Origin of the sequence: Aquirhabdus parva (assembly GCF_003351745.1) — a bacterium.
GTDB classification, from domain to species: domain Bacteria; phylum Pseudomonadota; class Gammaproteobacteria; order Pseudomonadales; family Moraxellaceae; genus Aquirhabdus; species Aquirhabdus parva.
Map to the genome: position 1 here is coordinate 115,343 of NZ_CP031222.1, position 56,866 is coordinate 172,208.

General features: G+C 47.7%; 59 protein-coding genes (2 of these 59 cut by a window edge). 33 read left to right on the forward strand and 26 right to left on the reverse strand.

Annotated features, from left to right (window positions below; genetic code table 11):
- Positions 1-178, forward strand: the 3' portion of a protein-coding gene (locus tag HYN46_RS00525) for a DUF3443 family protein (RefSeq protein ID WP_114897624.1). It extends 1,085 nt beyond the left edge of the window; the window shows 178 of its 1,263 coding nt (coding positions 1,086-1,263); its start codon lies off the left edge, out of view; the stop codon is at positions 176-178.
- 106 nt (positions 179-284) lie between these two features.
- On the forward strand, positions 285-536 hold the full coding sequence (locus HYN46_RS00530; RefSeq protein ID WP_114897625.1) for a hypothetical protein: 252 nt from the start codon (positions 285-287) through the stop codon (positions 534-536).
- A 78-nt stretch (positions 537-614) separates the two neighbouring features.
- On the opposite strand, the gene HYN46_RS00535 is transcribed toward HYN46_RS00530, so the two are convergent.
- The gene (locus HYN46_RS00535; protein ID WP_114897626.1) at positions 615-1,832 is read right to left on the reverse strand and encodes a hypothetical protein; all 1,218 of its coding nucleotides are present in this window, start codon (positions 1,830-1,832) and stop codon (positions 615-617) included.
- A 75-nt stretch (positions 1,833-1,907) separates the two neighbouring features.
- Between HYN46_RS00535 and serB the strand changes: the two genes are divergently transcribed.
- From serB to HYN46_RS00600, 13 genes are all read left to right on the forward strand, one after another.
- Positions 1,908-3,128: a phosphoserine phosphatase SerB gene (gene serB, locus HYN46_RS00540; protein WP_114900491.1), complete on the forward strand. Its 1,221-nt coding sequence runs from the start codon at positions 1,908-1,910 to the stop codon at positions 3,126-3,128.
- A gap of 413 nt (positions 3,129-3,541) precedes the next feature.
- Positions 3,542-4,177: a pilus assembly FimT family protein gene (locus tag HYN46_RS00545; protein ID WP_114897627.1), complete on the forward strand. Its 636-nt coding sequence runs from the start codon at positions 3,542-3,544 to the stop codon at positions 4,175-4,177.
- Positions 4,174-4,782: a type IV pilus modification protein PilV gene (gene pilV / locus HYN46_RS00550; protein WP_114897628.1), complete on the forward strand. Its 609-nt coding sequence runs from the start codon at positions 4,174-4,176 to the stop codon at positions 4,780-4,782. Before HYN46_RS00545 ends, pilV begins: the two co-directional genes overlap by 4 nt.
- Positions 4,783-5,823, forward strand: coding sequence for a PilW family protein (locus tag HYN46_RS00555; RefSeq protein ID WP_114897629.1), 1,041 nt, complete (start codon positions 4,783-4,785; stop codon positions 5,821-5,823).
- Positions 5,820-6,632: a hypothetical protein gene (locus tag HYN46_RS00560; protein ID WP_114897630.1), complete on the forward strand. Its 813-nt coding sequence runs from the start codon at positions 5,820-5,822 to the stop codon at positions 6,630-6,632. Before HYN46_RS00555 ends, HYN46_RS00560 begins: the two co-directional genes overlap by 4 nt.
- Before the next feature lie 13 nt (positions 6,633-6,645).
- Positions 6,646-10,602 (forward strand): pilus assembly protein, encoded by a 3,957-nt coding sequence (locus HYN46_RS00565; protein WP_114897631.1) that lies wholly within the window; start codon positions 6,646-6,648, stop codon positions 10,600-10,602.
- Position 10,603: 1 nt separating this feature from the next.
- Positions 10,604-11,182 carry a type IV pilin protein gene (locus HYN46_RS00570; protein ID WP_114900492.1) on the forward strand — a complete coding sequence of 193 codons (579 nt, stop codon included), beginning with the start codon at positions 10,604-10,606 and terminating at the stop codon, positions 11,180-11,182.
- Positions 11,183-11,219: 37 nt separating this feature from the next.
- A complete protein-coding gene (locus HYN46_RS00575; protein ID WP_114897632.1) occupies positions 11,220-11,669 on the forward strand; it encodes a type IV pilin protein in 450 nt (149 codons plus the stop codon).
- Positions 11,670-11,853: 184 nt separating this feature from the next.
- Positions 11,854-12,120, forward strand: coding sequence for a 30S ribosomal protein S16 (rpsP, locus tag HYN46_RS00580; protein WP_114897633.1), 267 nt, complete (start codon positions 11,854-11,856; stop codon positions 12,118-12,120).
- A 95-nt stretch (positions 12,121-12,215) separates the two neighbouring features.
- Positions 12,216-12,791, forward strand: coding sequence for a ribosome maturation factor RimM (rimM, locus tag HYN46_RS00585; protein ID WP_114897634.1), 576 nt, complete (start codon positions 12,216-12,218; stop codon positions 12,789-12,791).
- A gap of 65 nt (positions 12,792-12,856) precedes the next feature.
- Complete coding sequence (gene trmD, locus HYN46_RS00590; protein ID WP_114897635.1) at positions 12,857-13,642, forward strand: tRNA (guanosine(37)-N1)-methyltransferase TrmD; 786 nt, start codon at positions 12,857-12,859, stop codon at positions 13,640-13,642.
- Positions 13,643-13,898: 256 nt separating this feature from the next.
- Positions 13,899-14,294 (forward strand): 50S ribosomal protein L19, encoded by a 396-nt coding sequence (gene rplS / locus HYN46_RS00595; protein WP_114897636.1) that lies wholly within the window; start codon positions 13,899-13,901, stop codon positions 14,292-14,294.
- Positions 14,295-14,480: 186 nt separating this feature from the next.
- The gene (locus tag HYN46_RS00600) at positions 14,481-15,434 is read left to right on the forward strand and encodes a polyprenyl synthetase family protein (RefSeq protein ID WP_114897637.1); all 954 of its coding nucleotides are present in this window, start codon (positions 14,481-14,483) and stop codon (positions 15,432-15,434) included.
- Between the two features lie 38 nt (positions 15,435-15,472).
- Here the strand turns inward: HYN46_RS00600 and HYN46_RS00605 are convergent, their stop codons facing one another.
- Together HYN46_RS00605 and HYN46_RS00610 are read right to left on the reverse strand one after the other, a co-directional pair.
- Positions 15,473-16,174, reverse strand: a complete 702-nt coding sequence (locus tag HYN46_RS00605) for a PepSY-associated TM helix domain-containing protein (RefSeq protein WP_114897638.1) — start codon at positions 16,172-16,174, stop codon at positions 15,473-15,475.
- A complete protein-coding gene (locus HYN46_RS00610; protein WP_114897639.1) occupies positions 16,174-17,775 on the reverse strand; it encodes a DUF2271 domain-containing protein in 1,602 nt (533 codons plus the stop codon). Before HYN46_RS00610 ends, HYN46_RS00605 begins: the two co-directional genes overlap by 1 nt.
- Positions 17,776-17,987: 212 nt before the next feature.
- Here HYN46_RS00610 and HYN46_RS00615 point away from each other — a divergent pair, with 212 nt between their 5' ends.
- From HYN46_RS00615 to HYN46_RS00625, 3 genes are all read left to right on the forward strand, one after another.
- Positions 17,988-18,923: a DUF4198 domain-containing protein gene (locus tag HYN46_RS00615; protein WP_114897640.1), complete on the forward strand. Its 936-nt coding sequence runs from the start codon at positions 17,988-17,990 to the stop codon at positions 18,921-18,923.
- A gap of 122 nt (positions 18,924-19,045) precedes the next feature.
- Positions 19,046-19,657, forward strand: coding sequence for a 1-acyl-sn-glycerol-3-phosphate acyltransferase (locus tag HYN46_RS00620; protein ID WP_162818044.1), 612 nt, complete (start codon positions 19,046-19,048; stop codon positions 19,655-19,657).
- Positions 19,658-19,724: 67 nt separating this feature from the next.
- Entirely contained in the window at positions 19,725-20,654 is a 930-nt protein-coding gene (locus HYN46_RS00625) for a patatin-like phospholipase family protein (RefSeq protein ID WP_114897642.1), read from the forward strand.
- Positions 20,655-20,708: 54 nt separating this feature from the next.
- Here HYN46_RS00625 and HYN46_RS00630 read toward each other — a convergent pair whose 3' ends face one another.
- The gene (locus tag HYN46_RS00630) at positions 20,709-22,841 is read right to left on the reverse strand and encodes a TonB-dependent receptor plug domain-containing protein (protein ID WP_162818045.1); all 2,133 of its coding nucleotides are present in this window, start codon (positions 22,839-22,841) and stop codon (positions 20,709-20,711) included.
- Positions 22,842-23,154: 313 nt separating this feature from the next.
- On the opposite strand from HYN46_RS00630, the gene HYN46_RS00635 reads away from it, so the two are divergent.
- From HYN46_RS00635 to HYN46_RS00645, 3 genes are read left to right on the forward strand one after another with little or no spacing between them, the layout of a single operon-like run.
- Entirely contained in the window at positions 23,155-23,889 is a 735-nt protein-coding gene (locus HYN46_RS00635) for an energy transducer TonB (protein ID WP_114897644.1), read from the forward strand.
- Positions 23,890-23,948: 59 nt separating this feature from the next.
- Positions 23,949-24,548, forward strand: coding sequence for a MotA/TolQ/ExbB proton channel family protein (locus HYN46_RS00640; protein ID WP_114897645.1), 600 nt, complete (start codon positions 23,949-23,951; stop codon positions 24,546-24,548).
- Positions 24,548-24,958, forward strand: coding sequence for an ExbD/TolR family protein (locus HYN46_RS00645; protein ID WP_114897646.1), 411 nt, complete (start codon positions 24,548-24,550; stop codon positions 24,956-24,958). Before HYN46_RS00640 ends, HYN46_RS00645 begins: the two co-directional genes overlap by 1 nt.
- Before the next feature lie 22 nt (positions 24,959-24,980).
- On the opposite strand, the gene HYN46_RS00650 is transcribed toward HYN46_RS00645, so the two are convergent.
- The 6 genes from HYN46_RS00650 to lgt all read right to left on the reverse strand — a co-directional run bounded on the left by HYN46_RS00650 (position 24,981) and on the right by lgt (position 28,857).
- Positions 24,981-25,184 (reverse strand): hypothetical protein, encoded by a 204-nt coding sequence (locus HYN46_RS00650; protein ID WP_114897647.1) that lies wholly within the window; start codon positions 25,182-25,184, stop codon positions 24,981-24,983.
- A 33-nt stretch (positions 25,185-25,217) separates the two neighbouring features.
- Entirely contained in the window at positions 25,218-25,814 is a 597-nt protein-coding gene (locus HYN46_RS00655) for an LOG family protein (RefSeq protein WP_114897648.1), read from the reverse strand.
- 63 nt (positions 25,815-25,877) lie between these two features.
- Positions 25,878-26,423 (reverse strand): peptide-methionine (S)-S-oxide reductase MsrA, encoded by a 546-nt coding sequence (gene msrA, locus HYN46_RS00660; RefSeq protein WP_114897649.1) that lies wholly within the window; start codon positions 26,421-26,423, stop codon positions 25,878-25,880.
- A 121-nt stretch (positions 26,424-26,544) separates the two neighbouring features.
- On the reverse strand, positions 26,545-27,078 hold the full coding sequence (locus HYN46_RS00665; protein WP_114900493.1) for a dihydrofolate reductase: 534 nt from the start codon (positions 27,076-27,078) through the stop codon (positions 26,545-26,547).
- A gap of 83 nt (positions 27,079-27,161) precedes the next feature.
- Positions 27,162-28,004, reverse strand: a complete 843-nt coding sequence (locus HYN46_RS00670; protein WP_114897650.1) for a thymidylate synthase — start codon at positions 28,002-28,004, stop codon at positions 27,162-27,164.
- A 25-nt stretch (positions 28,005-28,029) separates the two neighbouring features.
- A complete protein-coding gene (lgt, locus tag HYN46_RS00675; RefSeq protein WP_114897651.1) occupies positions 28,030-28,857 on the reverse strand; it encodes a prolipoprotein diacylglyceryl transferase in 828 nt (275 codons plus the stop codon).
- Between the two features lie 77 nt (positions 28,858-28,934).
- Here lgt and HYN46_RS00680 point away from each other — a divergent pair, with 77 nt between their 5' ends.
- A complete protein-coding gene (locus HYN46_RS00680) occupies positions 28,935-29,693 on the forward strand; it encodes an NRDE family protein (RefSeq protein ID WP_114897652.1) in 759 nt (252 codons plus the stop codon).
- Between the two features lie 4 nt (positions 29,694-29,697).
- Here HYN46_RS00680 and rdgB read toward each other — a convergent pair whose 3' ends face one another.
- The 8 genes from rdgB to HYN46_RS00720 all read right to left on the reverse strand — a co-directional run bounded on the left by rdgB (position 29,698) and on the right by HYN46_RS00720 (position 37,056).
- Positions 29,698-30,318 (reverse strand): RdgB/HAM1 family non-canonical purine NTP pyrophosphatase, encoded by a 621-nt coding sequence (rdgB, locus tag HYN46_RS00685; protein WP_114900494.1) that lies wholly within the window; start codon positions 30,316-30,318, stop codon positions 29,698-29,700.
- Positions 30,319-30,445: 127 nt separating this feature from the next.
- Positions 30,446-31,066, reverse strand: a complete 621-nt coding sequence (locus HYN46_RS00690) for a tetratricopeptide repeat protein (protein ID WP_114897653.1) — start codon at positions 31,064-31,066, stop codon at positions 30,446-30,448.
- Positions 31,063-31,656: a methionine biosynthesis protein MetW gene (gene metW, locus HYN46_RS00695; protein WP_114897654.1), complete on the reverse strand. Its 594-nt coding sequence runs from the start codon at positions 31,654-31,656 to the stop codon at positions 31,063-31,065. The genes HYN46_RS00690 and metW overlap by 4 nt, the downstream gene beginning before the upstream one ends.
- The gene (gene metX, locus HYN46_RS00700; RefSeq protein WP_114900495.1) at positions 31,653-32,867 is read right to left on the reverse strand and encodes a homoserine O-succinyltransferase MetX; all 1,215 of its coding nucleotides are present in this window, start codon (positions 32,865-32,867) and stop codon (positions 31,653-31,655) included. Before metX ends, metW begins: the two co-directional genes overlap by 4 nt.
- Positions 32,868-33,086: 219 nt before the next feature.
- Entirely contained in the window at positions 33,087-33,902 is an 816-nt protein-coding gene (locus HYN46_RS00705) for a carbon-nitrogen hydrolase family protein (protein WP_114897655.1), read from the reverse strand.
- Positions 33,903-34,060: 158 nt separating this feature from the next.
- Entirely contained in the window at positions 34,061-34,594 is a 534-nt protein-coding gene (locus HYN46_RS00710; RefSeq protein WP_114897656.1) for an STAS domain-containing protein, read from the reverse strand.
- A 209-nt stretch (positions 34,595-34,803) separates the two neighbouring features.
- Positions 34,804-35,772, reverse strand: a complete 969-nt coding sequence (locus HYN46_RS00715; RefSeq protein ID WP_114897657.1) for a PP2C family protein-serine/threonine phosphatase — start codon at positions 35,770-35,772, stop codon at positions 34,804-34,806.
- 9 nt (positions 35,773-35,781) lie between these two features.
- The gene (locus tag HYN46_RS00720; protein WP_114897658.1) at positions 35,782-37,056 is read right to left on the reverse strand and encodes an MlaA family lipoprotein; all 1,275 of its coding nucleotides are present in this window, start codon (positions 37,054-37,056) and stop codon (positions 35,782-35,784) included.
- Between the two features lie 351 nt (positions 37,057-37,407).
- On the opposite strand from HYN46_RS00720, the gene HYN46_RS00725 reads away from it, so the two are divergent.
- The 3 genes from HYN46_RS00725 to HYN46_RS00735 all read left to right on the forward strand — a co-directional run bounded on the left by HYN46_RS00725 (position 37,408) and on the right by HYN46_RS00735 (position 40,766).
- The gene (locus tag HYN46_RS00725; RefSeq protein WP_114897659.1) at positions 37,408-38,943 is read left to right on the forward strand and encodes an RNA polymerase factor sigma-54; all 1,536 of its coding nucleotides are present in this window, start codon (positions 37,408-37,410) and stop codon (positions 38,941-38,943) included.
- 344 nt (positions 38,944-39,287) lie between these two features.
- On the forward strand, positions 39,288-39,650 hold the full coding sequence (hpf, locus tag HYN46_RS00730; RefSeq protein WP_114897660.1) for a ribosome hibernation-promoting factor, HPF/YfiA family: 363 nt from the start codon (positions 39,288-39,290) through the stop codon (positions 39,648-39,650).
- A 156-nt stretch (positions 39,651-39,806) separates the two neighbouring features.
- A complete protein-coding gene (locus HYN46_RS00735) occupies positions 39,807-40,766 on the forward strand; it encodes a transglutaminase-like domain-containing protein (RefSeq protein WP_322887812.1) in 960 nt (319 codons plus the stop codon).
- 19 nt (positions 40,767-40,785) lie between these two features.
- On the opposite strand, the gene HYN46_RS00740 is transcribed toward HYN46_RS00735, so the two are convergent.
- Positions 40,786-41,493 (reverse strand): DoxX-like family protein, encoded by a 708-nt coding sequence (locus tag HYN46_RS00740; protein WP_114897661.1) that lies wholly within the window; start codon positions 41,491-41,493, stop codon positions 40,786-40,788.
- A gap of 167 nt (positions 41,494-41,660) precedes the next feature.
- On the opposite strand from HYN46_RS00740, the gene ibaG reads away from it, so the two are divergent.
- The 3 genes from ibaG (at position 41,661) to hisG (ending at position 44,079) form a co-directional block, all read left to right on the forward strand.
- Positions 41,661-41,909: a BolA family iron metabolism protein IbaG gene (ibaG, locus tag HYN46_RS00745; RefSeq protein WP_114897662.1), complete on the forward strand. Its 249-nt coding sequence runs from the start codon at positions 41,661-41,663 to the stop codon at positions 41,907-41,909.
- A 202-nt stretch (positions 41,910-42,111) separates the two neighbouring features.
- Positions 42,112-43,374, forward strand: a complete 1,263-nt coding sequence (gene murA, locus HYN46_RS00750; RefSeq protein WP_114897663.1) for a UDP-N-acetylglucosamine 1-carboxyvinyltransferase — start codon at positions 42,112-42,114, stop codon at positions 43,372-43,374.
- Complete coding sequence (gene hisG / locus HYN46_RS00755; RefSeq protein WP_114897664.1) at positions 43,375-44,079, forward strand: ATP phosphoribosyltransferase; 705 nt, start codon at positions 43,375-43,377, stop codon at positions 44,077-44,079.
- Positions 44,080-44,141: 62 nt separating this feature from the next.
- Here the strand turns inward: hisG and HYN46_RS00760 are convergent, their stop codons facing one another.
- On the reverse strand, positions 44,142-44,567 hold the full coding sequence (locus HYN46_RS00760) for an HIT family protein (protein WP_114897665.1): 426 nt from the start codon (positions 44,565-44,567) through the stop codon (positions 44,142-44,144).
- A gap of 171 nt (positions 44,568-44,738) precedes the next feature.
- Positions 44,739-45,494, reverse strand: a complete 756-nt coding sequence (locus HYN46_RS00765; RefSeq protein WP_162818046.1) for a DUF481 domain-containing protein — start codon at positions 45,492-45,494, stop codon at positions 44,739-44,741.
- A gap of 272 nt (positions 45,495-45,766) precedes the next feature.
- Between HYN46_RS00765 and hisD the strand changes: the two genes are divergently transcribed.
- Together hisD and hisC are read left to right on the forward strand one after the other, a co-directional pair.
- On the forward strand, positions 45,767-47,065 hold the full coding sequence (gene hisD, locus HYN46_RS00770; protein ID WP_114900497.1) for a histidinol dehydrogenase: 1,299 nt from the start codon (positions 45,767-45,769) through the stop codon (positions 47,063-47,065).
- On the forward strand, positions 47,062-48,150 hold the full coding sequence (gene hisC, locus HYN46_RS00775; protein ID WP_114897667.1) for a histidinol-phosphate transaminase: 1,089 nt from the start codon (positions 47,062-47,064) through the stop codon (positions 48,148-48,150). The genes hisD and hisC overlap by 4 nt, the downstream gene beginning before the upstream one ends.
- 76 nt (positions 48,151-48,226) lie before the next feature.
- Here the strand turns inward: hisC and HYN46_RS00780 are convergent, their stop codons facing one another.
- From HYN46_RS00780 to HYN46_RS00800, 5 genes are all read right to left on the reverse strand, one after another.
- Positions 48,227-49,012: a hydroxypyruvate isomerase family protein gene (locus HYN46_RS00780; protein WP_114897668.1), complete on the reverse strand. Its 786-nt coding sequence runs from the start codon at positions 49,010-49,012 to the stop codon at positions 48,227-48,229.
- A 21-nt stretch (positions 49,013-49,033) separates the two neighbouring features.
- A complete protein-coding gene (locus HYN46_RS00785; protein ID WP_114897669.1) occupies positions 49,034-49,903 on the reverse strand; it encodes an NAD(P)-dependent oxidoreductase in 870 nt (289 codons plus the stop codon).
- A 15-nt stretch (positions 49,904-49,918) separates the two neighbouring features.
- Positions 49,919-50,707 carry a crotonase/enoyl-CoA hydratase family protein gene (locus HYN46_RS00790; protein WP_114897670.1) on the reverse strand — a complete coding sequence of 263 codons (789 nt, stop codon included), beginning with the start codon at positions 50,705-50,707 and terminating at the stop codon, positions 49,919-49,921.
- An 85-nt stretch (positions 50,708-50,792) separates the two neighbouring features.
- Entirely contained in the window at positions 50,793-51,296 is a 504-nt protein-coding gene (locus tag HYN46_RS00795; RefSeq protein WP_114897671.1) for a hypothetical protein, read from the reverse strand.
- A gap of 69 nt (positions 51,297-51,365) precedes the next feature.
- Entirely contained in the window at positions 51,366-54,218 is a 2,853-nt protein-coding gene (locus HYN46_RS00800) for an ATP-binding protein (RefSeq protein ID WP_114897672.1), read from the reverse strand.
- Between the two features lie 245 nt (positions 54,219-54,463).
- On the opposite strand from HYN46_RS00800, the gene cysM reads away from it, so the two are divergent.
- From cysM to HYN46_RS00815, 3 genes are all read left to right on the forward strand, one after another.
- A complete protein-coding gene (cysM, locus tag HYN46_RS00805; protein WP_114900498.1) occupies positions 54,464-55,429 on the forward strand; it encodes a cysteine synthase CysM in 966 nt (321 codons plus the stop codon).
- A 49-nt stretch (positions 55,430-55,478) separates the two neighbouring features.
- On the forward strand, positions 55,479-56,264 hold the full coding sequence (locus HYN46_RS00810; RefSeq protein WP_114900499.1) for a 3'-5' exonuclease: 786 nt from the start codon (positions 55,479-55,481) through the stop codon (positions 56,262-56,264).
- 161 nt (positions 56,265-56,425) lie between these two features.
- A protein-coding gene (locus HYN46_RS00815; RefSeq protein WP_114897673.1) for a D-alanyl-D-alanine carboxypeptidase family protein crosses the window boundary here: on the forward strand, positions 56,426-56,866 show its beginning. It continues 717 nt past the right edge of the window; 441 of the gene's 1,158 nt are visible here — the first part of the coding sequence; its start codon is at positions 56,426-56,428; its stop codon lies beyond the right edge, outside the window.

Genomic DNA, 56,866 nt, shown 5'->3' on the forward strand with positions numbered 1-56,866 from the left:
GCAAAATCCATCATTTGCAGTCTTTAATAATATCGCAACGGCGAGTTCAAAGAGCACCAGTTTAGAGACCAGTAGTTTTGTCTTTGGGCTGCCCTTTTTTCTTGGTAAAACCGTGTTTACCGCGATTGAAGGCAAAACAACCCCCAGTAGTACCCCAACCCCTTATGTGGCATTCTAGGGGCTCAAAAATCGGAGAGACTATCGATTCTTTGCAATAGATAGTCCCTTTTGTTTGGGGCAAGTAATAAAAATGCGAAAAAATTTGAAAACAAAGGAGTTGTTTAATGAACAGGGCATCTAAGACGTTATTGATGGGGTCACTTGCTGCGGGTTTAATTCTCATACAGGCATCGTGTAGCAAAGAACCTTCACCGCCTAAACCTGCAGTTGTTGATAATGGTCGACCTGAGACACGGAGCATAGAAGCGGCGGATAGCATCGGTTATAACGGCAAGGAAATCCGGCATAAGTTAGACAAGGCACTGGATGCGAATGATGCGACGAGCAAGCAAATGGATCAGGCTGCTAATCAATAAATGAGTTAAAGAAAAACCCCGCTTTATAGTCGGGGTTTTTTGTGCATTCGACAGGATGTTGTAGGGGTTTTTTAGTCGTTATGCAGTTGAGCGACCTAAAATTTGCTCGCGTGCGCGTTCGATCAGTTGTGCTTGATCGCTGCGCAGTCCACTCAAGCGCATGACTTCTCCGAGAGATTCAACCGGTTTTTCTAAAGCACTTAAGCTAAATTGGATCATCAGTCTGGACAAGTTCGTATCAGACACGTGTATCAGTACATCGCTGGCATTGGCATGTTGAATCAGTTCAGCACTTTGTTGTGTTGAGTTTGGTGTAGATTCATCTGCCGTATCAACTTCCGTAATCGCGGCACAGGTATGTAGTGCAAAGCGTTTTTCGACCCGATTGCGGCGGTAGACCGCATCACTGAGCAGATTGAGCAATTGGGCTAATAACAATAAGTGACCCAATGCCGGTGCTGAGTTTTGATTAATCCCCACTAATGCACCATTAGCACCAAATGACTCCACTATACTGATTTTGGTCGGTGTGCCTTCATTGGGCATGTTGTTGCCCAGCACCCGAATGGCTTCTTCCAGAATTTTTTGGCAGAGAGAGAAATATTTTTCAGATGTGCTGGGAGTCAGGGTGTCGAGTAGCCCGCGAGGATCACTATACGCAATTCGCAGTACGACGGGATAAGCGGTTTGCGTTTCAGCATCCGCAGTTTTGATTTGTAAAATGGGCTCTGGCGCGTTTTTAGTAGGGATGTTTAGTGCTGCTGCTTGAGTAGGGCTTGCATCACTCAACGTCTCATTGCTTATTTCCTCTTGCGCGCTGCGTTTAGGTCGTGCAACCACGCGATAGAGCAGCCAGAGGAAGATATGAATCAGCAAGGATAATAACAGCGGAAGCCACTGCAAACGAACCACCTCACCTAGGCTCGCTTCAGCGAGGGTGAGCTCAACTTGACCATTCTGGGTGCGATCTTGTAAGAGAATTTGCTGAAAGAGTTGCCCGTCGCGTGAAGGTGCATTTCCGCCCGTTGCAAGCACATGGCCATCCGCAGCCAGAATACGCATTGAAACTACCCCGGCACGCTGGCTATAGCGATTGGCGAGCAAGGCGAGTGATACGGTATCTTGCCTTGCAACTCCGAGCGTTGCATCTTCGGCCAACTGCCGAATTAACAATTGTCCTTGAGCATCGCGAGTTGTTGCTAATTGGTGAGCAGTCCCCTCAACGATCAATGTGGTATGCAAAGCATAACTAATGGCTAATAAAGTGGCATATAGCCCTTGACGAGGTGCGTTCACACGAGCTCCGAGGCGTTAGCGAGATAAATGTATTATGATTCACGGTATATTGTCACTCAAGTACGGCGCTTTGCAATGCACGAAATCATTTTAATGTCTTTTTTAGGACCGGATCAGCCCAACCAGTTTGCCAGACTTATGGCGGTTTTGGCAAAGTATGATCTGGATATTCTCGATATTGGTCAAGCCGTCATTCATGATCAATTGTCACTGGCGTTGGTGGTTGCCAGTCGAGACGTGACGGAAACAGCGTTAGCGATGAAAGAAATTTTATTGGTTTCTCATGAGCTTGGGTTGGCTGTGCGCTTCAAACCAATCACGGGTACCGAGTATGAGAACTGGGTTAAAGAAGGTGGGCGGACGCGCCACATCGTCACGGTCTTAGCACGCCACTTGACACCTGAGCATCTTGCGGCTGTAGCCGCTGTCATTGCCCGCCACGGTTTTAATATTGATCGCCTGCAACGCTTGTCGGGACGAATCGCGCTTGAAAAGCTCCCAGAGGCTGAGTTCCAAGGGCGTGCTTGTGTCGAAATCAGTGTGCGTGGACGTCTGACGGATGCTCAGAGTTTACGTGCGGACTGCCTCAAGCTGTCGGCAAATTTATCGATTGATATTGCCGTGCAAGAAGACAACGTTTATCGCCGCAATCGACGTTTGGTCTGTTTTGACATGGATTCCACGCTGATTGAGCAGGAAGTGATCGATGAGTTGGCGATTGCAGCCGGTGTGGGTGCACAAGTGGCAGAGATAACCGAGCGGGCTATGCAAGGCGAACTTGATTTCGCACAAAGCTTTAAAGCGCGTGTGGCATTGTTGGAAGGTCTGGATAGCGCGGTATTGGCAGGGATAGCCAGTAACCTGCGCGTCACGGAAGGTGCAGCCCGTTTGATCTCAACGCTCAAATCACTCGGTTATCGCACAGCGATTCTATCGGGCGGCTTTACTTATTTTGCGGAATATTTACAGCAGAAACTGGGCATTGATGAAGTTCACGCCAATCAGTTGGATATTAAGGATGGTAAAGTTACTGGGCAGGTTACCGGACGCATTGTCGATGGTGCGCGCAAAGCCGAGCTTTTGACCGAGCTTGCCGCGCGTGAGGGAATTCGTCTTGAGCAGGTCATTGCGGTGGGTGACGGCGCAAATGACCTACCCATGTTGTCTATAGCGGGGCTTGGCGTTGCGTTTCGCGCCAAGCCATTGGTGAGACAAAATGCAGATCAGGCCATCTCAAGTGTCGGACTTGATGGCATTTTGTATTTACTTGGCGTGCGTGACTACGACGTGCTATAACGCCGCACTAGCATACGACTGGGCAATATCCAGTCGTTCATTTGATTTTAATAAATTACAAACGGCGACGACTGAAAATAGGGCGAGATCGAGAGGCTTGTGCGAAGAAGTGTATTGGAACGTTAAATTTTGTTGAAAAATGTACAGCTTTTCTTCATTTCATAAAAATATAGAAATTGACTGAATTTTAGAGGCTTAGTCTAGGTTATGCTTGGCGAGCATCAGGCAGTGTATCTAATTGCAGATGCGATAATGAGACGTGTAGCACGTTATTGAAAGTCATAATGTTGCTTGTCTGTTGTTTAGGGGTTTTTGTCGTAACTGTATTGGTTAAGTACTGTAATTAGGTATATTTTAGGTTAGTAGTTCGTGCAGCTCAGGATAGAGCGTTTGCTCACACAAAAGGGTTAGTTATGTTTTCTTTCAGCTCGGATCGGCGATCTTCGCGCGGCTTTACGTTGGTTGAGCTGATCGTGACGATTGCAATTGTGGCAATTTTGGCAGCGATCGCTGCACCTTCGTTTACACAGATTATTGCCAACCAACGGATTAAAAGTGCCGCATACGAGCTTGCGCAAACCTTGCAATATGCTAGAAGTCAAGCTGTTCTGAGCCGGCGTTCAGTTGATCTGCGTGCAAGCTACCCGACGACTGGAAATAATTGGAATGGTACAGTCGTAGCGGCCAACCTTTCTGCGGCAGATGTCACTGCCGCTGATCAGGCGAAAATCGCAAATTCAAGTTTTTATGTTTTGGAAAGTGGCTCTGCGAAAGCAGATGGTACGGCTACGGTCAGTAGTGTTGGTGCAGTTGATAATCGCGTCAGTAAAATTTCAAGTCTGAATTCCAATGTGAAGATCAATGGCACTCCGGTCATTGTGCGCTTTACATCTGACCCTGGGGCACTGATCTCAACGGCAGTTACAACCGCACCCGCCGCAGTGGCAACCGATCAAACGTTTGTGGTGACGTATACGGGTTCGACCAATAGCGGTTATACCGTCACGCTCAATCGTTTTGGCGCAACAAAAGTGCAGAAAAACCCATGAATACTAATCTAATAAATCTAAATAAGAACCCGTTTGGAAAAGCTCAACGTGGTGTCGGGATGGTCGAAGTACTGGTTGCGATGCTTCTTTTGGCTATAGGCGTGCTCGGTTATGCGGCATTGCAGGTTCGTGCTGTGGAGGCGACGAGCGAGGCTTTAAATCGATCGCAGGCGATGACAATTTTGCGCGGGTTGGCAGAGAATATTCGGGCCAATAGTGCCGCTCAAGGTCAATACCCAGCAAAGGTCCACGCTTATGCATCGTTAACGTCCTCATCATCGGCACCCACAAGTTGTGTTGCGCCAGCGTCGTCGACAACAACATGTACTGCAACCCAGCTTGCGGACTACGATGCTTTTCAGGCGGCGAGCACTGCGCTTAAGTTTGGGATGCATATAGATATGTTTGCCTGTCCTCTGACCCCCGCGATACCTGCAAGTCCTAGTGCTTCAGCGGTGGCTGCAACAGACGCAGGTCGTCAGTGTTTGGTTGCTGCTTGGGGGGTAACGACACCGACCAGTGGTACAAACACGGCAACAGACTGTATGACCCAGACGGGAAGTTATCAAACGGTCGCACGCTGCAGCATATTGGAGGTGTATTAAATGAAGCGCCCATCCAATCATCGCCTTACCCCATTTCCTCGTGAGGCTGGTTTTACACTTATTGAATTGATGATTTCGATCACTCTGGGGTTGTTGATCGTTGCGGCTGCGGCGCAGCTTTTTATCGGAGGCGGCATCAGTATGCGGTTGCAGCAAAGTGCAGCGGATACCCAAGATAATGGATTATTTGGGTTGGACTACATTGCAAAAGACATTCGATTGGCCAATTACGGCAACATACAGAATTTAGTCATGACCGATACCACGAAAGATGGCGGTATTGTATTGACTGCGGATTCGGCAGCAATAACAACGTCAAATTTGACGGGAGTTCGGACCAGTAACTTAGATTCAGATTATGTATCTGCAGCTTTAGTGACATTAGGCAATGGCGATACGGTGGGTACTGGAAATGCTTGGACCGGCGTGACCAAAATAACGAGTCCTGCAGGTGTAAAAAGTGATCAGTTGACCATCCAGTTTCTTGCACCTATGGCAATGAATGATTGTGAAGGGAATGCCATAACTCAAGGTACGCGAGTGATTGAGCGTTATTTTTTGCGTGCGGATACAACCGATGCGACAGCATTGGTATTGGCTTGTGATGCTGGAACGATTTCAGCAAAAGTCGATGCGGTGGATGCCGTTGCCGCGGCTCCTGGACAAGCGGCGATTCCTGCAATTGCCTATGTCCCACCGATTGTTAGTAACTTTGGTGATGCAGGACAAGTGTTGATTAATCGTGTTGAGCATCTTCATATTTTGCTGGGTACGCAGAAAGCAGATGGAACGTTGATGTATTACAACATTCATGATTATAAAGCGTTGGCGGTGAAACCTCAGATTAAGTCTATTCAATTTGCTGTTTTGGTGCGATCTACGGATAACACGGCGAGTGCAATTGTTGATCCAACTCAATCCTTTAAAATGTTGGACCAGACTGTTAATGTGGCTGCAACGAATACAACTGCAAATCGCTATGTGCGCCGCGTTTACAGTACGACCATGGCCCTGCGAAATGGTTTTGGGAGTGTATCATGAGCAATGTTCCTTCCGGTTCTTTGGTAAAAACACAGCGCGGTGCAACACTCATTACGGTGCTTTTATTGCTGATCGTGATTACGGTTGTGGGATTAATTGCGATGCGTCAGGGTCTGACGAGTTTAAATATTGCCACCAACTCACAAATTCAAACCGTACTCGCGTCGTCTTCAGATACGGTTTTGAATAATTTTGCGAGAGCTGACGTAAAGCAAATTACCAGCATTGCGGGTGTGATTGGTGCGGCGCTGAACAATTCAACACCAAATCCAAATCAAGAATATGTATTTTGTTATCGTCCGACCAGTAGCGATCCATTTGGGCTATCGATTAATGCCAATATTATCCAAGGTAATACCGATGGGACGGTGAAAAACGTCGATACTGGTGGTGGTGGATTTTGTGATTTGTCTAATACAACCACGGACTTTGGTAGCGGCCGCAAGGCTGTGGTTACACAGGTTGCGGTTACTGTTCCAACAGATGCCAGTCCTTTGCCGCCCTTGTCGAACTTGTCTCATGATGGGACCAATGTGAGTCAGGGTTCGGCGCTGCCACAGAATTTTGTGACCCAACAGCGTGTCCGAGTGACGGCGACGGCGCTTTTACCAGCGTTTTCTACGAGCCCGTTAACGGGTGACGGTTCTGTTCAAAGTGATTGCCTGCGGGGTCGAATCAGCGATAACACGGATCAAAGTCTTGCGAGTGTCGAGACAGTTACGGATTGTTTGGCAAGAAAAGGCGTGCCTGCCAATACTCAAATTCAAGAGTACAGCTTACGCACTGCACTGACTCAGCCAGCATCATAAGGGGTAAAGGATTATGTCTAATCAAGTCAAACGTGTCATTTCTCGCGAAAAATATTTGAAAGTATGTGCTGCGCTAATCAGTTATCTGTTGGCGACACTGATCTCAACAGCCGCCTCGGCGAGTGATCTTGAGATCTATCAGAAACCCACCGCAGGGAAAAAAACCCTGATTATGATGCTGGATACCTCAGGCAGTATGTCGAGTTATGATGATGGCACTGCTTGTGCCGTTGATCGTTATAACAATGAGATTGGCTATACTGACTCAACAGGAGACTATCCGCGCTATTATTGTTCTACAGGGTCAAATGGGACTGGGACAAAATATTATCAGCGCATCACGCGGTTACAAGATGGTATGTATGCGGTTTTAAATAGTACAGACCCCAAACTGAATAACGTTGTAATGGGGGTTGGTAATTTTTCTGATAACTACAACACGAATTACGGAAAAATCTTGGTTAAGTCCGATACGCTGGGTCCGGTCGGGTCTGCCCAAAGGACGGCGTTAAAAAGTGCAATCGCGGGTTTGGTGGCAAATAGTTATACCCCAACTGCACATGCCTATGCAGAAGCAGCCGCATACTTGATGGGTACCACAACCTATTCAGAAACCTTGAGTTATCCGACAATCGCGGTACAGAGGTATAAGCTTGTCAGAAGTTATACAGTCGGCTCAGCAACTGGTAGTTTTGGTAATAGAAGATATCCCTATACTTATAGCTACAGTTTTTATACCTGCGCGACACCCGCCCCGACGAACTTTAGTAATAACACACAGTCCTGTAGTGACTGGGGTAATCCAACCAATACGACTGGGACCAGTAGCGAGACCTCGAATTCAAGTCCGACATGGGCAAATTCTCCGACAATTCCAACTAACGATGGCAGAAGTGGTAGCGGGACTTCTTCTAGTCCATATATTTATATTGTCAATGGAACTCAAACTCGCGCAACGCCAAATCCTGACAGTGGCGTACCTTACTCGGTATCAAGCGCCAAAAGCGGCAATAACTATATTTCACCGCTACCAGCTTCCACGGCACGTGCATCATGTGATGGTCAGGGAATCTATATTCTTTCAGATGGTGTGCCCAATAATTCAAGCAGCGATGAGGCTGCTGCAGTGATGAACCCTGCATTGACTTCGACATATAGTGATTCAACAGCTAATCTGTGTCCATCAACGGGTGGCTTACCCTTGACCTCTAGTGACTCAACTTGGAATTGTATTGGTGAGTTTTCCAAACGACTCTATGACCCCACAAAAAATCCTTCAGGCGTGTCGATTAAAACAGCGTTTGTAGGCTTTGGTACTGATTTTGGTAGTATTGCGACTGCGAGTCCTCCTTCTGATGTTCTCAATGCGTGTCATTTGGGCTCTAATCTCAAAGGAGATGCCTGTTCGCCTCAAGTTGCGACAGCAGCGACTAATCCCAATGCGAATCCAGCCAGTGGCTATGGTAATGGTGGTTTTTACTTAGCCACGACGCCAGACAATGTCACCGGAAGCGTGCTGAATTTTATTGATAACCTTGGAACCGATGCCATCAATCCGTTGGTGACGGGTGCTCCAACGGTACCTATTGATAGTTTGAATCCCAATGGATTTCAGCCTTATGGTTATTTACGGTTATTAGAACCAAATCCCGCTAAAACCTCTCTGGTGCTTTGGCGCGGGAATGTGAAAAAATATAATGTTTCGGGTGGAACATTGACTGACGCAAGTGGTACGACTGTACTCACAGCTTCTGGAACGTCGGTCAGTGGCACGAAAGATCTTTGGAATTCAACGTCCACAGCCGATGGCGGTATTATCAATACGGGTGGTGCCTATGCAAAAGTACCGATGCCGCTGTCAGGTACGCCAAATAAGATCCGAGCATTGTTTACCGATGTAGCTAGTGCGGCATCGGGAGTCTTAACCGGAATTGTAGGCAATGGATCAGATGTTGGGGTCGCCCTTACACCTGTTCCTGGCGTGACTCCAACCGCATTAACAGATATACCTTCAAAATTTATTGGTAGTGGAGCAGCTTCGCCGCTGAAGGATCTATCAACTTTGCAACAAAAAGTACTCATCAACTATCTGGGATATAACCTTCCTCTAGATAGCACAGCAATTCCCGCGTCATTACCAACACCGGGTACGTCGGCATCATTAGCTATGGGTGGGTCTATTCATGCTCAACCCATTCAATTGACCTACGCCAGTACGTTGAATGCTGACGGGTCGCTCAGTGCCCGGACAGAATCCGTGCTCTATGGCTCGATGGAAGGTGCTCTTCATCTTGTTGATGCAGGAACTGGCGCCGAACAAATGGCTTTTGTGCCTATGGAAATATTAGCTAATTCGCCACAGTTGACTGCGCTCAGTGTCGGGGCAACCGATCAATCGGCAACGCCAAATACCCCTGCGCAAGGTGTCGATGGCCCTTGGGTCGCTGATCCGGCATATACAACCAGTAAAGGCAGCACGATTGGGTCATCATCACTCACAGCATCACAAATGAATGTGTATGGTGGCCTACGGATGGGCGGTAATAGCTATTACGGTTTGAATTTGAAAGACTTTGCTAAAGCCGCTTCTACGACGTTTACGCCGACGCCTAGGCTTTTATTCAGAATAGATAAAAATAGCAGCGGATTTGGCAGAATGGGGCAGACTTGGTCTAAACCAGTGTTGGCTAATATACGTTACAACAACGCTATCACTCGAGTCATGATAGTCGGTGGGGGTTACGACCCTCAGTATGAGTCGCCATCTTATGTCCCGACTGCATCCGCCCCTGCTCAAGGGAATACGGTCTATATGGTTAATGCGAAGACAGGTGCTTTGATTTGGTCTGCTGTGGACGCGACTAATACCAATAGTAATTTAATTCACAGCATTGTTGGTCGCGTCAGTGCTATAGACCGTGATGCAGATGGATTGGTTGACAGCATCTATTTTGCGGATTTGGGTGGTCAGCTCTTCCGTGCCGATTTTAATAATACCTATGGGACCAGTACAAGCAAGTTTGGCGTCCGAGTAACGCGGTTGGCTGATTTAGCAACCAGTACTCAAAAGACGAATGGCACCAATCCACGCTTCTATGCTCCTGTCACAGTGACGATTCATGATCAAGGCGTCAATACCTTTGCTTTGATTGGTCTGGCATCGGGTAATCGCAGTTCGCCGCTTGATGTGATTGATGTCAGCTTAGGCGGGAGAGGTTTGCGTAGTCTTCCTGTGAATAATGTGTACGGTATTATAGACCGTGATCTTGCACGCAGAGATCTGATCAAATTAAGCTCAGACGGTTCGAAATATATCAATACCAATGGGACGACTTTCTCTTCAGCGACTGTAGATAAAACGCTCAGTAATTTGCAGCAGAATCCGCAAAGCTTGACGGGCGATATCCCTAGTACCTTCTTCCCAGCAAATTCATCGACTACTGCAAAAGATGGCTGGTACCGTTCATTGTCAAGTACTTCAAATGGGACAGAAAAAGCGGATGGTTCATTTAGGTATCCGGGCGGTATTAAGGCATTTGAAGATGAACCCATCGCGATTACGGGCCTACTAAAAATCCCCGTTTATGATCCACAAGGAACAGGTGTCCCTGCAGGAAACCCCTGTGATCCGCGTGTGGTCGGTGAAACGGATGCACAAACGTACTGTTTACCTTATGGTGTGTGTTTGACCAGTACAGGTGCCATAGATACGACTAAACAGTCGAGTACCGGTTTTCAATTGGTTGCAAAGAGCTCTACGGATGCGACCCTCGTGAATGGTAATGTATTGGGTGCTGGGATCAGGGGCTTTGTATTGGGAGATGGTGGCGCATCTACGGATCCGAATGCAACATGCCGGAATATCACTTTGATCGGTAATACCGCTGGAGCAGGGACTTGGAACTGTGCACGTAAACTGGTTCCGACCATGTGGTATGAGAAAAAACCTAATATAAGTAAGGTGCAGTAATATGGACACTGCAATGCGTAGCAAAGGGTTTACGCTGATCGAGTTGATGATTGCTTTGGTAATAGTGGTGGTGCTGACCATCATGGCTTTACCATCGTATAACCGCTATATCCGCTCATCAGCACGTGCCGATGCGCAAAGTCAAATGGTTAAGATTGCAGGTGATCTTGAGCGTTGGCGGGCGAAAAATTTAAGCTATGCGAATTTTACGCCTGAGATTGCCTTTGCATCCACGCCTGGGAGTATTGTGGATTCTACGACCACCAATGCGACGATTTATTTACCAAAAGGCAGTACGAGTGCAAACTATAAGTATCAACTCGCGCTGCTTGATGGGAGTACAAGAACATCGTCGTTAACGTCTTCTGGGCTCACAGCAGGACAGCGCTGGATTCTGGTCGCACAACCGAACACGGCTAATTCAACACTCAGCTTGGCTTCAAGACTGGTGCTGAGCAGTCAGGGTGTACGCTGTATGACAGACTCCGCGCTGACGGATGCGACTATGAAAAGTAATATCAAGGATACGACCAATACTAGTGACTCTGCATTGTGTGCGGGAACATCGAAACCGTGGTGATGCCCTCTTAAATTTCAGCTCGAAATGGACTTTGGCGATGAGTAAAAAAAAGAATGGTTTTACCTTAATCGAGCTTATGCTTGTTGTTGCCGTCATTGGTGTGCTTGCGGCTATAGCTCTGCCTATGTATCAACAATATGTCATTCGTGAGAATCGTACCGAAACTCAAGCGGCAATGATTCAGATTGCACAACGTTTGGCGGCCTATAAGCTGGTTAATAACGACTATAATACCACCTTGTCAAATAGTGCGATCTATGGCTTTAGTGGATATCCAGCGACAAGCCGACCTTATTATACTTTCACACTGGATACGACGACGGTCGTAGGTGGATGGACGTTAACGGCAACTCCCGTGGCAGGCACGCGGCAATCGGGTGACGGTGCGATTCTATTAAATGATCAGGGGCAGCGCTGTTGGACCAAAACAGCAACGCCTTGTACGCTGAGCGCCACTTCAGGATGGGATATTGGCTCTACGACTTAAAATTTCCTTCACATTTCAGAAAAAATAACGTAGAATAGCCCCCTTTTTGGAAGAACTGCGTCTGTGCCTAGTGTTTGACCTCTTTATAAGGTTTTGGTATGGGCGGTGCTCATTAACATGAGCGGTTGTTATTAGATTTTGATATCAGTTCTATTGTTATTTTCAGTTTAAGTGAGTGTCGTACATGGTCGTTATTCGTCTTGCCCGTGGTGGTGCCAAAAAGCGTCCGTTCTATCAAGTTATTGTGACTGATAGCCGTAATCCACGCGATGGCCGTTTCATCGAACGCATTGGTTTTTTCAACCCAACCGCTAAAGGCCAAGCTGAAAAGCTGCGTCTGAATGCAGAACGTTATGCATACTGGATTTCAAACGGTGCACAACCTTCTGATCGCGTTGCATCTTTAGCATCAACTGCTAAAAAAGAAGCTGCTGCGGTAACTGCTGCTTAATCGCATCTTTTGAAGATGGACACTTGTTGTCGCTGCACATGCGTTGCGGCAACATCCAATAGTGCAAATGCGCCAAAGGCTGCATAGGTGAAACGATGCATTTAGACGCTGTGCCTTTAGACGTGCTCCCCACTGATCGAATCAAAGTGGGTGAGTTACGTGCAGCATATGGCTTGCAAGGTTGGTTATGGTTGTATTCCGATACGGATCCAATCAGTAATATCTTTGGCTATCAGCCATGGTGGGTGGAAACACGCACGGGCTGGAAGCAAATGGAAGTCAAACGTTGGCGAACACAAGGCAAGGGTCTGGTGGTTTCGCTGGTGGGTGTCTTAGATCGTACCGCAGCAGATTTGCTGATGGGCGCTACCATTTGGGTGAACCGTGCAGCATTGCCTGCAGCACCAGCCAATGAATATTACTGGTCAGATTTGGTGGGGCTACACGTGTATGCCTATGATATTCAAGATTCAGCAGTTGAGCCGGCTCCAGTCTTCCTCGGTGCGATTCATGAGTTGTTTGAAACGGGAGCGAATGATGTCATCGTTGTTCGTCCTGTGGCTGGCAGTGTGGACCAAGTTGAACGACTGATTCCATGGCACAAAGATATCATCCGCAACATTGATATGACTGCAAAGCGTATGGATGTGAACTGGGGCGTTGACTACTAAGCAATTAAGGTTAACGGTCTGATTGATATCCAGTGTAGATCGTTGACTTGAAGCAAGGTGGGTTTATGTGGTTTGCGATCATTACCCTATTTCCCGACATGTTTGCTGCTGTGCGCGACTTTGGGATTACAGGACGGGCGATTGCACGGGGTCAAGTCAGTGTGACTTGTCTTAATCCACGGGATTACACACACGATGCGTATCGCCGTGTTGATGAGCGTCCCTTTGGCGGTGGTCCCGGTATGGTGATGTTGGCAGAGCCTCTGGCAGATGCCATTAACCATGCAAAAGCACTGGCTGCCGAGCAAGGCCTTATGAATGTGCCGGTGGTGTATTTGTCACCGCAAGGTCGCAAACTGGATGAAACAGGCGTAAAAGCCTTACAGCATTACGATGGTATGATTTTGCTGTGTGGTCGCTATGAAGGGATTGATGAGCGTTTGATCCAGCTCTATGTGGACCAAGAATGGTCTATCGGTGACTATGTGCTTACAGGCGGTGAATTGCCTGCCATGGTGCTGATGGATAGTATGATCCGTCGTATCCCTGATGTGATGGGGGATAATGCGTCAGCTGAACAAGACTCTTTTGTCGATGGTTTACTGGATTGTCCGCACTACACGCGTCCAGATACCTTTCAAGGGTTGGATGTGCCGGATGTGCTGAAAAGCGGCCACCATCTTGAGATTGAAAAGTGGCGCTTTTTGCAAAGCGTGACGCGAACCAAAGCTCGGCGTCCTGAACTATTCAAGGATGTCACACTGTCGAAGCAGCAACAAAAATGGCTGAATGAGGCAGAAAAGAAAGCGCGTATACCTGCGCAACAGATTCAAACGAAATCCCCAGACTAAAAGGGATGATGTTTTTAAAGCATGATTCTTTGGAATCGATTTAAAAAGTCAAATTTTAGTCCATGATGGTTGTTTTTAAGCCATTAGGTTTTATCAAATGTTGTACCTACTTAAAAAGTAGTTAATTTAACGAGTGATATGCGCCAGTTTGATGGGTTGTGACTCATGGTGAGTGATAACACGCAAACGATAGCCTCTTTCCTCAGTTGCTTGATTCATTATTGATTGAATCAGTGACATTTATGGAGTATCCACAATGAGTGGCAAGCACCCTTTAGTACAAATCGTTGAAACAGCTCAGCTTAAACAAAATATCCCTGCGTTTGCACCAGGTGATACTGTTGTTGTTCAAGTTAAAGTAAAAGAAGGTGATCGTGAACGTACACAGGCTTATGAAGGCATTGTGATTGCGATCAAAAACCGCGGTATCAACTCTGCGTTCACCGTACGTAAAATTTCTAACGGTGTTGGTGTTGAGCGTGTGTTCCAAACTCACTCACCAATCATCGCTGGTATCGAAGTGAAACGCCGTGGTGCGGTTCGTCGTGCTAAGTTGTACTACCTCCGTGACTTGGCTGGTAAAGCTGCACGTATCCGCGAAAAATTGCCACAACGTAAAGTTGTTGCAAAAGCTGCTCCTGCCGCTAAATAAGCTGCAGATGATGGCAAAAAACGCACATTTTTGTGCGTTTTTTTATGCCTGTGTTTTGAGCTGTGACAAGATTTGACTGAAGAAATTGCAAAGACGGCACGTAATTTAAGGCACCTGTCTTCATTCTCTTGGTAGAATTACTGGAGGCCAACCAATGGGTTGGTCGATCAATCATAAGGTGTGTTGATGACGTTCATTCCTGGTTTATCACAAGCAGAAGCGATCGCTGTAGGTCACTCTGTAGCGTTGCCTCAGCTGTTGATTGATGCGCAGACTCAGGTCAAGGCGGATTTACTGCATGTGATTGATCAGCAGGACTGGCCGGAAATTTTGCACAAGGCCGTTCGCCATGCGGCCTTGCAAGGTGGCAAGCGTGTCCGACCTGCGTTGGTTTATATGGCTTGTGCGGCATGTGCATTGGATGATGTTTTATATCCGGCTGCTGCAAGACGGGCTGCGGTTGCGATAGAGCTGATCCATTGCTATTCGTTGGTGCATGATGATTTACCCTGTATGGATGATGATGAACTGCGCCGAGGTCAACCGACCGTGCATGTCGTGTATGGCGAAGCCAACGCACTGCTGGCAGGTGATGTTTTACAGTCTTTAGCTTTTGAGGTGTTATCCGGCTCTTGGTTTTCTGATCAAACGCTTTCTGCATCCGTTCAACTGGCTCAGATGCAGAGCTTGTCGCAAGCGGCCAGTCAGATGGTAAAGGGGCAGTTATTGGATCTTGCTGCGGAAACCAAGCAGGTGGGGGAGCAAGAGCTGGAAACGATTCATGTGAATAAAACGGGTGCGCTGATCCGTTCTGCGGTACGGATGGGTGCCTATGCCGCTGGGATGATGACTCCGGCAGTACTCAATGATCTGGATCGTTTTGCCTATGCCTTAGGCTTAGCATTTCAAGTGCAGGATGACGTATTGGATGTGACCTCCACGACCGAAACTTTAGGCAAACCTGCGGGTTCTGATGAGAAGCTGCAAAAGTCGACCTATCCCTCATTGCTTGGACTTACTGCTGCACAGCAACGTGCCATTGATCTGCATCATGAAGCCATTCAAGCATTGGCAGGCTTTGATCAACGTGCTGATGGCTTGCGAGCGTTAGCAGATTTCTTGTTAAAGCGAACGGCGTAAATAAACCTGACCAGTACTTAACTCAAAAGCGCCTTGTTTTAAGGCACTCCCCAGATAAAGATACTAAGCATCGTCACTAAACACGTTGCGGTGAGCCAAAGACTCATGGCTTTACGCTTGCGCAAGCTGAAAAACAAGATATAACCCGCAAGTGATAAAATCAGAATCACTACCGCACTGATATCAATAACCCATTGCCACAAGACTCCTGCATTCTTGCCGCGATGTAGATTATTGAGCGTATCGATGGTTGTTGCAGGGGTAATTTTGATTTCGGTGTGCCCCGTATCCAGCATTACGGCAATATCGCTATGGCCCTTAACACCTTCCAGACGCATATCAAGTTCACCATCGACCACGTCACTGCTTTTAAAGGCACCTAATAAGGGCTGAGTCAGTGGTTGTTTACGAATGCTATCCAGCAACAAGGCAGCAGGGTTTTCTAGAGTTTTTGCTTGGGTGATTACCGCTGTTGGTAGGGTAGTCGTTAGCGTGACTTCTTTAGATTCACTGGCAAACCAATCAGGATGATTGAGAAGTAGTCCGGTGGCCGAAAAGAAAATTAACGATAAAAAAGCAAAGGCAGATAGCCATGCATGAACATGTCGTGCATGGCGATAGAAGTCAGATTTACGATAACTCAAACGACCCGATAAACGATGCAAGATCGTCTGTGTCGAGGCTTTTTTTAGTCGATTTTCCTCAGCATGGATCGAGTGTTCACTGCGTTTTCGCGTCATTAAATTGCTCGATCAAAACGAAGTTTCAGATCACCCAATTCATCTTTGGCGGGTAGTGATTTACTGCTGGCTTTCGGCCCGGCATCAAGATCGAAGGTCTGATAGCTATGGGCACCATGTTCACGTGCAGCTTCAATATGTACGGTGTATTTGCCTTGTGGCACCAGTTGCCCAGCATCATCTTTACCATCCCAGATGGCGGTGTAGTGTCCAGGCGCACGGGAAGGCTTGGCAATGGTATCGAGATTCGGTGTGGTGCGACCATAACGCTTCCACCAAATATAGTTGGAATCAATCCACTTCTCTTTAGAGCCCCAAACATGGAGCGTACGGATCAATTTACGATCCGCATTGGTGACCCAAATCACCACGTATGGTGCTTTGTAGTTAGAGGATTCGATCTTGGGAATATCGTAGTCGAGCACAGCACTATAGCCTGCTGGCCATGTGCTGCTTGTCGCAGCGGTGGTTGTATTCGCAACACGTTGCAAGGTGCCATAGTGCTGCTCTGTGGCAACCAGCTCATGCCAGCCGCTTGAATTAAAGGTTTCCCCATTGGTGAGCGTCAGTTGCGCTTCAACGTGTTGAAGCTGTTCAATCAGAGCCATTGCGTCTTGCGGCGTCATCGCGGCAAGCGCCGTCGCCAAAGCATCTGCATCCGCGGCATGCGGGGCAACGACAATGCTTTGCTCGACATGATTGAGTGCAGCGCCAGAGACTGGCGAGATCAAATGAGAGTCAAGTATATTGTTGCGACCAACCTGATCACGGGCTCCTTGACCACTGAAAGCAACGGCCGCTGATTTTGTGAGCTGTAGTGCTTGAGCTGGTACTAGGTTATCTGCACGTTGACCTGCATCTCTTAAACCAATCTGCCAACCTGAAGCGCGCGGAGCTTGTCCCCAGACTTTGACATCCCCGCCAATATCGACCATCAACCCAGACAACTCGGGTACGGCTTGGCGTGCAGCACTGATCGCCCGGTCAATAATATAGCCCTTGGCCAGTGCATCCGTAGCAAATTGCACGCCTTGGGGACGGGTAACGCGCTGGCTTTGAGGATTGAGAAGCACTTCGGCTTGATGGGCTTGTTCAACAAGGTCAGAGACATTATCAGCACCCTGAGCTTTGGCTTGAATCACACCACCCATGCGTGCGCTAAAGGCACCGCAAGTTTGATTGCGCCAGTTTTCACAAGCTTGGAGCACTGCAAATAAATCATCAGATACGGCGACAGATTGGCCATTCTGTATGGCTTGATTGAGGGCACTGATTTCGCTGTCGCTGCGGTAGGTACTGAGAATTTGATCAAGGCGCTGAATTTCAGCTGTTGCTGCCGCAAAGGCACGTTGGGTTTGTTCAGCGGTCGCACTGATGGCGAGGACATCCAGTGAGGTCCCCAGAATATGATCTTGATGAAAACGCGCTTGATGCTTTGGCTTGACGTTGCTACTGGATTGAACGGAGGTCGTGGTGTCATCTTTCAGGATGGCTTGTGCAGACACGAGAGTCGGCATGCAGATTGATAAACCAAATCCTGCCACGGTCAATAATTGAAGCACAAGGGGACGGAGTACGAATTGACGAGTGGTTGACGACATGAAGGCGTTCTCCAAAATGCAAAGCGAGATCAATCATCGTGAGAACAAGTCACTGAATGATGATAAAAGAAGTGAAAAGTGATCGGCAGTTGCCTATCTGAGAATAATATTGCAATTGAGATCGATTATCAACTATTGATTATCAAGGGTAGTTTCTATACGCTGAATGTCATTCAAAAATAGATGATGAATAGCTTATTAAGGAACCGTCCATGCTGCAATCGTTTACACCCTATCCCGAAAAAATTCGTCAGCAGATGATGATCTTAGCGTTGATTTCGATGACGAATAGCGCTTTTGCGGCGCCCTTTTTGTTGCCAGAGCAGTTTGATGTGGATGCCAGAACAACCAGCATTACGGTGCAAAGTGGACTTACGGGCGATAGTTTTTTTGTTCCGAATCGTAACTTTAAAACAGAATTTAGCATCACTACGCCTGATGGACAAAGCAAAATCGTGCCTGCCAACGTCGAGCTTAAAAAATTTAGTCTGATTGAGACTGATGTGAGCCAGAGTGGCACCTATCTGATTCAAACCGTCAATACGCTAGTCATTCCTACTCGTTATGTTTTATCCGATGGACAATGGCTCCGTGTGGTCCCAACTAGACCGCCGATGGCAGGTATGAAAGACATGCCTAAAAAAGAAGGTGGGGATAAACCCGGGGCTGACAAAGGAGACATTGCTAAGGCAACCCCGGCCAAAGCAACCTCAATTGGCGAAGATAAACTGCCTGCAGGCGCGCAGCTCTTTACCAGTAATGCGCTGAACAAAGCAGTGACCTATGTGACCAAAGGTATCCCTGCGCCGCTTGCCGCATTCACCAATAAAGGTTTTGAAGTCCGACCTGTCACGCATCCGAGTGAAGCGTATGTGACGGATGGTTTTGAGTTTGAAGCGCGCTTTGATGGCAAACCGGCTGCAGGATTAACGTTTAGTGTGGCTCGCGGTGTGAGTCAATACGACAAGGAGGGCAAGCGTGAGCGCCCTGATGTGGTGACGGATCAGCAAGGGCATGGCAAAGTCACTTTTGATCTGCCCGGTGTTTACTTGATTTCAACGACATATCCCGCGCTAATGTCCGATCGTAGCGTCCAACCTCCCGCACAAACGGTTAATTTTGGATTAACGATTGAAGTAGCGCCTTAGTGAGATGCGTTAGGATCTTTAACTCACTCTAAGCATCGATAGCTTGGCATTTTAAAGTGCCATTTTGGTCTATAATCATGAAATAAGCTTGGATCAAGCATATAAAAATGAAGGAGATCAGAATGACACAAATCGTCCCCGTGCTCGGTGAAAATATTCCGCAAAGAGGTACGGTATGGAGTCGCCAGTTTTGGACAAATCTGGTTCGACTGCAAGGATGGAAAGTGCTTGGCGAAGTGCCTAATATCCCAAAAGCAGTGATGATTGGTGCGCCTCATACCTCGAATCAAGATGGTGTTATTGGATTACAGATGGTTTTGGCCATGGGCTTAGAAATACATCTGATGGCTAAAAACAGCCTCTACAGACCGCCTTTTCGTGCCGCAATGGATTGGTTGAAGATGATGCCGATTGATCGTACTTCATCCCATGGTCTGGTCGAGCAAATGTGCCATGCGTTTGATTCACATGATAAGTTCTGGTTGGGACTTGCACCTGAAGGCACTCGAGATTCATCTGAAACCTGGAAAAGTGGTTTTTATCGAATTGCTTATGCTGCGAAAGTCCCGATTGTGATGGTGGGATTCGATTTTAAAAATAAAAATGTGAAATTCTTAGGGTGCTTTGAAGCGAGCGGTAATTTTGATGCTGATTTACCAAAAATTCTCGCATTCTACAAAAACACTTCACCTGCCAACCCAGAACGCCTTTCCAAGCCGCTGCGCATGCTCTAGAGTACGCGCAGGCGAGTTTGTTTCATCAAACATCCCGAACCCCTAAGAATTGAACGAGAGTGAAGTAATGCGTTTTCATCAACAAATGAAGTCATTAGGATTGTGGGCAGGGATTGGTTTAAGTATTGCGGTAATCAATGGGTGTACGACGACACCTCCACCAGCACCCGTTGTACAGCCCCGTCAACCAATTATTGCTTTGGCACTGGGTGGTGGTGGGGCAAAAGGGTTTGCGCATATTGGTATTATCAAGGTATTGGAGTCGCATGGCATCCACCCGCAAATCGTAACGGGCACTAGTGCCGGTAGTTTTGTCGGCAGTTTATATGCCAGCGGCATGAGCCCGTACCAATTACAAGAAACGGCGCTGGCACTGAAAGAGTCCGATATTCGTGATATGACGCTGAGCAGTCAAGGTTTTATCATTGGTCAAAAACTGCAAGATTATGTCAATCTTAAAGTGAATCAGAAACCGATGGAGCAATTTCCGATTCGCTTTGCTGCGGTGGCAACACAACTGGATACAGGCGCACGCACCGTTTTTACCCGTGGTAATACTGGGCAAGCGGTACGCGCATCATGCAGTATCCCCAATGTCTTTATTCCCGCCACGATTGCAGGTAAGAAGTATGTCGATGGGGGATTGGTGAGCCCGATTCCTGTGGCGGCTGCACGGGATATGGGAGCCGACATCGTGATTGCGGTGGATATCTCAGCACGTCCAAAGCCAGGGCAGTCTTCTAATGTGCTGGGTGTGCTTGACCAAACGCTGAATATCATGGGACAGCAGGGGATTGATAAGGAGTTGGCACAGGCTAATGTGATTATTAAACCGAACGTCGGCAATGTCGGCGTGCTTGATTTGACTACTCGTCAGCAAAGTATTTTGGAAGGGGAGCGTGCAGCACAGGCGCAGCTCAGTGCGATTGATCGCGTGCTGACCCAATTTAAGGCTTCGGCTGCAGCTCGTCAGCCTGCTAATAAGCCTCGGCTATAATCGCGTTTAAACGAAAAAAAAACGCGTTTTTCATCAGAAGAACGCGGTTTTTTATTAAAAACGCTTTTCAACCGTTAAAAGTACATTGGGTACGGTTTCGGCTTTACGGCTTTGATAGAAGGCCCCATCGAGATTATCTAGTTCAGAGTATTGATCGGTACTGAGCAAATTACGCGCTGCAAATGTGACCGCCCAGCCATCATCAAAGCGCTTGGTGGTGCTGATGTCGAGGCTGGTGCGCGCATTTAAGCGGCTGACATAAGACTGTCCTTGTACAGGACTTTCATAAGCGGGGGTATAGCCGAGATTGATATTGCTGAGCCAACGCCATGGTTTGTATTGATAAGAAACTCCGACACTGGCGGTATAAGGGGCAACGCCGCTGGCATGTTGATCCGCTTGGCCATCATTTTGCAGGATTGCGCGGATGGTCGAGACTTGTCCGCTGATCAAGAGTTTATGGGCTTTACCTACGGGGATGTTCCAGCGACCATCCAGCTCCATACCCGTTGCTACGGCATCGCCCTGATTCTGTGGGCTTTGGATATAGCGACCATTGGCAAGGGTAATGACGTTGCCGATATAGTTATTGATATCGCGATAAAAGCCCGTCAGATTAAATCCACCATCTGGTGAGTTATAGGTCAAGGTACTTTCGAACGAATGAATTTCTTGAGGCTTGAGATGGGGGTTACCGCTGCTATCTGGGTTATTCAGCGAGCCTGCGTCTGCCCCTGTAGCCTGCGTCACGACTGGGGACAATTGTTGTGGCTGCGGAGTCTGACTACTTTGGTTGTAGCCTGCTTGCAGTGACCATTCTTTGTCGAATTGATATTTATAAAAAATAGCCGGATTGAGTGCTTGCTGGTCATAATCAACCAGTCCACTGCGTTGTAACCATTCCTGACGCAGACCGGCGGTCAGAATTTGATGTTCAGTGATTTTCCAATTTTCTTCACCATACACTGCGTACTTATTCTCTTGGATACTGGCGGTTTGGCTACTGTCTATGGTTGCCCAAGAGTTCTGGAATCCATACTTGATTTCTTGATTGGTCAAATCTTTAATAATGCCATCAAAACCAGCAGAGTAGGTTTGACGACCATCACTGACTTGGCGAATGCCGTTGGGGCGAAAGTCAGTTTCATCTTCATTTTGCCACTGTCCTGATAGCCTAAAGGTTTGTTTATTCACACCCGGCGTGCGTTCAAGACGCAGAGCTACCCGAGTGTTGTCGCCGTTGACTTGGGATTGATCCGTATTGGTGGAGCTGGTATTGGCTTGTTGGCTGTACATCAGGTCAGAGAAGACTTTGGTGATCTCGTCCCACTTGTAGGTCATACGGGTTGAGAACATTTCAAAATCATTGGCACTGGAACTGTTTTGCGTAGTGGTATTGAGTCCAGTGGGCGTAACATTGGTCAATAAGGTTTGACTGTCGCCGCTGTTACGATTGTAAATCGCAGAGGTGCTATAACTGAAATTGCCTTCTTTACCATCCAGTTGTAAGTTGAGCTGGCGTTTATTGTTGCCTAGCGTGTCATCGCCATAGGTGCCATAACCTGCTTTTACCACACCCGTGATGGGCGCGCTGGCACTTTGCCCGTCTTTTAAAATGATATTGATGACACCGCCAGAAGCACCAGAAGCCTGAGTGACGCTGGCTTGTTTGGTGACTTCAATGCGATCAATCATATCAACACTGATGGTATCGACCAGTGAGGTGCCGACACGTTTGCCGCCTTGTATTGCCTCACCGTTGATTTGGATCACAGGCGGTACAGACAGACCGCGAAATGATGAACGACCCACACCACCACTGCCCATTTGAATCCCTGCTGCACGGCGTAAGGCATCCGTCACAGAGATATCGCCATAATTGATCATTTCTGCTTGGGTGATGACGGTTTTGCGGATGGCACTGATTTCTGTCGGGTCCTCAGTTTCTAATTTTCCCGTAACGACGATGGTTGCTAGAACTTGATCATTTGCAGCCGTTTTATTGGGGGTGTCTGATGTGTTTGCATCAGTTGAGTTGCGGGGCGAATTCGCTCCTGTTTGGTTGCTATTGGATTGTACGGTTGTATCTGTCGCTGGAGATAATGCAGGATTGCTGTCTGCATAGACCGTACTGCCCAAGCTGGCAGGAAAGAGTCCAATAAACAATAAGCGGTGCAGCCTAGTCATGGTAAATGTCTCAAAAAACAGCATTAAATAATAAAATATAGAATTGATTTGACCCTAGCATAAGGATGAAAAGTGCAGAGAGCATGAATTTTTTAAGGAGAAAAATATAAATTTTAAATCTTAACTTAGGGGCTGTATCAATATTAAGATTGCTATTGAGATTGGTTATCATTTATTATAACGCAAGCTTTATGACTGATCATCGGGTGATGAGCATGTTTTTAAGCCTAAAAAGATTTTCAATATGATCACCACCCGCGATCAGTACTTGAGTGTGCGGATTGTTGGTGGATAACGGTCTTGAGGTAAAATTATGTCTTCCGCCATATTCAGTGCAGAGATTCATCCAGTAGAATCGCAGCAGATACAGGCGATACATCCGCAGTCTAGTAAACGTACTATGGTGATTGTCGCACTGGTTGTGGTGGCACATGGTTTGATTTTACTCGGATTGGCACTCGTCCGATCTACCATCAACGTGGTTCCTGCACAAACCATTGCCGTACGTATGGTAGCGATTGTGCCTGAGCAGCCTAAACCGGTGCCACCAAAACCTGTAGTGAAACCTAAAGAAGTCCCCATCGTTAAGGCCTTGCCAAAACCAAAGCCCTTACCGATCTTGGTTGCCCCGAAAACCGCGAAGAGTCCTGTATCGGTGCCTCCGGTAGAAAAAGCGATTGAAAAGCCTATGGATAACCCTCCTCCTGTTGTGGCCGCGCCGCCAGTGCCTGCTGCGCCACCGCAAAAAGAGGAGCCAGCACCGCCTAAAATGGTTGAAGGGGTGGCTTATCTCAAACAACCCGAGCCGATTTATCCTGATGCAGCGCGTGCTTCTGGGGACACGGGTAAAACGATTGTGCGGGCGTTGATCAACGTCAACGGCTTGGTTGATGATGTCTCTGTGAAGAAAACATCTGGCAGCGCACTTTTAGATCGTGCGGCAATGCAAGCTGTTAAAAAAGCACGCTTTAAACCGTATCGTGAAAATGGTGTAGCACAAGCGGTCTATACATTAATACCGATAGAGTTCAATCTAGGCCAAGATTAGAATGACATATTTAAAGTCATGATCTATTTTACGCAAGAATACCAATAAGGGTTGTGGTTATGAGTTTTATCGATTTTTGGACACATGCAGATTTCTTGAGTAAATCACTGTCTTTTGTTTTGCTCATCATGTCGATTGCAACATGGACCATCGTGATTCTTCGTGTGCTGGCCACGCGTCAAGCGACGGCAAGCTCGGCAAAGGAGCTCAACCAATCGATTGCAGAACTTGCGATCCGCAGTGCTAATTTATCGACTGAAAATCGACGGGATGTGGCTGAGCAAGTCTTGCTCCAGCAATTAGCACGCACACGGAATGATGTCGAGCGAGGAGTTTCGATTTTAGGAACGATCGCATCGGTCTCTCCGTTCGTCGGTTTGTTTGGAACGGTTTGGGGTATTTTTCACGCCCTTGCTGCGATTGGACAATCTGGACAGGCTGGCCTTGCGCAAGTGGCGGGTCCTGTGGGTGAGGCTTTGATTATGACGGGTATGGGGTTGGCTGTTGCGATACCCGCAGTACTGGCCTACAACTTGTGTGTGCGTCTGAATCGTGTGCTGCTGAATAAGCTTCATGATCAAGCGCATAGCTTGCTGGTTGAAGAATTATTGACCCTCAGCCCAGCGCAAGTTAAGCCTCAGCTTGGAGGTCAGGTCTGATGGGTTTCCATTTGGGTGATGACACCGATCAAGGAATGAGTGAGATCAACCTCATTCCACTGATTGATATTATGCTCGTGCTGATGATCATTTTTTTGGTGACAGCGACGATCGTGAATCCTGCGGTGAAGCTCAATCTGCCTAAAGCAGACGCTGCGGTTGTGCCTGATCAACCGGAAGTCGTGACCTTGAGCATTGATGCGGCAGGCGTGATTCATTGGAATCAGGATGTGGTGAGCTTGGATGAGGTCGCGAAGCGAATGAATGCCGCGGCACAGTCACCGACCAAGCCGTCTTTGCATTTACGGACAGATCGTGAGGCCAAGTACGATACGCTGGCACAAGTGCTGGCACGGGCCAATCAGGCTGGTTTAACCGATTTGGCCTTTGTGAGTGAAGCAACGCATTAAGAGCGTTAGTGCCAAAGCGGCATCAGCGCCGAATAAAATAAGGGATTGCCACCAATACGGTGCCAATCCCAACGATCAGATAGCTATTAGAAATAAAATACGGAAAGACCATCAATAAGATGCCGCAAATCAGTGGAATAACGGCACTTTGCTTACGACCATAGACAAAGAACCCTAACCCAATCGCACCGAATAACACACCCCATAATAAAGTTGCGGTATCCATGAGATATCCTTATCCAAAGTGCGCGCAACGTCTTTAGGTCGCTGCAAGATCCAATTTGACTGCGAGGGGAGAGGTTGTCGGTGGGGTATACAGTGCCATGCGATCCAGAATTTTTGCAGGATCTTGTTCCACCATCAGGAGCTCACGATGCGGTGGCTTAACGAAGCCTTCATCGGCTGCATGGTCCAAGAATGCAATCAGTTGATCATAGTAGCCTGCGATATTGAGCAAACCGCAGGGTTTATGGTGAAAACCCAACTGGGCCCATGTCCAAACTTCAAATAACTCTTCAAAGGTGCCGATGCCACCGGGCAAAGCGATAAAACCTTCTGAATGCTCAGCCATCAGTGCTTTACGTTCATGCATCGACTTGGTGACGTGCAGTTCGGTGAGCCCCTGATGTGCGACTTCCTTGAGCAATAACCCTTCTGGGATGACCCCGATTACCCGTCCACCTTGCTCAAGCATACGATTGGCCACTGCACCCATGACGCCGATCTGTGCGCCACCATAAACCAGTCCGATATTGCGCTCAACAAGCACGTCTGCAAGTTGCTTGGCGCTCTCGACGTAGGCGGGGTTTTTTCCACTGTTTGAACCGCAGTACACGCAAATATTTTTTAGCTTCATAACTGACCTCGATTCAATGAAGGCTTGGCGCTAGTAATATCTTTTGCAAGCAATAGGATGTCATTAGATCGTTTCTTCAGAGAAGTATTGCTTGAGTTTAGCCAGCTTAGGTGGAATCGCAAAGGTGCAATACCCTTGTTCAGGATTCTTCTCATAGAAATTCTGATGGTACTCTTCAGCGCGATAAAAAGTTGGGGCCGGCGACAGTTCGGTGACGACATTCACCCCATTGGCTTTCAGTTCAGCGATTTTCGCAGCAGCAATGTCTTTCTGAGCGTCGTTCTCATAGAAAATTACGGAACGATATTGCGTACCGATGTCATTGCCCTGACGGTTTAAGCTGGTTGGATCATGGGTGGCAAAGAAAATATCAAGGATGCGTTCATAGGAGATCTGGGTTGGGTCAAAATCAATAGCAATGACTTCCGCATGTCCTGTCGCGCCCGTGCAGACTTGCTCATAGCTGGGATTAGGACGTGCACCGCCTGCATAGCCACTGACCACAGCATGTACGCCGCGTACGGCGCGAAAGACGGATTCACTACACCAGAAACAGCCGCCACCCACGATCGCACGTGAAAGTGCATCGGATGGATTTGCAAGTGTCATGATCATGCTCCTAATTTGGGGGGGTCTATATCGGGTTATCTCTATGCTTTGACGTTAGCACATTGCGGATAATGCTGGGCATCTATTGCGTTGGGGCAATGTTAAAACGGGTATTTATTCATCAACCAATTGTTTTACGGTAAGTTTCAAAACGAAACGAGATGCCGCTTTTCTCATCAATCAAAGTGCTGCGATCAAAGAATGGGTCTGGATCGAGCGTCCAATCATTGGGAATTTCTGGGTAATGGGCTTCGCCTCGCACATCCAGATCGACATGGGTAATCTCTAAACGGTCAGCAAACGGTAAAGTTAAATGAAATAACTCGCCGCCTCCAATCACATATACGGAAGATTGTCCGCGGGCTATCGCATCTTGTGCGGCATCCGTCAGCAGATCTTCGACATTTTGCCTAACGTGCACCCCATCGTGTTGCCAGTCGGTTTGACGGGTGAGGACCCAATGGCTGCGATTGGGCAGCAAGCGTCCAAGCGAGTCAAAGGTCTTGCGACCCATGACGATGACCCCACCTTGAGTAATCTGTTTAAAATGTTGTAAATCGGCAGGAATATGCCAGGGTAATTGATTGTCTACGCCGATACAGTGCTGATTATCCATCGCAACAACATGGACAATTTCAATCGGGTTTCCAGCGATATTCCAACTCATGAACGATCCTTATTTCTCTGATGTAGTAGGGTGCGCAAACATGCGTATCGCGACCCTAGGAGATCAGTGTATTAAACAGCAACTGCCGCTTTAATTGCAGGGTGGTGTTCGTAATTGACTAACTCTAAATCTGCATATTCAAATGCAAAGAGATCTTTGATCTCCGGATTGATTTTTAGGGTGGGCAGCGCCATAGGCTCACGGCTTAGCTGCAGTTTAGTCTGTTCAAAATGATTGCTGTACAAATGGCTATCGCCACCGGTCCAGACAAACTCACCGACATCAAGATCCGTGACCTGCGCAATTAAATGGGTGAGCAATGCATAACTGGCAATGTTGAAGGGCACACCTAAGAAAATATCGGCACTGCGTTGATACAGCTGGCAGGAGAGTTTGCCATTGGCCACATAGAACTGGAACATGGTATGGCAAGGAGGCAAGGCCACTTGTCCCGCTTCAGCGGGATTCCATCCAGAGATAATCAGGCGACGCGAATCAGGATTGGTTTTGATTTCATTGACTAGCCAAGCGATCTGATCAAAACCATCTTTGGCATAGCTGCCATCGGGATTTTTTGTTGCGCCGAAGTTACGCCATTGATGACCATAAACTGGTCCTAAATCATCTTCATCTCGACCAAAACGCGCACATTGCTCAGCGGTCGCCCATTCGTTCCAGATGGTTACGCCATTGTCCTTGAGGTACTGGACATTAGTGTCGCCTTTCAAGAACCAGAGCAGTTCAACAGCCACGGACTTAAAGTGCACGCGTTTGGTGGTCAGGATTGGAAAGCCTTTTTGCAGGTCAAAACGCATTTGATAGCCAAAAACAGAGCGCGTACCCGTGCCAGTACGGTCGGTTTTATCCACACCATGCTCAAGCACATGGCGCATCAGATCAAGATAATTTTTCATGCACGGTTCCTCTTGTTACGGGCTATTACTGACTTTTTTGTTGGGTTGCACGCGGGCCCCAATCATACACATTACGGCGATAAGCATACCAGAATAGCCACACACCAATCACGATCATTGGCACGGTGAGTAGCTGTCCTTTGCTCATCCAGCCAAACCATAAGTGCTGATCAAAATCAGGCTGACGGAAGAATTCAATGCCAAAACGGGCAATGCCATAACCCAGCAAGAATAAGGCGGAAACCGCCATACGTGGACGAGGTTTCGACGAGAACCACCATAAGACGAGGAACAGTACTAAGCCTTCAAATGTCGCTTCATATAGCTGAGATGGATGGCGCAACACATCACCCCCAGTTGGGAATTTCATGGCCAGCGCATAGGTCTGGTCGACCACTGGGCGTCCCCAAAGCTCACCATTGATGAAATTGCCAAGACGGCCAAACATTAAGCCTGTGGGTACACAAGGGGCAATAAAATCAAGCGTTTGAAAGGCTGTTTTGCCGTATTTACGTGCAAATAAAACCATGGCGAGCATCACACCAATGAAGCCGCCATGAAAGCTCATGCCGCCTTCCCACACTCTAAATAGGGACAATGGATTGCTAAACAAGGTGTCTGCTTGATAAAACAGCATATAGCCTATACGGCCACCCAGAATGACCCCAAGGGCACCATAGAAAACGAGATCGGAGACATGTTCGGCTGTCCAACCCCGCTCTGCTTCACGCGCACGCCACAGTGCCAGACCATAGGCACCAGCAAAGGCCAGTAAATACATGATCCCGTACCAATGAATCTTCAACGGACCGATGGCTAAAGCAATTGGATCAATTTGCGGGTAAGTCAGCATTATGAACGTCTCATTGTATCTGTTTCAAAGTTACGGCATTCTACCCCATTGTTGTGACGATTTTCTTGTGAGTCTCTATGTGTATTGTTGCGTTAGCGTGGCAGGTTTTGCCAAATAAGCCGTTGGTCTTGATTGGAAATCGGGATGAATTCTATGCCAGAGACGCCTCACCTTTAAATCGATGGTCGGATCACGCCATAATTGCCGGACAGGATCTACAGTCTGGTGGAACCTGGCTTGGCATATCACCCGCAGGTCGTTGGGCGGTGATCACCAATTATCGTGAAAAAAACAGCCTCCCAGAACATGTCGTCTCCCGAGGTAGTTTAATCACCGAGTATTTGAAATCTGATCAGCCCCCCCTTGCGTTCTTGGCATCGGTGGATCAGGCCGCTTATGCGGGCTTTAATCTGATTGTAGGAACGTTGACAGAAGCGGCGGTATTAGGGAATCGGGGTACGCCGCCGCAACCTTTAACACCGGGTATCCATGGGCTGAGTAATGCGCTCTTAGATACGGTATGGCCGAAAACCGCGCGTTTACTGGAGGGCTTTAAATCTCTGGATTTGAGCAGTGATGATGATCTACTGGTGAGTCAGGGCCTTACTTTACTCAATGATCAGACCCCCGCACCTGATGAGCAGCTACCCCAGACTGGAGTCGGGCCGATGATGGAGAAAGTCCTCTCACCGATCCGTATCGAAAGCCCGATTTATGGGACTCGAGTTTCCAGCGTGCTGATCCTGAAAAGTGGCGGCTATACGTTTGTAGAGAAGACACTCAGACCCATTGAAGGCAACGTTGTACGTTTGCACGGTGCATGGGATCAGGTCTGAACCTTCACATACTCGCTAGCATTACCTGTTTAAATTGCGCCATGGCGAGTCCGCGATGGCTAATTTTGTTTTTCTCCGCACGTTCAAGCTCTGCACTGGTCTTGCCGAGTTCAGGCAACCAGAACAAGGGATCATAGCCAAATCCCCCCGCACCGCGAACCTCATCTAAAATTTCCCCTTGCCAGACTCCCTGACAAATCAGCGGTAAAGGGTCTTCAGCGTGGCGTACCAGTGCCAAAACACAGACAAACATCGCGGAGATAGGCAGTCCGTTACGCAGCGGTCTTAGCTTTTCAAGTAAGGTCTGATTGTTGAGTGCGTCATTGCCATGTTCACCGCCAAATCGTGCTGAATAAATGCCAGGGGCACCGCCCAAGAGAGGTACACACAGGCCAGAATCATCGGCAAGTGATGCAAAGCCAGATTGTTTGGCGGCATGACGCGCTTTGATCAATGCATTTTCAATAAAACTCAAGCCATCTTCGATAGCATCCGCAATCCCGAGCTCACCTTGGGCAATAACCTGTATTGGGAGTGCGGCAGAGTCAAACAGCGTATTGAATTCTTTGATTTTTCCAGAATTATTGCTGGCAAGGACCAGTGTGTTTTGGGGTAAATGCAGCATATGACGTGCTTCTAAAGTGGTTATAACCATCATGATAGCAAAATAGACGGGAGAGCTTGAAGCACAGCGCATGGCACCATAAAAAAAGCCCGATGGAATCGGGCTTATAAAACAGTGTAATCAACAATTATTTATTGCTGCTGTTTCCAGTGCTATTGGCATCGTCGGTTTGAATCCAGCGATCAGCACGGTTTTTGGCGTCTTGAATATCTTGTGGTGACAAGTTTGCCGCCAATGTCCGGATTTTGCCTTGTGCTTTGTCTTTGATACGCGCATCAAGCATGCCATCGCGTGCGGACAAATCGTACCATTGGTAAGCATCAGCCAGATTCTGGTCACGTTCTTCAATCAAAGCCAAGTTATAGCTGGCGCGGTTATCGCCTTGTTTGGCAGCTTTACCAAACCAGACTTTGGCTTGATCGATGTTTTGCGCTACGCCTTTGCCTTGCGCATACATTTGACCGATATTCAATTGTGCAGGAGCTGCACCTTGATCTGCGGCCTTCTTGTACCATGCAAACGCTTGTTGCATATCTTGTGGAACGCCTTGACCTAACTTATAACGGGTCGCGAGGAAAAACTGCGCGCGCACATCGCCAGCTTGTGCAGCCGCTTGAAGATCAGTCAGTGACATGGTGGCAAAGCTAGGCTTTGGTACTTCGGGTGTTAATGACGTCAAGTCGGCCCAAGCAGGAATGCTTGCAGTCAAACCTAAGGACAGTGCTAGGGCGGTCAGTGTGTGCTTCATGATCGGCTCACTCTATATATCGCAATTTCACCAAAAAAGTTGGGAAAGTGCTTCATGAAAAAATTACCTTGCTGATCGCCGTCGACAGCAAGTCGATTGATGATTTTAATGCCATTTGCTTGGCAAAGGGCTTCAAAATCACGAAATGTACACAAATGGATGTTCGGGGTATTGTACCACATGTAAGGTAAAGCCTCTGAAACCGGCATTTTTCCTCGAAATCCAAGATAACTACGCGTCTTCCAGTGAGCGAAGTTAGGAAAGGTGATGATGGCTTCCCGACCGACTCGCACCATATCCAGTAAAATTTGATCTGGTGCTTTAACTGCTTGCAAAGCTTGTGCCATAACAACAGCATCAAAGCTTTGATCGGCAAAACGCCCTAAGCCGTCATTTAAATCCTGCTCAATGATATTCAGTCCTCTACCGATGGCTGAGGTGATTTTATCTTCATCAATTTCAAGACCATAACAGTCTATATCGAGACGTTTTGCCATATGAGCCAGCAGCTCACCATCGCCACAACCGAGGTCGAGGACGCGTGATCCCGGTTTAATCCATCGTTCAGCGAGTTGTTGATCGAGTCTCATCGTGCGGCTCCTGCAACAGTCGCTGTTTGATTTTGGTCAATTGTGCCTAATTCTGGTGCATTTTTAGTCACATTCTGCCCTAAATTATGACCTGAAGGTTGACCGAGAAAGCCGCGCAGTGTGTTGACGTAGCGCGGGATTGGGAACAAAAAGGAGTCGTGACCCTGTGGGGCATCCACATCAATATAACTGACGGGTTGACGGTTGGTAATCAAGGCATCGACGATTTCTTGCGAGCGACTTGGCGCAAAGCGCCAATCAGTCGTAAAGGAGACGATTAAAAAGCGACAAGTTGCCGGTGCTAATGCCTGATTCAGCTTGCTGTCATGATCACGGGCCGGGTCAAAATAATCCAAAGCCTTGGTCATGATCAAGTAGGTATTCGCGTCGAAGTTACGGCTGAACTGCTCACCTTGATAGCGCAAATAGCTTTCGACCTGAAACTCAACATCATAGCCATAGAGAAAGTTGCCAGATTTCAGGTCACGGCCAAATTTTTCTTTCATGGCTTCTTCGGACAAATAGGTGATATGACCCACCATCCGCGCCAGAATTAGCCCACGTTTCGGGAACGTCTGTTGTTCGAGATAGCGTCCCGCATGAAAATCAGGATCAGACAGAATCGACTGGCGAGCAACTTCGTTAAAAGCGATATTCTGCGCGGAAAGTTTTGGCGTACTGGCGATAATCGCACAGTTTTTCAGGCGCTGTGGATAGTCTACGGCCCATTGTAATGCTTGCATGCCACCCAGTGAGCCACCCACTACGGCATGCCAGATACCAATACCCAAACGATCAGCTAGACGGGCTTGGACATTAACCCAATCGCGCACGGTGACCAATGGGAAGTCAGGCCCATAGGGCTTGTTATCATTTTCAGGATTAGGGGATGTTGGGCCCGTCGAGCCATTGCAGCCGCCAATATTATTGAGGGCAACCACAAAGAATAGATTGGTATCAATAGCTTTATTGGGGCCGATACAGCTGTCCCACCAGCCGGCTTTCGTCTCACCTGCATAGTATCCAGCCGCATGATGATGACCAGAGAGGGCATGACAGATCAAAATAGCATTAGATGCATCGGCATTGAGCGTGCCATACGTTTCGATCATCAAGTCGAATCGTGGCAGGATACGACCCGTCTCCAAGATCAAAGGATCTTCAAAGGATTCCAAACGCGGTGCGACGATTCCCACAGAATCCGCAGCCATCGCAGGGCTCTGTTCGCTACCGCGATGCAGGGTTTCAGAAGGTGCGTGAGCAGCTTGTTGAGGATCAGTTTGGCTTAGATCAGTTGAGGAGACCACGTTATACTTTCCAGCTTATATCTAGCCAGCAAGTGTAAGGTTCGATGCCATCTCGATCAATAGCTTGAGCGGTTTTAGATGCTAACTCCATCACGTTACTTTGGATTGTGACTCCAGATTTTCTTAGCGATGTTCCATCAGAGGCATCGCGGTGCGTCTGGAGGCTTGCACCTCTGCATCATAATCGGCACTGATGGTGGTGGGGATCTCATCCGCGCTTGAGGCTAAAACTTCTCCCCAACTATTTACGATCGTGCTGTGTCCCCACGTTTGCCGAGAACCATGCCAGCCACCTTGTCCCGCACCAATGATATGACATTGACTGTCTATGGCACGTGCCCGTAAGAGCAGCTCCCAGTGCGCTTGACCCGTCAGATGTGTAAAGGCGGAGGGTGCAGTCAGAATTTCTGCACCTTCTTGACGTAATGCGATGGATAATTCTGGAAAGCGTAAGTCGTAGCAAATCATCAGACCCAGTCTGCCGAATGGCGTACTGGCGGAAATGATTTGATTGCCCGGCTCAAAAGTCGCAGATTCTTGATATAGGCCGATGCCATCGGCAACTTTAACGTCAAATAAATGGATTTTGTCATAACGAGCAACCACTTGACCGCTTGGATCAATCAGGAGGCAGGTCGAACGCACTCGTCCATCTTGAATGACTTGGCCATCGGGGCGATAAGCGCAGGGGATCGATCCTGCAACAATCCAAAGATTGAGTTGCTCAGCCCAGCGTTTCAGGGATGTCGCAATTTCATCAAAGCGTTCGGCTGTGATGCGTTGTTGACCAGGTGCAAAACAAGCAAAATTCTCCGGCAAAACCGCCAGCACACTGCCCTGATGCGCAGCCTGTTTCAAAAGCTCATACGCTTGCGTCAAATTTTCCTCAATCTGATCTTGCGAGTTCATTTGGATGGCGGTAAAGCGAGTAGACGTCATGGACGGACTCTTTGGCTATGTTATGAGATCATCAGAGAAAAACGAGTCAGGAGATACACTACACATTTGGTAATGTATCGTCTCGTTATTTCAATATAGGAGCAAGCTGGGACAAGCGTCAAGTTGAATTATGATGGTTTTTTATTTGAGATGAATGATCAGTGATGTTGCTGGGAGCAGGAGAAGTTTTGCGAGGCTTGCTGTTGCTGGCGGTGTTCATTTTCTAGCTGGTTGACTAGCGGTTGAAACATGGCTTTATTATTATCGTTAAGATTCATCAGGGCTTGGTGTGCTTCAAGCACGGTTTCCAGCATGGCATGTGCTTCGGGCTTTTCTTCAGGCAGTGTATACGTACACTGCGATGCCGTTTTGCAATTCATCATCACAAAAACTTGACCTAGACCCATACTATTGGTCAGGGTAGTGATGTCTGGATTGGTCGATAACATAATGGGTTGGATATCACGTTGCGTACGCAAGTGCAGACCTAGCTTGGCGAGGACGCCCAGCGTAGTGCTATCGACAAAAGTTGTGTCAGTCAGATCCACAAGTGCACCAGTGAGTGCTGGATCTTGTGTGATTTTGTCTAATAAGTGATCTAGACTGCTGCAGGTCATTGCGCGGATCTCGCCGACCAGTTTGAACACATGCGTTCCTTGTAGGACTGCATACTCAATACGACCAGTTGACATATAAATGCAAACACTCACATTCGGAGTCACAATTATCGCACAAAAAAATGCCAAACAACAAGTTTCAGAGAAAAAAACATCTTGATTGTGGAGGCTAGTTTGTTACTAGACATGTTGTCTGTGGGCTTGATCTCTAAAGCTTAGAGAGCAGTTTTTAATGAAAGATGTTTAAAATGAAAGCTATGTCACGGAAATTGTGAACCCGTTAGCTAAATGCGGCTAAGAGACAGGATGGTGAGATCATCCGTTAGATGATCAGGTGGGTCAAAACGGCGGCTTGAAAGTGTCTCAATCAGTTGGGTGAGCTGTTCACTGGTCCCACCTGTAAAAATTTCTATGGCGCCATCGGAGCAAAATAACAACTGAGATTTCGGCTCAAGCGAGGTGGTTTGCGTTGTGAGCGTCAAATCGGTGACGAGACCTAAAGGGAAGCTACTACTATTGAGTATTTCGGTCGTGCGATCGGGATGGATCAAGATCGGTGGCGGGTAGTGCCCAGCGCTGCACCACTCCAAATGATGCGTCACGGGATTGAGTAAACCGCATAATACGGTAATGTGTTTGCCTGCATTCTGAGTCACCAGTAGGCGATTCATACGGCTGAGCAAGGCTTGAGGTGAGTGTTCTGAACCATGAAATGCAGCGAGCCAACCGGTTAATAAGCTACTTGCTGCGCCATGACCTGCCACATCGGCCAGATAAAACAATAATCGATTGTCTGGAGTCATCCAATAGTCCAGCCAATCACCCGATAGTGCACTGGCGGGCTGGTAGATGTGTTCAATTTGATAGTTTGGAATATCGAGTGGTCGGGGAATCAATCGTTTTTGCAGTCGAGCGGCGGCAGGTAGATCGCGACTATCGCTTTGATGCTGATGCTGCATCTTAAGCTGTTGGATAATGGGCGCAAGCGAATCAGGGAGTTGATCGCGGATCCAGCCCGCCCAAGCACCGCGTTGCCATGCATTGACGAGTTCATAACCTTGATGATTGTGCGCCAGAACGATGGTGGGCTGAGGCCAGCGGTGCGCCAGATAAATACTGACATCGGCAATGACGAGGTGCTCGGCAGGAATACTGAGCAGATCGTCCACCGAGATGCTGATGATGTCAGGCACATCTGCCCGTAGACGCACATGGCTGTCATCTACGGGCGAATCAATGAGATAAACCGACAAGACAGTTAATCAAAGAGACGCTGGCTGGGAAGCCATAGTGTTGAATGGCTTGGTCACCATAAATGCTTGAAGCACATTGAAGGACCCTTGTGCATCATTCACCTCTTTAAATGAGGCAGATGAGGTCGGCGGCACAGTGTTGCTATCCGGGTTACCTTGAGGGGGCGCGGATTCTGGACTACTGTGCGGGTGGGTACTGCGTTTAGCGGGTTTATTGGGAGCATCGGGACTTGTGGTGGATGGGCTATTACTGTCATCCCCGAATCCGTCATCACTAAAACTGCTGTTGGTCGCAGATGAATCGGCTTTACCGTTGATTTTAAATTGACGGTTTTGCAGATAGACATCGCGGAGCAGTGAGTATTGATCGCCTTCTACAAAGTGCTCTAAACCAATGAGTTTAGCACGCATGTCGACAGTTTTTACTGCGGTTAGTCCTGCTGAGGTCCAGCCATCATTCACATAGTAAATGGGTGAACCGAACTGATCGACAGCTGTGCCAAACGTATCACGCACGGTGCTTGGTCCTAAAAAGGGTAGCATCAGGAAGGGACCAGAGCCGATTCCCCATTTTCCCAGTGTCTGACCAAAGTCACCGCTCGATTTTTCTACACCGAGATACCCTGCAACATCATAGAAACCCAGTGTTGTTGAGGTATTGATTATAAAACGGCTTAACGATTCGATAGAGGTTCCAGGATGGCCTTGCAGTAAATTATTGACTGCTGTCCATGGGGTGCCGAGGTTACTGAAAAATTGTGAGATTGCTGTTTGTACAGGCTGAGGGACATTACGACTATAAGCCCCAGCGACAGGAAGTAAAATATACTTGTCTAATTTTGAGTTAAATTTGAAGATGCTGCGGTTGAAGCCTTCAAAAGGATCTTTTACGGGATCGGGTTGAGCTGCCGTGGCATCAACTGCGATTTTTGTACCCAACTCACCAATCTTATCGATGGTTTTATCTATAGATCGCGTGATGACATTTTTATTAGCGGTTGGTGCTGAACCCGTGTCGGCTTGACCGTCAGTACTTGTGACTGACGAGGCTGTGCTGAGATCAGATGCACTGTCAATATTTTGGACAGCGACTACCGTGCTGCTTGGAGCACTCGCTGCTGCTACTGGAGTCGCCGCGACTGAACTGGTTTCGGCGACCGCAGACACAGAGGCGGCATCTGTGGTTGCGCTTGATGAGTCTGCGGTTACTGTTTCTGCGGCGGCAATCGTCGATGATAGGCTAATGCAAAGGCCAAGCGCTGTCATGAGGCGTGTGTTAGACATAAAAAAACTCAAACCTTATCTCGAAAAAACAGCTTATGTTACTTCATGTTAATTTTCTAGGTCTAAAGGATGATTTGAGCAGTTTTAGCGAAGTTTTGTTGCTTTATTTTTGTAAGTAATTATTTTAATTACGCAGTAGTATCGCCTGCAATGTAGCGCTAGAATGATAACGCGCTGTGATTGCAATGAAATTTGATGGTTAAAAAAAATGCATTAAAGGCATAAAAATTGCATACGCGCGCGAGCTTCGGTTGTATACTAAAAACGGGTGTTATCCATTCCATCTACGCCGAGATGAACTATTAACCATGATAAATTCAAATGTTGCAAGCTATTATTCATGAGGGATAGATGAAGTTATCAGTCGGACTGAGAGTCTCAAGCTCGTTATCGCTTACACCACAGTTGCAGCAGGCCATCCGCCTCCTTCAATTATCGTCGCTTGAGCTTGAACAAGAAATCCAAAATCAGCTCGACAGTAACCCGCTTCTCGAGGCGATAGATTCTTCACCTGAAGGGCAGGCCTCTGATTCTTTAGATAACAATGTCGATTATCAGTCGAATGAACAACAAACCTCAGATTACGATTCCTTAAGCGATTTTCAAGATAGTGCGGTCTCTGATGGCGCCTCTTCAATTGCGCTGGACGAGCAGATGGGCTTGACCCGATTGGGTGAAGATCTACCGGTCGATACCCAATGGGATGACGTGTTTAGCCATCAATCGACTGCACTGGCCTCTCCAGAATTTGATGAGCGCGAAGATACGCGTACCGTGAGTGATTCCATCTGGTCTGAGCTGCGCTGGCAGTTGAATCTGACACCGTTTAGTCCGGTGGATCGGATTATGGCGGAGTGCATTATTGATGGTATTGATGAGCGAGGCTATCTTGAAGCAAGCTTAGAAGAGTTGTTAGAAGCGACGCAAAATCAACTCGATGCACTGGATTTGGATATCGAAGAAGTTGAGCTCTCTGAGCTTGAAGTGGTTTTAAAGCGTATACAAAATTTTGATCCGCCAGGTGTGGGTGCTCGTGACTTGAGTGAGTGTCTTTGCTTACAGCTCCGTGCGCTGCCTGAACATACGCCATCACGCCGTGATGCCTTGAATATGATGGCGCATCATGAGCTTTTGTTGATCAATGATATTCCTAAGCTGATGCGTCAAACCAATTTAGATCAAGACGCGCTCCGCTCCGCATTGGCATTGGTGAAATCTCTCGATCCTTATCCCGGTTTGAAATTTCAGAATAATGAACGTGAGCATCAAGTACCGGATGTGATTGTCCGTAAAAAAAATGATCATTGGGAAGTGCAGCTCAATACCGATATTTTGCCAAAACTACGCGTCAATTCTTATTACGCGAGCATGATTAAGCGTGCTGACCAAAGCGAAGAAAATCAATATTTACGCACCCACATGCAAGAAGCGCGTAATTTTATCAAGAGTGTTGATGAGCGACATAAGACATTACTGAAGGTGTCGACTTGTATCGTTCAGCACCAACGTGCTTTTCTTGAGCATGGACCTGAGGCTATGAAGCCATTGATTCTCCGGGATATTGCTTTGGAAACAGAGCTACATGAGTCGACGGTATCTCGTGTGACCACGCAAAAATTCTTACTCACGCCGCGTGGGTTGTTTGAACTGAAGTATTTCTTCTCAAGTCATGTCGCGACCAGTACAGGCGGCGAGTGTTCATCGACTGCGATTCGCGCCATGATCAAAAAAATGGTTCAGGAAGAAAACGTCAAGAAGCCGTTATCCGATAATGCATTGACTGAGAAGCTGCATGAGGCAGGGATCGATGTTGCTAGACGCACAGTTGCTAAATATCGCGAATCACTCAATATTGCGTCATCCAGTGAACGTAAACGACTCCTGTAATACGGATGTCACACGTGGGCTGTAGTATAGTAGAAATGTAAAAATAAATTTCGTAATGCTTGCTTTAATATTTTCGATGTGTTCTCTTAGAGGTGTTGCCGCAAGGGTAACATGAACCCGTCCGACTCGCGTCAGATGTTGTTTTATATGAATTAATTTATGTTGATTGCTTTTTTATATTGAAGTTTTCTAATGTAATTTGAAGTCTGTAAATCACAACTGCACGGGCCGACTATCAGGCTAAAAGCGATGGTATGATTCGCTTGTCGCCGACCAGTCAGCTCTATTTGAATGGCCGCTCGACTCATTGAATCATATCTTCGACACATTACGAGGATGGTTTTATGCAAATTAAGATTAGTGGACATCATGTGAGTGTTTCCCCAGAAATGGAATCTAGCGTTCACGATAAACTCGCAAAAGTCGAACGACATTTTGATCACATCAACAGCATGCAAGTGATCTTTTCTAAAGAAAATCACCATTCAGATTCTAGCTATGACGGCCGTAAGGGCTTGGCAAATCACAAAGCTGAAGTGATTCTGCGCGTTCCTGGCTCTGAATTATTTGCACAAGCGACTGCTGATAATGTTCAAACGACTCTCGATCTGTTGGTGGATAAACTGGACCGCCAAATCGTGCGCCATAAAGAACGCCTCAAGAATCATAGTAACCAAACTCATCATCAGCAATTTGCGCTGGAGTAATGTTGATTGATCTTAGGTATGCTTTGAGAAAGCGTATCGAGATTGACTCCAAGATTTGCTGAACAGAGATGACTTAAGGTTTAAGAATATTGATGTTCAGTAAACTGTTTAAAATCGTTGTTATTATGAGAGCTCGGATTCGTCCGAGCTTTTTTTATGCTTCGTCTGTTTGTCATCGTTTTAATGGATGATGTGTGGTCGAGCATCATGGGGTATTTCTATTCGTTGGTTCTAAGGGCAGGTTGGATTGGCATGAAAACCGTAGATGTAGATTGTAGTTTGGGCTATTTGGTGAATCAGAAATCTGAATTTATTATTCAGATTCAAGCCGCAAATCATCCTTGGCAGCGTGTGATTTCGGAGTCTCTCGATTTGGCTGGGATTACACCTGAGTCCTTCGTGGATATCACCGGTCAGAATCGTATGTTCCGTTTCAGTGGTCATCCAGGCCCAATCGAGATGCGCTATCGTGCAACGGTTGAGGTGAATATGCCACCGCGTAATTACCGCGCAGAAGAAATGGATGTTGCAGATTTACCGACCGATGTTTTGCACTATCTATTGCCCAGTCGTTATTGTGAGTCGGATCTGATCAGCGCGATGGCTCAGCGGACTTTTGGCAATTTGCCACGTGGGTTTAGCAGGGTCGAAGCGATCTGTAATTGGATTAAGAACAACGTGGTGTATGAGATTGGTTCAAGTTATGCCTCCACTACTGCGCGTGAAGTGCTGGTGAATCGAGCTGGGGTGTGTCGTGATTTTGCACATCTGGGCATTGCATTTTGTCGGGCCCTCAATATCCCCGCGCGTTTTGTTTTTGGGCATACCGAGTTTCCTGATCCACCACCCGATTTTCATGCTGTATTTGAGGCCTTTTTAGGCGGAGAGTGGATTTTGTTTGATGCAACTAAGATGGCACCTCTGGATAAGATCGTGCGTATTGGTACCGGCACCGATGCGAAAGATGTCGCCTTCTCTACCATGTATGGTGATGTGCAGATGACCTATCTTAAACCTTTGGTTCGCGATCATATTGTCGGCCAGTCTGCAGAGTTTGAGCAAGTGGATGATTTCATCGGTGCGGAAAGCAACACGTCAATTAAAGCGGGTCATTAACGTCCCATCCTTTTGTGTGCTAGGGTGCTGGGTTTTCGCTATCGTCGGGCGGCTGATTCGTAGTTCTTTTACTTTGCGGTAGAGGGAAGATTCTACGCCGATCACTGCTACTGCGCCGATCAATCTGACTACGGTCTTTAAGCGGATTCTCTGCGGGTTGTAATGATTCTTTGAGTTTTTGGCGAACCTTACGCCGGCGTTTGATTCGTGATTGGGTCAGGGTATGCATCAGATGAGGGAGGTCTTTGAGCTCCAGACGTTTGACGAATTCATAAAGCATACGATCCCGCGTAAAGCGAAAGTATTGTCCGAACCGGCGCTGATTAATCTCATCGGCCTGAAATTTTAGAATATGCTGATCAATTAAAACCAGTGCAAGTAGGGCGAGGTTGGTTGTCACCACATTAAAGGTTGTGCCTAAGTACGAAGGTGAGAAGATCATCGTATCGAGCAAGAAAAAGACCAAAGCACCCCCTGCAACCCACAGCGGTTTTTTATCCGTAAACGTAGCGACCAGCCAACAGGCCAGTGCCATTTCAAACAGCCCGCCAATATGTGAAATCCAACTGGGGTAAGCCGTCCATACGCCGTGCGCCATGAGCATGGCCTGTTCAGCAGGGTCATGCGTCAGCCACTTCGGGACAAGTCCTTGGTAAAAAAAGCTGAACGCAACGACGATGCGCGCAAGCCCCCGAATTTGGTATAATAATTCTTCTGTGGTTTTCATTCAGTCGTTACCATATTTTTAAACATCTTCGATGCGTTTTTAAGTTTGTTATTGGAAGCATCAAGTCCAGTGCTGAACCAGACAAACCGCGTGTTTGACTGGACTATAACCCAGACACAGGCTAACCTTCGCAGTTATTCTATCTCTTTATCCAATTGAGCAGCAGCATGACCCCTGAAATCTTACACGAGATATTACAAGCCGCATTTCCAAGCGCGGAAATCGCTACATCAGGACAGGCCGGTAAGTTTGATGTACGGGTTGTGGACATTCAGTTTGAAGGCAAACGTCCCGTTGCACGTCAACAGTCTGTCTATGCACCGCTAGGCAGCTATATTGCCAGTGGTGAAGTGCACGCGGTCAGCATCAAAGCCTTGACCCCAGAAGAGTGGCGTAAAGCCAGCTTGTTTGGTTAATGATCGTTAATACAGATCGATGGACACCTTGATGTCCAAGACGCGATTCGTGTTTCAAATCTTGTCATTTTGACTGACATTAACTGTTAAAAAAATCTTATTAATAGACCGATTTGATTGTTGTATCTGCCACTTAATTTGTAAGTCGCCATGATGCAGCGATAAAGTCAGAAGGTCATAGACGCAGGTAGTGGTTTGAGCTATGGATAAATTTCGGATTCAAGGTGGCGCATGTTTAAGCGGAACGGTACAGATTTCCGGCGCAAAAAATGCAGCACTGCCACTGCTTGCGGCAACGATACTGGCCAGTACGCCCATCACCTTGACTAATGTTCCTGATCTTAAAGATGTTTCTACGCTGATCAAGGTATTAGAAAGTTTAGGAATCACTGTCCAGCGTGAAAAAGGTACGGGCGTCGTTCACGTTGATACCGCGACGTTAAACAGCAAATTTGCACCCTACGAGCTGGTTAAAACCATGCGTGCATCCATTCTGGTCTTAGGACCTTTGCTGGCGCGTTATGGTGAAGCGACCGTTTCTTTACCCGGTGGTTGTGCTATTGGCTCACGTCCTGTCGAACAGCACCTCAAAGCACTGGAGGCGATGGGTGCTGAGATTACGGTTGAAAATGGCTATGTCCATGCCAAAGTCGATGGTCGTCTAAAAGGCACCCGCTTCTCGTTTGATATGGTGACAGTTGGCGGTACCGAAAATATTCTGATTGCGGCAACGCTTGCCAGCGGCACGACGATCCTAGATAACTGTGCACGTGAACCTGAAGTGACGGACTTGGCGCATTTGTTAGTTGCAATGGGCGCTCAGATTGAAGGGATTGGTACCGATCAGTTGATCATTCATGGTGTTGAGTCTTTGAACGGTGTTGAGTATCGCGTGGTCGCGGATCGCATCGAAACGGGCTCTTATCTTGCCGCGGCAGCCATGACAGGCGGCTGTGTGCGAACTACGAATACCGATGCACGGTTGCTTGAAGCGGTATTACTCAAGTTTGAAGAAATGGGTGCAACGGTGACGACTGGAGATGATTGGATTGAACTTGATATGCGAGGTAAGCGCCCGAAAGCGGTCAGCTTCCGTACCTTGCCTCACCCCGCATTCCCAACCGATATGCAAGCGCAAATCATGACGGTGAATACCGTTGCCGAAGGCACTGCAACCGTAATTGAGACGATTTTTGAAAATCGTTATATGCACGTCCCAGAATTGTCTCGCATGGGCGCTAAGATCCAAGTAGATGGTCATACTGCAATCATTACCGGTGTGGAAAAGCTGCAGGCAGCACCCGTGATGGCAACCGATTTGAGGGCGTCCATGTCATTGGTGCTTGCCGCATTAACTGCGGAAGGCGAGACCATCATTGATCGTATTTACCATATTGATCGTGGTTATGAGAATGTTGAAGAAAAATTACGCGGCCTTGGCGCGGTGATCGAGCGAGTAAAATAAATGAGTGATTCCCAAGCTATTCCTCAAACATCAACGGGCACTGATGAGTCTGTGATGGGTCATTTTGATCATGGTTTGACGCTGGCACTCAGCAAAGGTCGTATTCTCAAAGAAACATTGCCGCTCTTAAAAAATGCAGGTATTGAATTACTTGAAGATCCCGATAAAAGTCGTAAATTGATTTTTCCGACCACTCATCCTTTGGTTCGTATCCTGATTCTGCGTGCCAGTGATGTGCCAGCCTATGTAGAGAATGGTGCTGCGGATGTTGGTGTGGCGGGCAAAGACGTACTGATGGAATATGGTGCGCAAAATGTTTATGAGCTGATCGACCTTAAAATTGCCAATTGCCGCCTCATGACCGCAGGTCGTGTGGATGCAGAAGGTCACTGGCAGAAACCAACGGGGCGGTTAAAGATTGCGACCAAGTATGTCAATCTGACACGCCAATACTATGCGAGTCGGGGTGAGCAAGTGGATGTCATCAAGCTGTATGGCTCCATGGAGCTAGCACCACTGGTTGGCTTAGGGGATTTGATCGTAGACGTTGTAGACACCGGCAACACACTACGTGCAAATGGCCTAGCGCCTTTTGATGTGATCGCTCAGATTTCATCACGTCTGATCGTCAACAAAGCCAGCTATAAACGTAAACAAGCGGTCTTAAGTCCAATTCTGGCAGGGATTGAAGCCGCAATCGGTTAATTGGGTCTGATGCTCACCCCGTTTTGAATCAAAAAAACAGGGTGCTGACTACCTATCTTATTTTAAGCTTCTAGTGCCGCTCTAATTTTCTCTGCAAATCCTTGAATCTGAGCCATGTCCCCCATCTTTGCACCATGCGCACGCGTCATCAGTGCACCCAGCGAACTTGGTAGGATGTGGAAGTGGACATGCGGTACGGTTTGCCCTGCTGCAGCACCATTCAATTGCATCAGCACAAAACCTTCAACGCCCATTGCAGTCTTCACTGCTTTAGAGACTTTCTGAACGGTTTTAATCCATGCAGCAGCAGCCTCTGGGGATAAGTCTAGGAGGGTTTCCGCAGGTTCTTTGGTAATCACCAAAGTATGCCCATCCGCTTGAGGCATGATGTCCATGAATGCCAGCGTATGTTCATCTTCGTAGACTTTGGTACACGGGATTTCTCCACGGAGTATTTTGGCAAAAATATTATTCGTGTCATAAGCCATGGGAACGGTCCTTGCTGTCATGTGAGGGATGGGTGATCTGAGTGTTGACCCAGTAACTCGATATTAGCAGAAAATAGCATGGACTCTATCAAGCGCCTGACCATAAAAAATCGCAGTAGGATGACTGCGATTTTTTAAAGTGAGCGATGTGGGTCATCGCATCAGAACAATTTAGTAGCTATATTTCAAGCCAAAAGCAGTCAATGAACTGTCTGAGTCACCGAGATCAGATTTGATCTTTTTGTAGTCAAAGCTAAATAGTCCTGACAATTTATCGGTCATCATCATTGACAGCGCACTACGTGATCGGAAGGTATTGGAAGAAGAACCGTAGTCATAGCCCAGATCTTGGGTAAAACTGACGGTTTTGGTGAGTATGCGTTCATAGTGTGCCGCCAGTGTACCGATGGCTTCAGTCTTGTCTTTCTGCGGAGGGAGGTCTTCAACGCTATAGCGTACCCCCGCACCGATCTCACCATTTAAAAACTGTACGTCATCGCGATAAAGTTCGCTACCGATTCCACCGGTGAGGGAGGTCTGATAGTCAAAAGCGCTGCTGCGGTCTTTTTCCCATTGTAGTTTACCAAATTCGTAGAAACTTCCCTCACTATGCATCATCTTACCAGAGGCCAGATAGCGTTCAACGTTATCAGAAGAGTTGCTATCGCTACTACCAATCGCTTCGGCTTTTAACTCTTGTCCCCAATCGCCTTGCATACGTTTAAATGTCACATGGCCTGCGATACTGGATTTGTTGGAAGAGGTGCCATCGGTATTGGTGGTATTGTTCAATAAATAGCTCAAGTCGGCATCAAGATTATAGTCTTTGTCTTTGCTGACTTTAATTGCATCTTCTGCGGCATAGGACACAACACTGAGACTGAGGCCGAGTATCACTGCTGTTAGTTTTTTAATAGGGAATGTCATTGGCATCTCTCTTGATGAAATATATAAGGTGTGGATAAACCACATGAAGCCAACAAAGCGTAGAGATAATTGCTTCTAAAATCTATTGATATGACGAAATGGTTACAGCTCTTAAACTAAAGCAATAAGATATTCTGGTTGAATAGTGTTTATTTTATGATAAATAGGTCACACATCTTGTCGTGTAATTAACGCATAACTCCTCCCACATTCCCGTCAAAAACAAGTTAAAATCGCATCCTCAATTTTGTAAAAAGTGGATGCGGTCAATGATGCGTCGCCTGTCGAGTGTGGATGTGAATTTTGATGAGCAACTGAATAGTTTGCTCGCTTTTGAAACCGTGAATGATGCAGCGCTGATTCATACGGTGGATCAGATCATTCATGATGTCCGTACTCATGGTAATGCGCATGTGCTGAAACTCACCCAACAGTTTGACCAGCATCCTGCCCAAACGTTTGCTGAACTTGAACTGACCCAAGCTGCGCTCAAAGCGGCTTTTGAGGGACTTGATCCAACGGTACGCACTGCGCTGGAGTTAGCAGCGGCGCGGATTCGTAGTTTTCATACCGCGCAAAAGCAGGACGGCTGGCAATATACCGATGAACTGGGCAATGTGCTGGGTCAGAAAGTTACGCCCCTAGATCGCGTTGGCATTTATGTGCCGGGTGGTAAGGCTTCGTATCCCTCATCGGTACTCATGAATGCGATCCCTGCCCAAGTGGCGGGTGTGACTGAGATCATCATGGTGGTGCCGGCGCCAAAGGGCGACCTCAATGAATTAGTATTGGCAGCGGCGTATCTGTCAGGCGTTCATCGCGTATTGACTATCGGTGGTGCACAAGCGGTTGCGGCATTGGCCTATGGCACAGAAACGATCCCCAAAGTAGATAAGATCACTGGACCAGGCAATCGCTATGTCGCGGTAGCTAAACGTGCTGTATTTGGGCAAGTCGGGATCGATATGATCGCTGGACCTTCTGAAATTCTGGTTTATGCGGAAGGGCAGAACAATCCAGACTGGCTGGCCATGGATCTACTGTCGCAAGCCGAACATGACGAAATCGCCCAGTCGATTTTTGTCACGACGGATGCGAGCTTGCTTGAACAAGTTGCGGCATCCGTAGAGAAGTTATTGCCGACCTTACCACGTGTAGAAATTGCACGCACGTCTACCAATGATCGTGGCGCTCTGATTTTAGTCAAAGATCGTACAGAAGCACTGGCATTGATTAACCGAGTAGCGCCGGAGCATTTAGAGCTGTGTGTGGATGATCCAGACAGCTTGTTGCCAGAAATTCGTCATGCCGGTGCGATCTTCATGGGTCGCCATACTCCAGAGGCAATCGGTGACTATTGTGCAGGTCCGAATCATGTGTTGCCGACTTCAGGCACTGCGCGGTTTTCTTCACCGCTGGGTGTATACGATTTCCAAAAACGCAGCAGCATCATTCATTGTTCGCCCACGGGTAGCCAATCATTGGCACAAGCTGCGGATATTCTTGCTCAACAAGAAGGACTGGATGCACATGCCCGTTCGGCACGCTATCGCGTTGGGGGGCAATCATGAGCTCAGTTGATATCCCGATGAAGCAACGTCTATGGAGTCCATTGGTTCGAGACCTCGTGCCATATGTGCCGGGTGAACAGCCAAAAATCAATAATTTGATCAAGCTCAATACCAATGAGAGTCCATTTCCACCATCACCGAAGGTGCGTGAAGCGGTGATCAGTGCTTTAGGGCTGGATGGGGATGTCTTACGTCTCTATCCAGATCCTGATGCAAGTAGCCTGAAGCAAGTGATTGCGACTTATCATGGCCTTGCGACTAATCAAGTGTTTTTAGGCAATGGCTCCGATGAAGTTTTGGCGCATATCTATACCGCATTCTTTAAGCAGTCCTTACCGATCTTATCGCCGGATATTAGCTATAGTTTTTATCCTGTTTATAGCCAGTTGTATGCGGTCGAAACAGTACAAATTCCACTCGATGCGGATTTTCGCATTGATGTGAATGATTATAAGGTCCCTAACGGTGGGGTTATCCTTGCCAATCCCAATGCGCCAACAGGCGTGCTGCTCTCGCTGGATCAGATTCGACAATTGCTGAGCAATAACCCAGAGTCGGTAGTCGTGATTGATGAGGCTTATATCGATTTTGGTGGTCAATCGGCCATTGCATTGATCAATGAGTTCGACAATCTGGTGGTTTGCCATACCGTGTCAAAATCACGCGCATTGGCGGGTTTACGGATCGGCATGGTGTTTGGGCAGGCGCATCTGATTGAAGCGCTGGAACGCGTTAAAAACAGCTTTAACTCCTATCCCTTAGATCGTCTTGCGATTGCGGGCGGCGTTGCTTCTTATGAAGATGATGCCTACTTCCAATCCACGTGTCAGGCATTAATTGATCTGCGAGAAGACTTGGTCAGCAAGTTACAAGGATTAGGCTTTGATGTATTGCCCTCCCACGCCAATTTTATCTTTGCGCGTCACCCTCAGCATGAAGCGGTGACCCTTGCGAAAGGCTTACGTGAGAGCGGCATTATCGTGCGTCACTTTGCCAAGCCCCGTATTGATCAATTCTTGCGGATCACGATTGGGACAGCTGAGCAGAATCAAGCGCTGGTGTCTCGTTTGCAAGAGATTTTATGATCCAGTAAGAGTTTGTCGTAAAATGGGCAACAAAAAAGCCAACAATGTTTTACATTGTTGGCTTTTTTAATTGTCTTTAAGTCCAATGCATCCAGTCCAAGGTTTCCGAAGTTTGTTTCGACGGGCGATACTCCGCGCCGCAGTAACCTTGATAACCCAATGAATCAATCAATTTAAATAAATGCGCATAATCAATATTGCCTGTACTGGGTTCATGGCGGTGCGGACAGTCGGCGAATTGAATATGGCCAATCTGCTGGATATTGTCGGTTAGGCCGCTGTCTAAATTTTCCCCCATCATCGCCATATGATAGCAGTCGAACTGCATTTTTAATGGGATGACCACGCTGGGCGTATTAATCGCCTCCAGCATCTCTTGCATCTGCACGATGTTTTGAATCAGGAAGTGCGGCATATCTACCCCATTAATCGCTTCCATCACCGTACTGATTCCTGATCCTGCAAACACATCCATGGCAAAACGGGTATTGGCGGCGAGGACATGCAGACAAGGTAACAGGTCGCTATCAAGCGGTTGGCGACCTGCTAGGATGTTGACCCGAGGCACATGTAGTGTCCGCGCATAATGTGATGCTTCAAACACCGCTTGCCTAAAGGTTTGCTCGCGCCCAGGAATACCTGCAAGCCCATCTCCGCCTTGCATCAGATCACCCGCTGGAACATTGATCAGTACCAGTTTGAGTTGATGCTGCGTTAGTTCTGCTTGTATCTCATCCGTGGTCAGTTCATAGGGAAATTGAATTTCAACAGCATCAAAACCTGACTGACGAGCCAGTGCAAAGCGTTCTTTCAACGGCACTTCAGTGTACAGCATGGATAGATTGGCAGAGAAATGAGGCATAAAAAAGGTGTACTCGACGTTTTAGCTTTTGAATTCAATTCCTTGAATTAAACTCGATAAATCATCGCTTGCATAGCCTTGCGCCGCATGCTGGCGAAGTTGACCTAGCGCACGCTGGGCCACGGGTAGGCTGAGTCCATGATTTGCTGCAAGTGTCATGGCATTGTTGAGATCTTTTTCTAAGGTTTGCACTTTCCACTGCACCGGTTCAAATTGACGAGTCGCCATACGGGGTGCAAGGATTTGGAAGGGCTTAGAGTCGGCGAAACCACCGGCCAGTGCGGGGGCGAGCAGTGTGGCATCCACACCCGATTTTTCTGCCAGTGCTATGGCTTCAGCAATCAAGGTACTGGTCGCTGCCACGATCAGTTGGTTACAAATCTTGGTGGCCTGACCACTGCCGCTATCGCCCATGGTGGTAACCCGCTGCGAAAGAGGGGCAAAGAACGGAGCAAGGTCTTCAATAACATGAGCATCACCACCTGCAAAGATCACGAGCGTGCCTTGTTCGGCACCGATAACGCCCCCAGAAACCGGCGCATCAATCCAATGCGCATCTTTTTCACGTGTTAGCTTGGCAAGGCGCTGAGTCAGTGCGACCGAACTACTGGAAAAATCCACGATGATCTGTTGTGGCTGAATTTGTTCCAAAAGCCTAAGCCCTATGGCCTCCACAGCAGCATCGTCAGCCAGACAAAGTGCGAGGATTGAAAAGTCCTGAAGTTGGTTTAAGTCTGTGAGTTTTGTCGCACCCTGTGCAATGAGGCGATCTGCTGCGCTGGCTGTACGATTCCAAACGCTGACATCGAAACCGGCTTGCAGCAGGCGCAAGCTCATGCGACTGCCCATCAGTCCCATCCCAACAAAAGCGATTTTTGTGGCATTGCTCATCGTTACAGACCCGTTTTAGTGGTATTGACGGGGTTGGTATTCCAGCTCTGGTTTTTTGTCTTTACGCATGGCGATTTGACGATTCTTGCCCATGAGCAATTTAAGCTGCCAGATTTTTTCCAGACGCAGTGCACGCTTCGGATGATGCTGCATCGCATCTAATACGCGTTTGCCTGCAAGCAAGGCATCAGGAGAACGTGTGAGAAACTCTTGCGCAAGCGTTTCTGCAGCAGCCAGAGGGTCCGTGGCAAGATGCGTGACCAGATGCAGTTTCTCTGCTTCTTTACCAGATAATACCCGTCCGGTCAGGGTCAGTTCTTTCGCCACATCAAGCGGCACGATGCCTTTGAGGGTTTGAGTGAGTCCCATATCGGGTACTAAGCCCCAGCGACTTTCCATAATTGACAGCTTACAGGTCGGCGTTGCAATTCGAATATCGGCAGCCAATGCCAATTGCATGCCTGCACCTAAGCAATGTCCATGCAATGCTGCAATGACAGGTACAGGAAGGTCTTGCCAGACCAAGAATGCTTTTTGGAAGAGACTTTGGCCCGGTTTAATCAGTTCCCATACCGCAAAAATGGCATTTTTTTTGTCATTGAGATCGGTTAAATCAATGCCTGAACTAAAGGATTCACCCACTCCAGTTAGAATCACCACACGAATGGACTTATCTTTTTTGATCAGACGTGCGGTTTGTACCAGCTCACGTAGCAGGGCGAAGCTCATGGCATTGCGTTTTTCAGGGCGATTCAATTGAACGGTGGCGATAGCGCCTTTTTTTTGTAGGAAAACAAGAGACATAGGTCAGCATCCAGTAGGGTATGGCAAATGTCGAGCATTACCATGATTAAGGCGTCAATAGCGCTATTTAGCGCTTGAGTCATCTTTAGCGCCGATAAAAAACCGAATTGATATAACGCGGCAAGCCAATCAAGCCAACTAATAGGCAAAGACCTAAAATGATTAAGGTCGGCAGTACACCGAGCCAATCTCCGATAGGCTTTTGATAAAGTGGCCAAACCAGCGTGAGTTTCTGCCAGCATAAACTCTGCAGCGTCGTGATGATGGTCGCCAGTAATGCACTGCGGAAAGCTTGAGGCAGGATGATTGTACTGGTAATTGTTTCGCGGCGCTGATCAATATAGCGACGCAAGCGTTCAGCCAAAGGCCACCCCGTCAGTAAACCCGCAAATAACCAGAATACCAGCATCAGTATGCTATTGGAAAAGCCAGCAAAAGGCTCTAGTCCAAGCAAGAATCGGATGAAGGGGATGAGCAAGACTAAGAGCTGTGTCCAGAGCATGATGAGGAAACTGACACGTCGACGCAGTAATGTCGCCAGCATGAGTAATATGGCGGGGTAGAGTAAAACCGTAAACCAAATCATCATCACGTATAAAGTCCTTGTTGGTGAGCATCTCTTCTAAATAAGCCTGATAAGAGAAGTAGTTAACAGATTCTAGGGTGGATCGACACTTAATCCGACTTGCTCAAAAGGATAGGCTAAAACGGCGTCAATGGCATCCATCATTGCAGAAAAATTTACCAAAAGTTCAGTTTTTAACGCTGTTTCGGATTCAAAATTAATCAGCGTGCCATTTTTCTGAGCTGCGGTTAATGCTCGTTCCATGACCCCTGTTGTTTTACGTAAAGTGGGTGTGCCGGTGTAGCGACTGCCACCATGCAGGCGATGGACTTCCGACATGAGTGATTCGAAGTTTCGACTTTCCCAACTGGCGATCAACTCCATTTTGTCCGTAGGCAAAGCTTCGATCAACATGCGTAACAAATCGCGTGCCAGATCAACTTTACCCGCAGCCAGTTTTAGACTGAGCTGCCAATCGACAATGGGATGAGAGACGGGTTCAATCGCACTGTTGTCAAAGTAGGCATTGGGGCTGTTGGTTGCAAACTGACCTGTCCAACGTTCAAGGATATCGACCAGTTGGGCTTGTTGAATCGGTTTACTAAAATAATCATCCATCCCAGCCGCAAGGAGACGCTCACGTTCATCACTTAAGGCATGGGCAGTCAGCGCAATAATTGGCGTATGCTGTTGCTCGTGATAGGTTTCGGCATATTCGGTCTCTAGCAAACGTATACGCTGCGTGGTTTCAAGCCCTGACATACGGGGCATTTGAATATCCATAAAGATCAAATCAAAGGGCGCTTCAGGGGATTCAGGATGCAAGCGCGATTCGATATATTCGATGGCCTCAAGACCACTGCTGGCTTTGGTGGTTTGAATACCCAGATCACCCAGCAGCGCATCCAGAACCAAGAGGTTCGGCGCATGATCATCGACCGCCAAAACATGCAAATTACGTCCTTCAAAACGTGGCGCGGCGGCGAGTTCATTCTTGTTCTTGGGTTCGAGGACGCTGAGTAATCCAACGCGACTGACCGGTTGATAGAGCGCCTGAACTTGGTATTCTGTAAGTACCACAGGATCAATCGCCATTTGATAGCCATAAATCACGAGAGCGCCGCTATAGCGGGTACGTATTTCGCGCAGGAGCGCGGGTGTATCGTTGGCATCGGCATCGGTAATGACCCAGCCTCGACCTTGGGTTTCCTCTTCAAATGCGGTCAAACGACCAAATAGATCTGGGAGTGAGCTGGCTTGCTCAAGTTCAACCGCCATATGCCCCAGATAGGCACGGAGTACGTTGAGACTAGCCCGATGCTCAATATGGGCCAGCACTCGACGGCCATTGAACTGAGGCCAATCGACAAAGTTCTCTTGGGTTACACCTAAGAGTGCGGTAAACCAGAAGGTCGCCCCCTGCTCGGCGTTGTCCTCAAAGCCCACTTCACCGCCCATGAGCTGCGCAAGCTGGCGCACAATAGCAAGGCCTAGTCCTGTGCCGCCATACTGGCGATTCACTGAAGGATCACCTTGATGAAAGGATTGAAAGAGATGATCTTTTTCCATACTACCGAGCCCAATGCCACTGTCCTGTACCGAAAAGTGAATCAGGTTCTGGTGGATGCGCTGCGGTTGCTGTGCGGGGTCATCGAGACGCACACGGATAATCACTTCACCTTGCTGGGTAAATTTAATCGCGTTACTGACGAGATTGGTCAGAATTTGCTTGAGACGTAGGGCATCGCCATGGGCTTGACGTGGAACGTCATCATAAAAATAGACCGCAATATTGAGATTCTTCTCGCTGGCCAGCGGCGTCAGCATGTCGATGACATCAAACACGGTTTCTTCTAAATTAAAGGGCGCTTTATCGAGTACGAGTTTGCCGGCCTCAATTTTTGAAAAATCCAATACATCGTTGATCAGCGCAAGTAAGTGGGCGCTGGACTTACGAATAGTTTGTACATAGAGCGTTTGTTCATCGGATAGCTCGCCGCGCCGCGACAACAGATTAATGAAACCATCAATACTGTTGAGCGGTGTACGCAGCTCATGACTGATGTTGGCGAGGAAAACTGACTTGGTGGTGCTGGCTTGTAATGCAGAGTCGCGAGCTTGGCGATAGGTGATGTTTTGCATCTCAATCGTATCAAGTGTTTGGCGTAAGTCATCTTCAGTTTGATCACTGTAGGCTTGTAACTCGACCACACTGCTATGCAGGCGTCTTAAAAAATAACCGAAGTCTTTTTGCAGTAAGCGCATTTCGCCATAACTATTACTTTCGATGGGCTGATTGAGCGTGGTAATCGAAAGGCGCTGCAGCAACATGCGTAATTCGTAAATCGGGCTGATCCAGCGCGTAGAATAGAAGCTCAGGCAGAGCAGTAGCAATAACAACGTAATCAAGCCCGTAATCACCAGTACACCCCAGACTCGATAGCGTGCGAGTTCTAAGGGTTGGTTATCCATATCAATGACAAGCCAAATCGGACTATCTGTAGCAAAGCCAACACGGAGGCCATAATTGTTACCCACACTACTGGGCAATGGACCAAAGGTTTGGCGATTGATTGAGAATTTGGCCCAGTCTGCATCAGCGTTATAGCCCATGCTTAAACGGGGAATGCCATGGATATCGATCAGCGCTGCGCGTTTGACATTTTCTTCGCCAAGGATATTTTGCAGAATATTTCGCGCTTTGCCTGCGCCGTCGGGTTGTTCGAGCAGAGGAATCAGGGTTTTGCTGGCCAGTTGGTAGCGCGCTAATACCGCTTCGGCACGACTGCGTTGTTCGGCTTTGGTGGCCCGTGCGGTTTCGGAAATGACCAGTGAGGCACCAATCAAAGTCAGGATCGTAATCGGCACAAAAATCAGCGCGACCAATTGCCCATAAGCATTTTGAATGCTCAGACGATGAAACCAACTTGTTTGAGCCGAGGCCATACTGCAATTCCTTATCAGTTCTCGCGCTGCATCGTTACTCTGACGAGACTAAACTTAAGATTATTATTTTGTCATATTGAACTTAGCATTCTAAATCGGTTTGAGGACAGTTATCCAGTCAGGATTGAAATCTCAAACTATTTAGTCCATTCGCGTTGATTACACCTGATGCGGTGCAAAAGGGTCGTTTTTTCTCTACAATCTCATCTGTTCAACGTTTTCTTATTTTGCTTGAGTATATTGCCATGCTGCAATCCGCTACACCTTCCAGTGACTTCACGCAAACCGAGTCAACTTCAGTACCGTCTCTGACTTCGGTGGTGATCGATTCGACCATTGGCAATACCCCGCTGGTTCGTTTACAGCGTTTAGCAGAGCATACCCAAGCGATAGTCCTTGCAAAACTTGAAGGTAATAATCCTGCAGGTTCGGTGAAGGATCGTCCTGCGTACAACATGATTATGCAAGCTGAGTTGCGCGGCGATATCAAAGTGGGTGATACCCTCATTGAAGCTACCAGTGGCAATACGGGGATTGCTCTGGCCATGGTTGCTGCTATGCGGGGCTACCGTATGATTCTGATTATGCCGGATAACTCCACTCAGGAACGCAAAGATGCGATGTTGGCTTACGGCGCGACTTTGATTGAAGTCCCTGCGCAAGGTGGCGGGATGGAAGCTGCGCGAGATCTGGCCTTACAAATGCAGGCGGAAGGAAAAGGTCGTGTACTCAATCAGTTCGGCAATCCTGATAATTCGGATGCCCACTACAAAACCACCGGTCCTGAACTCTGGCAACAAACGCAAGGAAAAATTACCCATTTTGTCAGTTCTATGGGGACAACCGGAACGATTATGGGGGTTGCTCGCTATTTGAAAGAGCAAAATCCCGATATTCAAATCATTGGTTTACAACCGGCGGATGGTGCCCAGATTGCAGGTATACGCCGCTGGCCTAAAGAGTACTTACCGACGATCTTTAAGCCTGAGCTGGTGGATCACACCATGGACATTCCCCAGATTGAGGCAGAGAAAACCATGCGCAAACTGGCGCGGGTAGAAGGGATCTTTGCGGGTGTTTCTTCTGGGGGAGCCGCATGGGCCGCAATCAAGATCGCTGAAGAAAACCCAGGGGCGGTCATCGCCTGCATTATCTGTGATCGCGGTGATCGTTATTTATCAACAGGGTTATATTCCGTCATTGATGAGTAGTTTGAAACGCCGGACGTGCTGAACAATAAAGACGAGGATAAGTCATATGATGAATCAGCCGATTTTGGTCTTTGATATTGAGACAATCCCTGATGTCAAAGCTGGCCAGCGAATGCACGGCCTAGATTTGCCGACTCCCGAGGCCCTGCAGGCTTTATCGCTGTTGCGTCGTAGTGAAGCGCTCGGACGTTATGATGGGAGTACCGATTTTCCACGCTTGCCCTTTCACGAAGTGGTGTGTATCTCAGGACTTTGGGTTGGATCAGGCGAAATGAAACTGTTTTCGTTTAGCCAGCAAGACTTGTCTGAACGAGATATTATCGCGCGTTTTTTCAGTGTGTTTGATAAGCACTTTCCAACGCTGGTGAGCTGGAACGGTGCCGGCTTTGATGTCCCTGTTTTGCTCTATCGGGCCATGTATCACAAGCTCTCCGCGCCGCGTTTCCTAGATCAGGGCGAGCATGATACCAGTCGCCGTTATGATAACTATCAGAACCGCTATCAAACCCGTCACACTGATTTGATGGATGCCATGGCACTCTTTAACAATCGTAACTTCCAGCGCTTGGATGATATTGCTCAGCTGTTTGGTCTGCCCGGTAAGCAAGGCGTAAGCGGTGCGGATGTCAGTAGTCAAGTGCAGGCTGGTCAGTGGAAAGAGCTTAAAGAGTATTGTGAAGGCGATGTGCTCAATACGTGGCTGGTCTATTTACGCTGGCAGCTCTTGCGTGGACAGTTGGATATCGCAGATCACGATGAGTGGGTCCAACACACGCGTGATTTTTTGGCTGTACATGATATCCATCGTGATGGTTTTTTAAAGAGTTGGGTTTAAATCTGCAACCAGTCCATGCCTGTAATTGCAATGAATGACACTTGGTCATTCATTGCGATGCTGTTTTTTAGATTTCACCTTAAACAAAGCGTGGCTTCTACCGTCACCGTGACTGATTGGCACGATTTTTTTGATTTTTTTTGCACAATGATTAGTTTTTTATGACGTTATCTTTATCCTCTCGCCATGTTGGAATCACGATGGCGATCATTCTATCCGCACCCGTATATGCAGTTCTTCCGCCAACCGTAGCGCTTCCTCAACTGGATAACAAAGCGTATGCCTTAGTAGATTATTCCACTGGACAAGTACTGGCTTCAGCAAATCCCGATGCCGAGTTGCCGCCTGCGTCACTGACCAAGATGATGACCAGTTATATTATTGGGCAGGATTTGAGTAGCGGACGGTTTAAAGAGCAGGATATCGTTCGTATGAACGCCACAGCCCTCTGTCAGAGTCAACTGGGTGAGTCTTGTATGCGCATTCCGTTGAATGGTTCGGCACCGTTGCTGGATATGCTGCGCGGTATCGTCATCCAATCCGGCAATGATTCAGCCCGCGCCGCTGCGGAGTATGTGGGAGGGAGTCAACAAGCCTTTACT

What these genes read in the sequence shown, in the direction of transcription:
- HYN46_RS00800 (WP_114897672.1), bottom strand. Translation starts at nt 54,218, where the DNA reads ATGGCCTCGGCTCAAACAAGTTGGTTTCATCGTCTGAGCATTCAAAAT.
- rpsP (WP_114897633.1), top strand. Translation starts at nt 11,854, where the DNA reads ATGGTCGTTATTCGTCTTGCCCGTGGTGGTGCCAAAAAGCGTCCGTTC.
- serB (WP_114900491.1), top strand. Translation starts at nt 1,908, where the DNA reads ATGCACGAAATCATTTTAATGTCTTTTTTAGGACCGGATCAGCCCAAC.
- HYN46_RS00735 (WP_322887812.1), top strand. Translation starts at nt 39,807, where the DNA reads ATGCTTCGTCTGTTTGTCATCGTTTTAATGGATGATGTGTGGTCGAGC.
- HYN46_RS00605 (WP_114897638.1), bottom strand. Translation starts at nt 16,174, where the DNA reads ATGACGCGAAAACGCAGTGAACACTCGATCCATGCTGAGGAAAATCGA.
- rplS (WP_114897636.1), top strand. Translation starts at nt 13,899, where the DNA reads ATGAGTGGCAAGCACCCTTTAGTACAAATCGTTGAAACAGCTCAGCTT.
- HYN46_RS00705 (WP_114897655.1), bottom strand. Translation starts at nt 33,902, where the DNA reads ATGACGTCTACTCGCTTTACCGCCATCCAAATGAACTCGCAAGATCAG.
- HYN46_RS00530 (WP_114897625.1), top strand. Translation starts at nt 285, where the DNA reads ATGAACAGGGCATCTAAGACGTTATTGATGGGGTCACTTGCTGCGGGT.
- HYN46_RS00795 (WP_114897671.1), bottom strand. Translation starts at nt 51,296, where the DNA reads ATGATGATTTGGTTTACGGTTTTACTCTACCCCGCCATATTACTCATG.
- HYN46_RS00570 (WP_114900492.1), top strand. Translation starts at nt 10,604, where the DNA reads ATGGACACTGCAATGCGTAGCAAAGGGTTTACGCTGATCGAGTTGATG.
- HYN46_RS00740 (WP_114897661.1), bottom strand. Translation starts at nt 41,493, where the DNA reads ATGAAAACCACAGAAGAATTATTATACCAAATTCGGGGGCTTGCGCGC.
- ibaG (WP_114897662.1), top strand. Translation starts at nt 41,661, where the DNA reads ATGACCCCTGAAATCTTACACGAGATATTACAAGCCGCATTTCCAAGC.
- HYN46_RS00720 (WP_114897658.1), bottom strand. Translation starts at nt 37,056, where the DNA reads ATGTCTAACACACGCCTCATGACAGCGCTTGGCCTTTGCATTAGCCTA.
- cysM (WP_114900498.1), top strand. Translation starts at nt 54,464, where the DNA reads ATGCTGCAATCCGCTACACCTTCCAGTGACTTCACGCAAACCGAGTCA.
- HYN46_RS00785 (WP_114897669.1), bottom strand. Translation starts at nt 49,903, where the DNA reads ATGAGCAATGCCACAAAAATCGCTTTTGTTGGGATGGGACTGATGGGC.
- rdgB (WP_114900494.1), bottom strand. Translation starts at nt 30,318, where the DNA reads ATGCTGCATTTACCCCAAAACACACTGGTCCTTGCCAGCAATAATTCT.
- msrA (WP_114897649.1), bottom strand. Translation starts at nt 26,423, where the DNA reads ATGACACTTGCAAATCCATCCGATGCACTTTCACGTGCGATCGTGGGT.
- rimM (WP_114897634.1), top strand. Translation starts at nt 12,216, where the DNA reads ATGCATTTAGACGCTGTGCCTTTAGACGTGCTCCCCACTGATCGAATC.
- lgt (WP_114897651.1), bottom strand. Translation starts at nt 28,857, where the DNA reads ATGCTGACTTACCCGCAAATTGATCCAATTGCTTTAGCCATCGGTCCG.
- HYN46_RS00640 (WP_114897645.1), top strand. Translation starts at nt 23,949, where the DNA reads ATGAGTTTTATCGATTTTTGGACACATGCAGATTTCTTGAGTAAATCA.
- HYN46_RS00765 (WP_162818046.1), bottom strand. Translation starts at nt 45,494, where the DNA reads ATGACATTCCCTATTAAAAAACTAACAGCAGTGATACTCGGCCTCAGT.
- HYN46_RS00565 (WP_114897631.1), top strand. Translation starts at nt 6,646, where the DNA reads ATGTCTAATCAAGTCAAACGTGTCATTTCTCGCGAAAAATATTTGAAA.
- murA (WP_114897663.1), top strand. Translation starts at nt 42,112, where the DNA reads ATGGATAAATTTCGGATTCAAGGTGGCGCATGTTTAAGCGGAACGGTA.
- HYN46_RS00630 (WP_162818045.1), bottom strand. Translation starts at nt 22,841, where the DNA reads ATGACTAGGCTGCACCGCTTATTGTTTATTGGACTCTTTCCTGCCAGC.
- HYN46_RS00645 (WP_114897646.1), top strand. Translation starts at nt 24,548, where the DNA reads ATGGGTTTCCATTTGGGTGATGACACCGATCAAGGAATGAGTGAGATC.
- HYN46_RS00680 (WP_114897652.1), top strand. Translation starts at nt 28,935, where the DNA reads ATGTGTATTGTTGCGTTAGCGTGGCAGGTTTTGCCAAATAAGCCGTTG.
- HYN46_RS00620 (WP_162818044.1), top strand. Translation starts at nt 19,046, where the DNA reads ATGACACAAATCGTCCCCGTGCTCGGTGAAAATATTCCGCAAAGAGGT.
- trmD (WP_114897635.1), top strand. Translation starts at nt 12,857, where the DNA reads ATGTGGTTTGCGATCATTACCCTATTTCCCGACATGTTTGCTGCTGTG.
- HYN46_RS00655 (WP_114897648.1), bottom strand. Translation starts at nt 25,814, where the DNA reads ATGAAGCTAAAAAATATTTGCGTGTACTGCGGTTCAAACAGTGGAAAA.
- hisG (WP_114897664.1), top strand. Translation starts at nt 43,375, where the DNA reads ATGAGTGATTCCCAAGCTATTCCTCAAACATCAACGGGCACTGATGAG.
- HYN46_RS00625 (WP_114897642.1), top strand. Translation starts at nt 19,725, where the DNA reads ATGCGTTTTCATCAACAAATGAAGTCATTAGGATTGTGGGCAGGGATT.
- HYN46_RS00790 (WP_114897670.1), bottom strand. Translation starts at nt 50,707, where the DNA reads ATGTCTCTTGTTTTCCTACAAAAAAAAGGCGCTATCGCCACCGTTCAA.
- hisC (WP_114897667.1), top strand. Translation starts at nt 47,062, where the DNA reads ATGAGCTCAGTTGATATCCCGATGAAGCAACGTCTATGGAGTCCATTG.
- HYN46_RS00760 (WP_114897665.1), bottom strand. Translation starts at nt 44,567, where the DNA reads ATGGCTTATGACACGAATAATATTTTTGCCAAAATACTCCGTGGAGAA.
- HYN46_RS00615 (WP_114897640.1), top strand. Translation starts at nt 17,988, where the DNA reads ATGCTGCAATCGTTTACACCCTATCCCGAAAAAATTCGTCAGCAGATG.
- HYN46_RS00560 (WP_114897630.1), top strand. Translation starts at nt 5,820, where the DNA reads ATGAGCAATGTTCCTTCCGGTTCTTTGGTAAAAACACAGCGCGGTGCA.
- HYN46_RS00545 (WP_114897627.1), top strand. Translation starts at nt 3,542, where the DNA reads ATGTTTTCTTTCAGCTCGGATCGGCGATCTTCGCGCGGCTTTACGTTG.
- HYN46_RS00575 (WP_114897632.1), top strand. Translation starts at nt 11,220, where the DNA reads ATGAGTAAAAAAAAGAATGGTTTTACCTTAATCGAGCTTATGCTTGTT.
- hisD (WP_114900497.1), top strand. Translation starts at nt 45,767, where the DNA reads ATGCGTCGCCTGTCGAGTGTGGATGTGAATTTTGATGAGCAACTGAAT.
- HYN46_RS00710 (WP_114897656.1), bottom strand. Translation starts at nt 34,594, where the DNA reads ATGTCAACTGGTCGTATTGAGTATGCAGTCCTACAAGGAACGCATGTG.
- HYN46_RS00690 (WP_114897653.1), bottom strand. Translation starts at nt 31,066, where the DNA reads ATGAAGCACACACTGACCGCCCTAGCACTGTCCTTAGGTTTGACTGCA.
- hpf (WP_114897660.1), top strand. Translation starts at nt 39,288, where the DNA reads ATGCAAATTAAGATTAGTGGACATCATGTGAGTGTTTCCCCAGAAATG.
- metX (WP_114900495.1), bottom strand. Translation starts at nt 32,867, where the DNA reads ATGGCTGCGGATTCTGTGGGAATCGTCGCACCGCGTTTGGAATCCTTT.
- HYN46_RS00810 (WP_114900499.1), top strand. Translation starts at nt 55,479, where the DNA reads ATGAATCAGCCGATTTTGGTCTTTGATATTGAGACAATCCCTGATGTC.
- HYN46_RS00650 (WP_114897647.1), bottom strand. Translation starts at nt 25,184, where the DNA reads ATGGATACCGCAACTTTATTATGGGGTGTGTTATTCGGTGCGATTGGG.
- pilV (WP_114897628.1), top strand. Translation starts at nt 4,174, where the DNA reads ATGAATACTAATCTAATAAATCTAAATAAGAACCCGTTTGGAAAAGCT.
- metW (WP_114897654.1), bottom strand. Translation starts at nt 31,656, where the DNA reads ATGAGACTCGATCAACAACTCGCTGAACGATGGATTAAACCGGGATCA.
- HYN46_RS00610 (WP_114897639.1), bottom strand. Translation starts at nt 17,775, where the DNA reads ATGTCGTCAACCACTCGTCAATTCGTACTCCGTCCCCTTGTGCTTCAA.
- HYN46_RS00725 (WP_114897659.1), top strand. Translation starts at nt 37,408, where the DNA reads ATGAAGTTATCAGTCGGACTGAGAGTCTCAAGCTCGTTATCGCTTACA.
- HYN46_RS00670 (WP_114897650.1), bottom strand. Translation starts at nt 28,004, where the DNA reads ATGAAAAATTATCTTGATCTGATGCGCCATGTGCTTGAGCATGGTGTG.
- HYN46_RS00635 (WP_114897644.1), top strand. Translation starts at nt 23,155, where the DNA reads ATGTCTTCCGCCATATTCAGTGCAGAGATTCATCCAGTAGAATCGCAG.
- HYN46_RS00780 (WP_114897668.1), bottom strand. Translation starts at nt 49,012, where the DNA reads ATGCCTCATTTCTCTGCCAATCTATCCATGCTGTACACTGAAGTGCCG.
- HYN46_RS00555 (WP_114897629.1), top strand. Translation starts at nt 4,783, where the DNA reads ATGAAGCGCCCATCCAATCATCGCCTTACCCCATTTCCTCGTGAGGCT.
- HYN46_RS00600 (WP_114897637.1), top strand. Translation starts at nt 14,481, where the DNA reads ATGACGTTCATTCCTGGTTTATCACAAGCAGAAGCGATCGCTGTAGGT.